The following is a 56200-nucleotide window of genomic DNA, read 5'->3' as shown; positions in this document are numbered from 1 at the left end:
GGATGTCCAGCGCCAGCTTCAGCGTGTTGCCGTTGACTGGCGGCGTGCGGCGCAGGCTGCGCACCGCGCGGCCGCCGGAGTCGGTTTCCATTTCCTCGAAGCCGACCTGGCCGTGCAGGTCTTCCTCGTACACCGCTTCCAGGCCGGTCTTGCCGATGTAGTTGCTGCCCTTGTAATTGGTGGTCTTGTCCTCGTCGGCGAGGCGTTCCTGGTCTTTCTGGTTGATGCGGCCGATGTAGCCCAGCACGTGGCTGGTCATTTCCTTGTACGGATAGTCGCGGAACAGCCTGGCCTTCACTTCGACGCCGGGAAACTGCCAGGCGTTGGCCGCCACCCGGGCGGCTTCCTCGTCGGTGAGCTTCACCTTCAGCGGAATGGCTTCGAAATTCTTGCTTTCGGCCAGCAGCTTCTTGAACAGCTTCTCGTCGCGCGGGCTGACGTCGGCCAGCTTCTTCAGCTTGTCTATGGTGGCGGCGAGGTCGGGAATCTTGCTCGGCGTCAGCTCCAGCGTGTAGGCGGAGTAGTTCTGCGCCAGCACGATGCCGTTGCGGTCGAGGATCAGGCCGCGGTTGGGCAGGATGGGCACCAGCGAAATGCGGTTGTTCTGCGCCAGCGTGGAGAAATGGTCGTGCTGCAGCACCTGCAGCCAGACGAAGCGGGCCAGAAGGAGCAGGAACATCAGGATGATCAGGCCGTAGGCGATGATCAGCCGCAGCTGAAACTCTTCTTCTTCAGTTTGCGGATTCTTGAAACGGGCGGGGCGGCGCATGGATCAGGCGGGTCTCATACCGAGTGGTGGCGATAGGGAATCAACATCAGCTTGGTCAACAGCGGCCACAGCAGCGCCCCTATCAGCGGCGGCAGGAAATAGCTCCAGCCGACGAAAGCGGAGCCGGTCAGCATCCGCACCACCACCATGATGATCTGGTTGGTCAGCATCAGGCCCAGCACCACCAGCGCCTGCTGCCCCAGGTTGAACATCACCAGCTGGCGCTGGCGGCTCAAGGCGAGAAAGGCGGTGACCGAATAGGCCAGCGCGTGCTGGCCGAACAGGCCGGCGGTGGACACGTCGGCGATGATGCCCATCATGAAGGCGATGCCGATGTTGACGCGGCGCGGCTGGTTGATCACCCAGTACAGGATCAAGAGGCCGATGAAATCGGGCAGCCAGCGGGTGCTGCCATGCGGCAGCGGCACCAGTTCGACCAGCACCGCGGCGACGAAGGTGAGCAGGATGAAGCGGCGCTTGACCGGCTTGAGCAATTCCTTGGGACGGTCCAACGACATCGGGGTCTACTCCTCGGCGGCGGCCTTTCTGCCGCCCCTGGTCTTTTTCTCTACAATCGCCGGCGCCTCGGCCGGGCGGGCGCGGGTTTCGCGGGCCTGCAGCACCAGCACGTAGCGGGTTTGCTGCACGCCGGCCAGCGGCACGGTGCTGACGCGGGTGAAGGCGGCGCCGGGATTGCGCTCCACCTTGCTCACCACCGCCACCGGAATGCCTTCCGGGAACAGCCCGTCCAGGCCGGAAGTCACCACCTGGTCGTTTTCCTTCACATCGGAGCTTTGCGGCAGATAGCGCAGCTCGACGCCGCCACCATAACCATAGAGGATGGCGCGCTCGCCGGTGCGGGCGATCATCACCGGCACCATCTGGTTCTTGTCGATGACCAGCGTCACCTCGGCGGTCAGCGGCTGCACCCGCGTCACCTGGCCCAAGAGGCCGCGCGGGTCAACCACCGGCTGGCCGGCCTGCAGCTTGGCGTCGTCGCCCTTGTCGATGATGATCTTGTACGAGAACGGGTCGCGGCCGGTGTACAGCGTCTCGGCGATCTGCGCCGAGTCGTCGCGCTGGGCGCGGATGGCGTTCAACGCGCGCAATTCGTTCAGCTCGCGCTCCAGCGTCTGCAGCCGCGACAGCTGCGCCGACATCTGCAGCTGGCGGGTGCGCAGCTCGGTGTTTTCCTGCTTCAGCTCGGTCTGGGAGGTCAGGTAGTCGCCGGCGTGGCGCACCGCCTGCGCCGGCAGGTTGACCGCGCGCTGCACCGGGTACAGCGCCAGCGACAGGGCTTCCCGCGCTTGTTCCATCAGGCCGTAGTGGCTGTCGCCTATCAATAGCGCGATCGAGGCCACTGCGCTCATCGCCAGGCGCGCAGCCGGAGGCGGCCCGGAGCGGAAAAAGCTGGGGGTGTTGGCGAAATCCATGGCCACAACCGCCGCGCCTTGACGGCGCGGCGTTCGCTCGGTTGGTTAAGGTCCGTTGCTGAAGTTTAAGGCACGTTGGTGAAAATGGTGCCGATCTTGTCCATTTTCTCCAGCGCCTTGCCGGAGCCGCGCACCACGCAGGTCAGCGGTTCTTCGGCGACGAACACCGGCAGGCCGGTTTCCTCGGCGAGCAGGCGGTCGATGTCCTTCAGCAGCGCGCCGCCGCCGGTCAGCACCATGCCCTTCTCGGCGATGTCGGCGCCCAGTTCCGGCGGGGTCTGCTCCAGCGCGATCTTCACCGCGGAGACGATCTGATTCAGGGGCTCGGTCAGCGCTTCCAGGATTTCATTGGAAGACACGGTGAAGGCGCGCGGAATGCCTTCGGCCAGGTTGCGGCCCTTGACTTCCATTTCGCGCACTTCGGCGCCGGGGAAGGCGGAGCCGATGGTTTTCTTGATTTCCTCGGCGGTGGTTTCGCCGATCAGCATGCCGTAGTTGCGGCGGATGTAGTTGATGATGGCTTCATCGAACTTGTCGCCGCCGACTCGCACGCTGTTGCTGTACACCACGCCGCCCAGCGAGATCACGCCCACCTCGGTGGTGCCGCCGCCGATATCCACCACCATCGAGCCGGTCGGCTCTTCCACCGGCAGGCCGGCGCCGATGGCGGCCGCCATCGGCTCTTCGATCAGCTCGACGCGGCGCGCGCCGGCGGCCAGGGCGGAGTCGCGGATCGCCTTGCGCTCCACCTGGGTGGAGCCGCAGGGCACGCAGATCACGATGCGCGGGCTGGCGGCGAAGAAGCGGTTCGGGTTCACCTTCTTGATGAACTGCTTCAGCATCTGCTCGGTGACGGTGAAGTCGGCGATCACGCCGTCTTTCATCGGACGGATCGCCTGGATGCTGCCCGGGGTGCGGCCCAGCATGCGCTTGGCTTCCAGGCCGACGGCCAGGATGGACTTCTTGTTGGTGGGCGCGTCGTTGTGGATGGCCACGACGGAGGGCTCGTCCAGCACGATGCCCTTGCTGCGCATGTAGATCAGGGTGTTGGCGGTGCCAAGGTCGATGGCGAGGTCGTTGGAGAAGTATCCGGTCAGCGAACGAAACATTGGGCGATCCTGGTCAGTTTTCGTCAGGGGCGGACGCCGGCGGCGCCCGTGAATTCCAGTTTATCTGTCATAGGCCCAAGCTCCACCCGCAGGCGGGCAAAAAGCGCTGCTGTCAGCGTCGCGTGAGGGCGGGATGTGCGCCCAATCGGCTGGCCTTGAGCAGTTCTTGCCCGGTGGTCCGGGGGGGTGGAAACTGGCCTGCGTTGCTTGGCCCCGGCGCGCATTGCCGAGGCGGCGGAAAATGCCGTCAGCGCGCGTCGTGGCGCAATCTCGATCTTGGGAGAATCAAACGGGGTATGATACCCTATAAAGCTTGAAATATTAAAGGTTTTAACGAGGACGCCATGTCGCTGACGCACCAGGATGTCGCACGGATTGCCAAGCTTGCCCGCATCGATGTGAACGAGGCGGAAATCGCCGCCACTGCGGACAAGCTCAACGATATTTTCAGCCTGATCGAGAAGATGCAGGCGGTGGACACCTCCGGCATCGAGCCGATGGCCCATCCGCAGGACGTGTCCTTGCGGCTGCGCGACGACGCCGTCACCGAAACCAACCGGCGCGAGGCCTTCCAGGCGGTGGCGCCGCAAGTGGAAAAGGGCCTGTTCCTGGTTCCCAAAGTGATCGAGTAAGCCCTCTGATCGGCCCCGGCGCGCTTGGTTCCCCATCGCGGCGCCGTCCGGGCCAGACTATCCGGATAGCAAGACCAAATCGAAATGACACAAGCCACCCTCAAGCAATTGTCGCAACAGCTGGCGGCCAAGGAAGTTTCCAGCGTGGAACTGGCCGGCCAGTATCTGGACCGCATCGAGGCGCTGAATCCGGCGCTCAACGCGGTGATCACGGTAGACCGGGACAAGACCCTGGCCGAAGCCCGCGCCGCCGACGCGCGCATCGCCGCCGGCGACGCCCACCCGCTGGCCGGCGTGCCGCTGCTGCACAAGGACCTGTTCTGCCAGCAAGGCTGGAAGACCAGCTGCGGCTCGAAGATGCTGGACAACTTCGTCTCGCCTTACAGCGCCCACGTGGTGGAGCAATGCGCCGCCGCCGGCATGGTGACGCTGGGGCGCGCCAATATGGACGAATTCGCGATGGGCTCGTCCAATGAGAATTCCTTCTACGGCGCGGTGAAGAACCCGTGGGACCTGAACGCCATTCCGGGCGGCAGCTCCGGCGGCTCCGCCGCGGCCGTCGCCGCGCGCCTGGCGCCGGTGGCCACCGCCACCGACACCGGCGGCTCCATCCGCCAGCCGGCCAGCCATTGCGGCGTCACCGGCATCAAGCCGACCTACGGCGTGGTGTCGCGCTACGGCATGGTGGCTTTCGCTTCCTCGCTGGACCAGGGCGGCCCGATCGCCCAGACCGCCGAAGACTGCGCGCTGATGCTGAACGTGATGGCTGGCTTCGATGCGCGCGACTCCACCAGCCTGGAGCGCGCCCGCGAAGACTACAGCCGCGATCTGAACCAATCCTTGGCCGGCCTGAAGGTGGGCCTGCCCAAGGAGTACTTCGCAGCCGGCCTGGATGGCGAGGTGGCGCGCGCGGTCGACAACGCGGTGGCCGAACTGAAGAAGCTGGGCGCCGAGGCGGTGGAAGTCAGTCTGCCCAACACCGAGCTGTCGATCCCGGCTTACTATGTGATCGCCCCGGCCGAGGCCTCCACCAACCTGTCCCGCTACGACGGCGTCCGCTACGGCCACCGCGCCAAGGACTACAAGGACCTGGTGGAAATGTATGAAAAGACCCGCGCCGAAGGTTTCGGCGACGAGGTCAAGCGCCGCATCCTGGTGGGCAGCTACGTGCTGAGCCACGGCTACTACGACGCCTACTATCTGCAGGCGCAGAAGATCCGCCGCCTGATCGCCAACGACTTCAAGGCCGCGTTCGACCAGTGCGACGTGATCCTGGGGCCGGTGGCGCCGACAGCCGCCTTCGATTTGGGCCAGATGTCTTCCGACCCGGTAGAGATGTATCTGTCCGACATTTATACCTTGTCGGTGAACCTGGCCGGTCTGCCTGGCATGAGCGTGCCGGCCGGCTTCGCCGCCAACGGCCGCCCGATCGGCCTGCAGATCATCGGCAACTACTTCGCTGAAGCCAAGATGCTGAACGTCGCGCACCAGTTCCAGCAGGCGACAGACTGGCACGCCAAGGCGCCCGCGCTGTAAGCCGGCGGCTGCGCGACGCGAATGCGGCGTTGGGCGCGCTTGCCGTACCAAACCCGTCTGCGCGTGCCCGCCTTGTCTTCGCGCCGCTTGCGAGCAGGCTAAGAGTTTACGTTTCCAAGAGCGCGGCTGAGCTTGCGTTCTGGCATGAATAAGGATTTTCCGACCATGAAATGGGAAGTCGTAATCGGTATCGAGGTGCACGTGCAGCTCAATACCGTCTCCAAGATTTTCTCCGGCGCCAGCACCGCCTTCGGCGCCGAACCGAACACCCAGGCTTCCGCGGTGGAGTTGGCGCTGCCCGGCGTGCTGCCGGTGCTGAACCGCGCGGTGGTGGACAAGGCGATTCGCCTGGGTTTGGCGCTGGACGCCAACATCAACCAGAAGAACGTGTTCGCCCGCAAGAACTACTTCTATCCGGACCTTCCCAAGGGTTATCAGATCAGCCAGATGGACCTGCCCATCGTCGAGGGCGGCAAGCTCAAGATTCTGGTCGGCGATCAGGAAAAGGTCATCGGCGTGACCCGCGCCCACATGGAAGAAGACGCCGGCAAGAGCCTGCACGAAGACTTCCAGGGCCTGTCCGGCATCGACCTGAACCGCGCCGGCACGCCGCTGCTGGAAGTGGTGTCCGAGCCCGACATGCGCTCGGTCGACGAGGCGCTGGCCTACGTCAAGGCCTTGTACACGCTGGTGACCTGGCTGGGCATCTGCGACGGCAATATGCAGGAAGGCAGCTTCCGCATGGACGTCAACGTATCGGTGCGCCCGGAGGGGCAGAAGGAATTCGGCACCCGCCGCGAGATCAAGAACCTCAACTCCTTCCGCTTCCTGGAGCAGGCCGCCAAGTACGAAATCCAGTGGCAGATCGACACCCTGGAAGACGGCGGCAAGGTGCAGCAGGCCACCGTGCTGTTCGACCCGGACAGCGGCGAGACCCGCATGATGCGCAGCAAGGAAGACGCGCACGACTACCGCTACTTCCCGGACCCTGACCTGCTGCCGGTGCGCATCTCCGACGAGCAGATCGCCCGCATCCGGGGCGAGATGCCGGAGTTGCCGGCCGCGATGCAGGCCCGCTTCGTGGAAAGCTACGGCGTGTCCGCCTACGACGCGGCGCTGCTGACTTCCAGCCTGGCTCAGGCCGAGTATTTCGAAGCCGTGGCCAAGGCTTCCGGCCAGGGCAAGCTGGCCGCCAACTGGATCAACGGCGAAATCGCCGCGCGGCTGAATCGCGACGGCAAGGACATCGCCGATTGCCCGATCTCGGTGGCGCGCTTGTCCGGCCTGATCGTCCGCATCGCCGACAACACCCTGTCCAGCAAGCTGGCCAAGCAGGTGTTCGAAGCGCTGTGGGACAGCGAACTGTCCGCCGATGACATCATCGAGCGCGACGGCCTGAAGCAGGTGTCCGACGTCGGCGCTATCGAGAAGATGGTGGAAGAGGCGATCGCCGCCAACCCCAAGGCGGTGGAGGAATTCCGCGCCGGCAAGGAAAAGGCGCTGAACGCGCTGGCCGGCCAGGTGATGAAGGCGTCCAAGGGCAAGGCCAACCCGGCCCAGGTCCAGGATATCCTGCGCCAGAAGCTGGGCTGAGCTGATTTACTCAAACAACATGCGGCTGGTTTAAGCCGCATGTTGTTTTTTAAATACAACCCTGAAACTGCTAGCGGGTAAAGTGTTTCTTTTATTGAAGATACTTGTGCGTCAGAGAGTTCCATCGGCAATTATTGCCGCCATGTTGCATCCCCTATGATCCGCAATGTTCACGTCCCACTTTTATTGGTGATTTTAAGTCACTGATTTATCACGGATTCCATTTTTACACCCGTCCGTAAGTCATTGTCGCAAAAGGCGAATTAGAGAATTCCTATGTTGACCGTGGGGCGGTTCTTTCTTATAGTGGCGAAAAGTGGGATAAAGTGGGTGAAAGTGGGGCAAATGCCCCCCGGGGCGACGGCTCCGTTTTCTCGGTCAGCGGGTTCAAATCATGATTGGTGGCGTCAGTATCCTGTCTCTCGATAGCAAGGGGCGTTTGGCTATTCCGGCCAAACACCGCGAGACACTGCTGTCCGCGTTTGGCCACAAGCTGATCGTCACCCTGGAATCCCAAGACCACCTGCTGCTGTATCCCGAACCCAACTGGCGCCCGGTCGAGGCCCGCCTGCTTGCCCTTCCCACCGGCAATCCCACTCTGAAACGCTATCAACGGCTGGTGCTTGGCCACGCCGAAACCCTGGAAATGGATTCCGCCGGCCGCGTGCTGCTGCCGGCCCGCCTGCGCGAACTGACCGCGCTGGACAAGGACGTCGCCCTGGTAGGCATGGGCAACCGCTTCGAATTGTGGAATGCCGAGGAATGGGACAGCCAGACCGCCGACGCGCTGGCCATCGACCAGGCCGACCTGGCCCAACACCTTGGAGACTTCACGCTGTGAGCACCCCCACCTTCGTGCATCGCACGGTATTGCTGACCGAAGCGGTCGACGCGCTGGCCATCCGGCCCGACGGCGTCTACGTCGACTGCACCTTCGGTCGCGGAGGCCACAGCCGTTTGATCCTGTCGAAGCTTGGCCCGAACGGCCGGCTGATCGCCTTCGACAAGGACCCGGAAGCCATCGCCGTCGCCGACCGGCTGGCGGCGGAGGATTCCCGCTTCAACATCGTTCACAACGGCTTCGAGACGCTGTCGTCGGAACTGGCGCGCCTGGGCGTGGCCGGCGTCGACGGCGTGCTGATGGATCTGGGCGTGTCCTCGCCGCAGATCGACGACGGCAGCCGAGGTTTCAGCTTCCGTTTCGACGCGCCGCTGGACATGCGCATGGATACCACTCGCGGCGTCACCGCCGCCGAATGGTTGGCAACGGCCGACGAGGCCGATATTTCTGAGGTGATCAAGACTTATGGTGAAGAGCGGTTTGCTCGCAAGATCGCAGCAGCCATTGTTGCGCAACGGGGGGAACACCCCATCACGACCACGCGCGAGCTCGCTTTGCTCGTTGGGCAAAACGTCCGTACTCGGGAACCGGGTCAAGACCCGGCTACGCGCACCTTCCAGGCGATCCGGATCTTTGTGAACCGCGAGCTGGACGAATTGAAGTCGGTGCTGCCGCAGGCGGCGCGCCTGCTGGGCGAGCGCGGCCGCCTGGCGGTGATCAGCTTCCATTCGCTGGAGGACCGCATCGTCAAGCAGTACCTGCGCGACGTCAGCAGCGAGGAAAAGCTGCCGGCCTGGGCGATGGTGCGCGCGGCCGACATGGCCAAGCCGCCTATCGCCCTGGTGGGCAAGGCGATACGCGCCGGCGACGAGGAAGTGCACGAGAATCCGCGCGCCCGCAGCGCCATCATGCGCGTGGCCGAGCGCACCGCCGCGCCGTGGCGGGAGGCGGACGCATGAACAAGCTCAACGCGATGCTGCTGGCGATGACCGTCTTCTCCGCCTGGTCGGTGGTGACGTCCACCCACGTGTCGCGCAAGCTTTACAGCGATCTGCAGAAGGAAACCAAGTCCGGGCAGCAGCTGGAGGTGGAATACGGCCAGCTGCAGCTGGAGCAAAGCACCTGGGGCGCGCACGCGGTGATCGAGAAGGCCGCGTCCACCCGTCTTGACATGCATACCCCGGATCCGCGCCAGATCCAGGTGATATCCCCCGGAGGGAAGATTTGATGCGAGCCGGCAGCAACTACAGCGTTCGTCAGCGGCCGATGTCGGCCAGTCCGTCCCTGCGCATGACCAGCACCCGCGTGCGCTGTGTGCTGTTGATGCTGGCGTTGCTGTTTTTCGCGCTGGTCTGCCGCGCGATGTATCTGCAGGTGGTGCAGCAGGACTTCCTGCAGAACCAGGGCGAGGCCCGTTTTCGCCGCGCGCTGACGCTGGAGGCCAACCGCGGCGTGATCACCGACCGCAACGGCGAGCCGTTGGCGATCAGCACCCCGGTGCAGACCATCTGGGCCAGCCCCGCCGACATGGAGCCGGTGCCGCCGGCCAAGCTGCGCGAACTGGCCGCCTTGCTGGATCTGTCGCCGGAAGAGCTGTCGGCCAAGCTGTCCGACCGCAAGAAGGAATTCGTCTACATCAAGCGCCAGATCAGCCCGGAGCAGGCTGACAAGGTGATGGCGCTGGGCATTCCCGGCATCGCCAAGCAGCAGGAGTTCCGCCGCTTCTACCCGGCCGGCGAAATCGTGTCGCACATCATCGGTTTCACCGGCGTGGACGGCAAGGGCCAGGAAGGCGTCGAGCTTGCCCGCGAAAAGATGCTGGCGGGCAAGGACGGCCGCCGCGTGGTGTTGAAGGACCGCCGCGGCCACATCATCGAAGACGTCGCCGCGATCGAGCCGCCGCGCGACGGCCAGAAGCTGGCGCTGGCGATAGACCACCGCATCCAGTACCTGGCCTACCGCGAGATCAAGGCCGCGGTGGAAACCAACAAGGCCAAGGCCGGCAGCGTGGTGGTGCTGGACGCCCATACCGGCGAACTGCTGGCCTTGGCCAACTACCCGTCGTTCAACCCCAACAACCGCGTCGGCGTGACGCCGGAAATGATGCGCAACCGCGGCGTGATCGATCTGTTCGAGCCCGGCTCCACCATGAAGCCGCTGTCGATCGCGCTGGCGCTGGAGCACGGCAAGGCCAATCTGAACACGGTGCTGGATACCCACAGCTACATGATAGGCCCGGCCACCATCCGCGACGTGTCGCCGCAGGCCAGCCTGGGCATTCTCGGCATCATCCAGAAGTCGTCCAACGTCGGCACCAGCAAGCTCGCGCTGATGAACAGCCCGGAAGAGTTCTGGAAGCACTACGACGCGCTGGGCTTCGGCCGCGCGCCCAACACCGGCTTCCCCGGCGAGGCCAGCGGCCGGCTGCGCGACTGGCACCACTGGCGGCCGATCGAGCAGGCGACGATGTCCTTCGGCTACGGCGTGTCGGTCAGCCTGATCCAGATGGCGCGCGCCTACACCATTTTCGCCAACGACGGCGTGATGCTGCCGATCGCGCTGTACAAGACCAGCAACCCGATGCCGGGCAAGCGGGTGATCGACGTCAAGACCGCGCACGAGATGCGCGATTTGTTGATCGCCAACAGCCAGCCGGGCGGCGGCGCCGTCGGCGGCCGCATCATCGGCTACAGCATCGGCGCCAAGAGCGGCACCGCGCGCAAGCTGGAAGGCCGCACCTATGTGGCCAACAAGCACCGCGCGCTGTTCATGGGCTTCGCGCCCGGCCATGCGCCCAAGGTGATCGTGGCGGTGATGATAGACGAGCCCTCCGCCGGCAAATATTACGGCGGCGCGGTGTCGGCCCCGGTGTTCTCGCAGGTCGCCGGCGGCGCGCTGCGAGTGCTCAATGTGCCGCCCGACGAGCCATCCAATAACACTTTATTGCCGGAATCGACCCCCGTTCCGGCGGATTTCTGAACCATGAAGAGTCGTCTGATCGCCTTGCCGGACTGGGATCCGGCCGCGTTGAACCAGCTGGGCCTGACCATCAAGCGAGTGGAGGCCGACAGCCGCCGCGTGCTGCCTGGCGACGTATTTCTCGCCTGCCGCGGCGAGTTCGCCGATGGCCGCGATTTCATCGCCGCCGCGCTGGAAAAAGGCGCGGCCGCGGTGCTGTGGGACGACGCCGACGGCTTCGCCTGGAATCCGGCCTGGCAAGTGCCCAACCTGGCGGTGCCCAATCTGCGCGAGCGCGCCGGCATCGTCGCCGCCCACGTGCTGGGCGAGCCGGCGCGCGACCTGACCGTGGTCGGCATCACCGGCACCAACGGCAAGACCTCCATTTCGCACTGGCTGGCGCAGGCCTTTTCGCTGCTGGGCCGCAAAGCGGCGTTGATCGGCACCGTCGGCAACGGTTTTTACGGCCAACTGACCGAAACCACCCACACCACGCCGGACCCGGTGACGGTGCAGCAGAAGCTGGCCGAATACCGCCGCCAGGGCGCGCACGTGGTGACGATGGAGGTGTCCAGCCACGGCCTGGACCAGTTCCGCGTCAACGGCGTGGCCTTCGCGACCGCGGTGTTCACCAACCTGACCCGCGACCATCTGGACTACCACGGTTCGATGCAGGCTTACGGCGAATCCAAGAAGAAGCTGTTCTTCTGGGAAGGCCTGAAGCAGGCGGTGATCAATGCCGACGACGCTTTCGGCCGCCAGCTGGCCGCCGAGATCGATCCCAAGATTACGCAAGTGGTGACCTACGGCCTGGAGCAGGGCGATGTCCGTCCGCTGGCGCTGGCCGCCACGCTGGAAGGCCTGCAAATGACCGTGACCACGCCGTGGGGCGTGACCGACGTGCGCACCGGCCTGGTCGGCCGCTTCAACGCCGCCAATCTGCTGGCCTGTCTGGCCACGCTGTGCGTCAACGGCGTCAGCCTGCAGGACGCCGCCGCGGTGATGGCGCGCATCCAGCCGGCGCGCGGCCGCATGCAGAGCATAGGCGGCACCCATGAGCCGCTGGTGGTGATCGACTACGCCCACACGCCCGACGCGTTGGAGAAGGCGCTGGCGACGCTGGGCGAAATCCGCCCGGCCGGCGGCCGGCTGTTCTGCGTATTCGGCTGCGGCGGCGACCGCGATCCGGGCAAGCGTCCGATGATGGGCGCCATCGCCGAGAAACACGCCGACGTGGCGGTGCTGACCAGCGACAACCCGCGCAGCGAGGACCCGCAGGCCATCATCCGCGACGTGTTGGCCGGCATGGACGCCGCCCGCGCGCACGTGGAGGCCGACCGCGAGGCCGCCATCCACTGGGCGGTGAGCCAGGCCAAGGTGGGCGACGTGGTGCTGATCGCCGGCAAGGGCCATGAGGAATACCAGGACGTCGCCGGCGCCAAGCGGCCGTTCTCCGACTTCCGCGTCGCGGAAGAGGCGCTCACCGCCTGGGGGCAGCAAGCATGATGACGCTGAGCCAAGCCGCCGACTTTGCCAAAGGCCGCCTGATCGGCGCCGACGGCGAAGTGCTGCGCGTGATCACCGACAGCCGGCTGGCGCAGCCGGGCGACCTGTTCGTCGCGCTGAAGGGCGAGCGTTTCGACGCCCATGACTTCGTCGCCGAAGTGACGGCCAAGGGCGCCGCCGCGCTGGTGCGCGACGGCTTCGAGCTGGCGGGCGCCAGCCTGATCCAGGCCGGCGACGACACCCGGCTGGCGTTGGGCCGCCTGGCCGCCGGCTGGCGCGCCAGCCAGCCCGCGGTTTGCGTCGGCGTCACCGGCTCCAACGGCAAGACCACGGTCAAGGAAATGCTGGCCGCCATTTTGCGCGCGCACGCCGGCGCGGACGCCGTGCTGGCCACCGCCGGCAATTTCAACAACGACATCGGCCTGCCGCTGACCTTGCTGCAGCTGAAGCCGCAGCATCGTTACGCGGTGATCGAGATGGGCATGAACCATCATGGCGAGCTGCGCTACCTGACCGGCCTGGCGCGGCCGCGGGTGGCGCTGGTCAACAACGCGATGCGCGCCCACTTCGGCCATTTCGGCTCCACCGCTGAAGTGGCCCGCGCCAAGGCGGAGATTTTCGAGGGGCTGGAAGACGGCGGCGTGGCGGTGGTCAACGCCGACGACGCCAATCTGCCCTTGTTCCGCGCCGCCGCCGGCCCGCATCGCCAATTGAGCTTCGGCTTGGGCGCGGACGCCCAGATCGGCGCGCGCGCGCTGCGGATGGATGCGCTGCAAAGCCGCTTCACGCTGGTTTCCCCGCTTGGGGAGATCGACATCGCGCTGCCGGCTCCGGGCGAGCACAACGTGCGCAACGCGCTGGCGGCGGCTGCCGTCGCGCTGGCGCTGGAGGTGCCGCTGGCGGCCATCGCCGCTGGCCTGGCGGCCTTCGGCGGCGCCAAGGGCCGCCTGCAGATCAAGCAAGGTCCGCGCGGCCTGACCGTGATCGACGACAGCTACAACGCCAACCCGGATTCGATGAAGGCCGGGCTGGACGTGCTGGCCAGCCAGCCGGGGCCGCGCTGTTTCGTGATGGGCGACATCGGCGAGCTGGGCGAGGCCGCGCCGGCCTTGCATGCCGAAGTCGGGGAACATGCGCGCCTGCGCGGCATCGAACAGCTCTTCGCGCTGGGCGAGCTGTCGCGCGGAGCCGTCGCCGCTTTCGGCGCCGGCGCGCAGCATTTTGATTCGATTGACGAGTTGTTGGAGTGCCTGGATAGCCGGCTGGCGTCGGGTACCGCCGTTCTGGTCAAGGGGTCGCGCTTCATGCGCATGGAACGGGTGGTGGAACACCTGATGCACGCAAACACAGAGGGAGTATAAGGTGCTGCTTTGGTTGGCTGATCTGTTGGGCTCGCACATCCGGGCCTTCAATGTTTTCAATTACATCACGCTGCGCGCGGTGATGGCGGCCCTGACTTCGCTGGCGATTTCGCTGCTGCTGGGGCCGTGGGTGATCCGCAAGCTGACCGAATTGAAGGTCGGCCAGGCGGTGCGCAACGATGGTCCGCAAACCCACCTGGTCAAGGCCGGCACGCCGACCATGGGCGGCTCGCTGATCCTGCTGGCCATCACCATCACCACGCTGCTGTGGGCCGATCTGTCCAATAAATACGTGTGGCTGCTGCTGGCGGTGATGCTGGGCACCGGCGCGCTGGGCTTTTACGACGATTGGCGCAAGGTGGTGTACAAGGACCCGAAAGGCGTGTCCGCCAAGTTCAAGATGGCGTGGCAATCGGCCATCGCCATCGGCGCCGGCGTGTTCCTGATCGCCACCGCCAAGCTGCCGGCGTCCACCGAATTCATCGTGCCCTTCTTCAAGACCGTCGCCTATCCGCTGGGCGCGGTGGGCTTCTGCGTGCTGACCTACCTGGTGATCGTCGGCACCTCCAATTCGGTCAACCTGACCGACGGCCTGGACGGCCTGGCCGCGCTGCCCACCGTGATGGTGTCGGCCGGCCTGTCGATCTTCGCCTACGCCGCCGGCCACGCGGTGTTCTCCAAGTATCTGGGCGTGCCCTTCATTCCCGGCGCGCACGAGGTGGTGGTGTTCTGCGCGGCGATGTGCGGCGCCTGCCTGGGCTTCCTGTGGTTCAACGCCTATCCGGCCCAGGTGTTCATGGGCGATGTCGGCGCGCTGGCGCTGGGCGCCGCGCTGGGCACCGTCGCGGTGATCGTGCGCCAGGAAGTGGTGCTGTTCATCATGGGCGGCCTGTTCGTGGTGGAAGCGCTGTCGGTGATGATACAGGTCGGCTCGTTCAAGCTCACCGGCAAGCGGGTGTTCCGCATGGCGCCGCTGCATCACCATTTTGAATTGAAAGGCTGGAAGGAGACGCAGGTAGTGGTGCGTTTCTGGATTATCACCATGATGCTGGTGCTGGCCGGCCTGTCCACGCTGAAGCTGCGCTGAGGATAGCGACGATGGATTACGCCAATCGACAAGTGATGGTGGTGGGGCTGGGAGGCTCGGGGCTGGCGGCCGCGCGCTACCTGGCCGCCCACGGCGCACGTGTCAGCGCGGTCGACGCCAATCCGTCCGCCGAGCGGCTGGCCGAGCTGGAGCGCTGGCTGCCGGGCACGCCAGTGTCGCGCGGCGAGTTCACCGCCGCCACCTTCGCCGGCATGGAGCTGCTGGTGGTCAGCCCCGGCGTGCCGCTGGTCAACCCGGCCATCGCCGCCTTCCGCCGCGCCGGCGGCGAGGTGGTGGGCGACATCGAACTGCTGGCGCGAGCGATCCAGGGCGACGGCAGCAAGGTGATCGCCATTTCCGGCTCCAACGGCAAGAGCACCGTCACCAGCCTGGTCGGCCATTTGTGCGAAGCCGCCGGCCTCGATACCGTGGTCGCCGGCAATATCGGCCTGGCGGTGCTGGAGGCTCAGCTGGCGCGCGAGCAAAGCGGCAAGCGGCCCGACGTCTGGGTGCTGGAGCTGTCCAGCTTCCAGCTGGAGTCCACCTTCAGCCTGCGCGCCGACGCCGCCACCGTGCTGAACATTTCCGAGGACCACCTCGACCGCTACGCCGACCTGTTGGACTACGCCCACGCCAAGACCGCGGTGTTCAACGGCGACGGCCTGCAGGTGCTGAACCGCGACGACCCGCTGGTACGCGCCATGGTCCGCCCCGGCCACGAGGTGAAGTGGTTCTCGTTGCAGGGCGAGGCCGACTACGCGCTCTCGCGCGGCGACGGCTACCGGCTGAGCGTGGCCGGCGAAGCGGTGTTCGACTGCGCCGACATGCAGCTGCAAGGCCTGCACAACGCCGCCAACGCGCTGGCCGCGCTGGCGCTGTGCCAGGGCATAGGCCTGCCGCTGAACACGCTGCTGGACGGGCTGAAGACTTTCCGCGGCCTCGCGCATCGCGTGGAGCTGGTAGACGAATTCGACGGTGTTGCGTTTATCGATGATTCCAAGGGCACCAATGTCGGCGCCACCGAAGCGGCGCTGGACGGCATGACCCGTCCGGTGGTGTTGATCGCCGGCGGCGACGGCAAGGGGCAGGATTTCGCGCCGCTGCAGGCGGCTTGCCGGCGCGCGGCGCGCGCGGCGTTGCTGATCGGCCGCGACGCCGGCCGCATCGAGGCCGCGCTGGAAGGCAGCGGCGTCGCGGTGGAACGCTTCGACACGCTGGAGGCGGCCACGCGCCGCGCGGCGGCTTTGGCCCGGCCGGGCGACGTGGTGCTGCTGTCGCCGGCCTGCGCCAGCCTGGACATGTTCCGCAACTACGCGCACCGCGCCCAGGTGTTCATCGACACCGTCGCGGCGCTGAAGGCGGAGCGGCGATGAACCGCAACCCGGCGCGCCATTACGTGGCGATCACCCCGTTGGACGAAGCGCTGGCCTGGGCGCTGGCGCTGTTGCTGTCGATCAGCCTGGTGATGGTGTATTCGGCGTCTATCGCCTACGCGGAAGCCGACGCGGCGACGCAGAACCGCTACTTCTACCTGATCCGCCACGTGGTATTCATGGTGATCGGCCTGGCGGCGGCGTACATGGCGTTCCAGATTCCCACCGGCTTCTGGCAGAAGTATTCGGGGAAGATCTTCCTGATCGGCTTGGTGATGCTGGTGCTGGTGCTGATTCCCGGCATCGGCAAGGTGGTGAACGGTTCGCGGCGCTGGATCAACCTGCTGGTGCTGAATCTGCAGCCGTCGGAGGTGATGAAGTTCGCGGTGGTGCTGTACGCGGCTGACTACACGGTGCGCAAGAGCCACCTGTTGCACAGCATCAAGGAAGGTTTTCTGCCGATGTTCATGGCGATGGTGGTGGTGGCTTTCCTGCTGCTGCGCGAGCCGGACTTCGGCGCGCTGATGGTGGTGATGAGCATCGCGATGGGCCTGCTGTTTCTCGGCGGCATCAATATGCGCATCTTCTCCGGGCTGGCGGTGATGGCGGTGGGCGCGATCGTGGTGTTGATCATTTCCTCGCCGTACCGGCTGAAGCGGGTGCTGGGCTTCATGGACCCGTGGGACGATCCCTACGGCAAGGGTTATCAGCTGAGTCACTCGCTGATCGCGATCGGACGTGGAGAATGGTTTGGCGTGGGCTTGGGCGGCAGCATCGAAAAGCTGTTCTACCTGCCGGAGGCGCACACCGACTTCATCATGGCGGTGATCGCCGAGGAGTTCGGTTTCGCCGGCATCTGCGTTGTGGTTGGCCTGTACGCCTGGATCGTGCGCCGCGCCTTCCATATCGGCGTGGAGTCGAAAAAGCTGGAGCGCTACTACCAGGCGCTGGTGGCGCAGGGCATAGGCATTTGGCTGGGCATCCAGGTGTTCTTCAACATCGGGGTGAACATGGGCCTGTTGCCGACCAAGGGTTTGACGCTGCCGCTGATGTCGTTCGGCGGTTCGGCGATGTTGATGAATTTGATCGCGGTGGCGGTGCTGCTGCGGGTGGACTACGAAAACCGAAGGATTATGCGGGGCTATAAGGTTTAGCCCCGCATAAAGAAAGGCTGCAAGCCTTTCCAGGCGCCTTGGCGCCGTGTCCTTTGGTTTCTGCGAGCCCGAAGGGCGAAGCAAGAACCGGCGCATGATGCGCGGCAACAAGATTTAACGGAACGGATAGAAATGGCGAATCGCACGGTCATGGTGATGGCGGCAGGCACGGGCGGACACATCGTCCCCGGCCTCGCCGTGGCCAAAGAGCTGCAACAGCGCGGCTGGAAAGTGGTGTGGCTGGGCACCAGCCGCGGAATGGAGAACAAGCTGGTGCCGCCGTCCGGTATCCCGTTGGAAAAGCTGAATTTCCATGGCGTGCGCGGCAAGGGCCTGCTGGGCTCGCTTACGGGCGCGGCGCAACTGGCGGCCGCGTTTGTCCGCAGCCTGGCGCTGATGCTGCGCCATCGGCCGGACGCGGTGCTGGGGATGGGCGGCTATGTCTGCCTGCCCGGCGGCGCGGCGGCGGCTCTGCTGTGGAAGCCGCTGGTGCTGGTCAACGCCGATGCCGGTCTGCTGCTCAGCAACAAGGCGCTGCTGCCGTTCGCCAGCAAGCTGGCCTGCGGTTTCGACGGCAGCGCCGCGCGGCAGGCCAAGGCGCTGGTCACCGGCAATCCGGTGCGCGGCGAGATCGAGAACATCGCGCCGCCGGCCGAGCGCTTCGCCGGCCGCAGCGGTCCGCTGAAAGTGCTGGTGGTGGGCGGGAGCCTGGGCGCGAAAATATTGAACGAAACGCTGCCGCAGGCGATGGCCAAGTTGCCGGCCGACAAGCGGCCGCAACTGACGCACCAGACCGGCGAGGCCAATTTCGCCGCGGTCGAGGCGGCTTATCAAGCAGCGGGCCTGCGCGAGCAAGTGGAGCTGCTGCCCTTCGTCGACGACATGCCGAAGCGCCTGGCCGAGTGCGATCTGGTGATTTGCCGCGCCGGTGCGATCACGGTCAGCGAATTGTGCGCGGCCGGCGTGCCTAGCGTGCTGGTGCCGCTGGTGGTGTCCACCACCGGCCATCAGCGCGACAACGCCGAGTGGATGGCCGAGGCCGGCGCGGCCTGGCATCTGCCGCAGAAGGAATTGAACGCCGACGGGCTCGCGGGCCTGCTGGCGAGTTTGGACAGAGACCAGTTGCTGGAAAAGGCCGGGCGCGCGCGCGCGCTGGCCCGCTCCGGCGCGGCCGGCCGGGTGGCCGACCTGTGCCAGCAGCTGGCCGGGGATAGACCGGACGCCGTAGAAGCGTCCCAGTAGAGACACAGACATGAAACACAGGGTCAAACACATACATTTCGTCGGCATAGGCGGCGTCGGCATGTGCGGCATCGCCGAGGTGCTGCACGGCCTGGGCTATACCGTGTCCGGCTCCGACATGGCCGACGGCGCCACCACCAAGCGGCTGGCGGCGGAAGGCGTGCGCGTGTTCTTCGGCCACGACGCCACTTATATCGAAGGCGCCGACGTGGTGGTGACGTCCACCGCGGTGAAGGCCGACAACCCGGAAGTGCTGGCGGCGCGCGACAAGCGCATCCCGGTGATCCCGCGCGCGATGATGCTGGCCGAGCTGATGCGCTTCAAGCAGGGCATCGCCATCGCCGGCACCCACGGCAAGACCACCACCACCAGCCTGACCGCGTCGGTGCTGGGCGCGGCCGGCCTGGACCCGACCTTCGTCATCGGCGGCAAGCTGACCGCCGCCGGCACCAACGCCAAGCTGGGCTTGGGCGAATTCCTGGTGGCCGAGGCCGACGAGTCGGACGCCTCCTTCCTGCACCTGTCCCCGGTGATGGCGGTGGTGACCAATATCGACGCCGACCACATGGACACCTACGACCACAGCTTCGACAAGCTGAAGCAGGCTTTCGTCGATTTCCTGCAGCGGATGCCGTTCTACGGCCGCGCGGTGCTGTGCGTGGACGACCCGAACGTGCGCGAGATCAAGGAGCGCATCACCAAGCCGGTGACCACCTACGGCCTCGACGATTCCGCCGACATCTACGCCGAAAACGTGCGCGCGGCGGCCGGCCAGATGCATTTCGACGTGGTGGTGAAGAACGGCACCATCACCCGCTTCCCGCTGGTGCTGAACCTGCCGGGCCGCCACAACGTGCTGAACGCCTTGTCGGCGATCGCCATCGGCTTGGAGTGCGGCGCCAGCATCGAAGCCATCCAGCAAGGCCTGGCGGAATTCGCCGGCGTCGGCCGCCGCTTCCAGCGCTACGGCGAGGTGAAGGCCAAGGACGGCGGCAGCTTCACGCTGGTGGACGATTACGGCCACCACCCGGTGGAAATGGCGGCCACGCTGGCCGCGGTGCGCGGCGCCTTCCCGGGCCGCCGCCTGTTGTTGGCTTTCCAGCCGCACCGCTACACCCGCACCCGCGATCTGTTCGAAGACTTCGTCAAAGTGCTGTCCGGAGTCGACGCGCTGCTGTTGGGTGAGGTGTACGCCGCCGGCGAAGCGCCCATCGTCGCCGCCGACGGCCGCGCGCTGGCGCGGGCGGTGCGGGTGGGCGGCAAGGTAGAGCCGCTGTTCGTCGAGAGCATCGCCGAGCTGCCGCAGGCCATCGTCGATGCCGCCCGCGACGGCGATGTTGTGGTGACCATGGGCGCGGGGTCGGTGGGCGCGGTGCCGGGCAAGGTGCTGGCGCTGGTTTGACCAGGGATTTTCCGCTCGCGCCGCGGGCGCGGGCCTGTTGAGGGTAGATAGATGAAGCAGTACGGCAAGGTGGCGGTGTTGATGGGCGGTCGCTCGTCCGAGCGCGAAGTGTCGCTGATGAGCGGCGCCGGCGTGCTCTCGGCATTGCTGGCCAAGGGCGTGGACGCCCACGGGTTCGATCCGGCGGAAAAGCCGCTGGCGGCCTTGAAGGAAGAAGGTTTCGCTTGCGTGTTCAACATCCTGCACGGCCCGTTCGGCGAGGATGGCACGCTGCAGGGCGCGCTGGAAGCGCTGGGCATGCCGTATACCGGCTGCGGCGTGATGGCCTCGGCCATCGCCATGGACAAGTGGCGCACCAAGCTGTTGTGGAAGGGCGCCGGCCTGCCGATTCCGGCTTTCGAGCTGCTGGATGAAGACAGCGATTTCGACGCCATCGAAAAGCGGCTGGGCCTGCCGATCTTCGTCAAGCCGTCCAGCGAGGGCTCGAGCATAGGCGTGACCAAGGTCAAGCAGCCGGGCGAGTTGCGCGCGGCGTTTGCGGAAGCGCGCAAGTACGACGCGGTGGTGATCGCCGAGCAGTTTATCGGCGGCGGCGAGTACACCTGCGCGGTAATCGGCGACGTGGCTTACCCGACCATCAAGATCGAACCGGCCACCGAGTACTACGACTACCAGGCCAAGTACTTCCGCGACGACACGGTCTACCGCTGCCCGTCCGGCCTCGCGCCGGAAGTGGAAGCGAAGGCGCGCGAATTGGCGCTGAAGGCGTTCAAGGTATTGGGTTGCCGCGGCTGGAGCCGGGTGGACTTCCTGATGGATGAAGCGGGCGAGATCTACCTGCTGGAAGCGAATACCAGCCCGGGCATGACCAGCCACAGCCTGGTGCCGATGGCGGCGCGGGCCGAGGGCATCGCTTACGAAGACTTGTGCCTGAAGGTATTGGATACGGTGCATGTGGGATAACCATCGGCTGCTCCGGAGCCTGGCCAATCTGATGCTGGGCGCTGCAGCGCTGATGTTGCTGTACGCGGGGGGATTCTGGCTGACGCACGCGCCGGTATTCCCGGTGAAGAAGATACGCATCCAGGGGGATATGAACCGGGTGACGGCCGAGCAGCTGAAGTTCATCGCGGAGCATGAACTGGCCGGTACCTTCTTCACGCTGGACATCGACAAGACGCGCGCGGCTTTCGGCAAATTGCCGTGGGTGCGCGACGCGCAGGTGAGGCGGCGCTGGCCGGACGCGCTGGACATCACCGTGGAGGAGCATGTGGCGCTGGCGCGCTGGGGAGAAAACGGCCTGGTCAACACCCGCGGCGAGCGCTTCGACGCCGCCAGCGACGCCAAGCTGCCGGTGTTTTACGGTCCGGCCGGCGCTGAGAAGGACATGACGGCGATGCTGACGCAGATGCGTCAGTCCTTGCAGCCGTCGGGCCTGGCGCCGCGCGAGCTGTGGCTGTCGTCGCGGCGGGCGTGGAAGGTGGTGTTGGACAACCAGCTGCAGCTGGAGCTGGGCAGAAATGACGTGGTGGCGAGGGCGGAACGTTTCGCCACCTACTGGAAGAGCGAATTGGCGCGGTTGCCGTATCACATCGAATACGTCGATCTGCGCTATCCAAACGGATTCGCCGTGCGGATGCCCGATTACAAGGCGCCGCCGGTAAAGGGAAACAAGTGATTAGGCGTTGGAGCGACAGGTGAGCAAACCAAAGGAAAGCAAGAACATGCTGGTCGGCCTGGACATCGGCACCTCTAAGATCGTGGCGATCGTCGCCGAGGTGCTGGAAGACGGCCAGCTTAACATCGTCGGCATGGGACACACGCCGTCGCGCGGCTTGAAGCGCGGCATGGTGGTGAACATCGAGTCCACCGTGCAGGCGATCCAGCGCGCGCTGGAAGAAGCCGAGCTGATGGCCGACTGCAAGATTCACGAGGTGTTCGTCGGCATCGCCGGCAGCCACATCAAGAGTGTGAACTCGCACGGCATGGTGGCGATCAAGGATCGCGAAGTCACCAAGATGGACATCGACCGCGTGATCGAAACCGCGCGCGCGGTGACCATTCCGCCCGACCACCAGGTGCTGCACATCCTGACCCAGGAATACAGCATCGACGGCCAGGAAGGCGTGCGCGAGCCCTTGGGCATGAGCGGCGTGCGGCTGGAAGCCAAGGTGCACATCGTCACCGGCGCGGTGTCGGCCGCGCAGAACGTGACCAAGTGCGTGCGCCGCTGCGGCCTGGAAGTGTCCGACCTGGTGCTGCAGCCGATGGCCTCGGCCATCGCCGTGCTGTCCGAGGACGAGAAAGACTTGGGCGTGTGCCTGATCGACATCGGCGGCGGCACCACCGACATCGCCGTGTACGTGGGCGGCGCGATCCGCCACACCGCGGTGATTCCGATCGCCGGCGACCAGATCACCAACGACATCGCGATGGCCTTGCGCACCCCGACCAAGGAAGCCGAGGACATCAAGATCCAGCACGGCGTGTCGCTGGTCGCGATGGCCGATCCGGCGCAGATGATAGAAGTGCCCGGCGTCGGCGAGCGCGGTCCGCGCCAGATGTCGCGCGCGACGCTGGCCGAAGTGATCGAGCCGCGGGTGGAAGAGCTGTTCCAACTGGTGCAGCAGGAGCTGCGCCGCAGCGGCTTCGAGGAGCTGCTGTCGTCCGGCATGGTGTTGACCGGCGGCGCCAGCCTGATGCCGGGCATGGTGGAGCTGGCCGAAGAGGTGTTCCACCTGCCGGTGCGCGTCGGCGTGCCCAAGTATGTAGGCGGCCTGGCGGAAGTGGTGAAGACGCCGCGCTTCTCCACCGGCGTCGGCCTGCTGTTGTACGGCAAGGACCAGATCCAGGGTTATGCCGGCCCGCACAGCAAGGCCGAGTCGGCCGGCGTGGGGCAATTGTTCGGCAAGATGAAGGCCTGGTTCGCCGGGAACTTCTAAATGGCGGGAAAGCGCCGGCCGCATGGGCGGCGGCGCGAGGATTCGGGCGTAGTAAACACGGTTAGTGGCTCATCTTATGTTGAGGAGAGGAAAATGAGCGGAATGGTATTCGAAGTGATGCAGGAAACGGCCACCACGGCCGTGATCAAGGTGATCGGCGTCGGCGGCGGCGGTTGCAACGCCATCGACAACATGATCACCGGCAATGTGCACGGCGTGGAGTTCATCTGCGCCAACACCGACGCGCAGTCGCTGCAGCGCAACCGCGCGCCGCAGAAGCTGCAGCTGGGCACCAACCTGACGCGCGGCCTGGGCGCCGGCGCCAATCCGGAAGTGGGCCGCAGCGCGGCGCTGGAAGACCGCGAACGCATCGCCGAGATGCTGCGCGGCTCCAATATGGTGTTCGTCACCGCCGGCATGGGCGGCGGCACCGGCACCGGCGCGGCGCCTGTTGTCGCCGAAGTGGCCAAGGAAATGGGCATCCTGACCGTAGGCGTGGTCACCCGTCCGTTCGAGCACGAAGGCAAGCGCATGAAAGTGGCGCAGAACGGCATCGAAGACCTGAAGAAACACGTCGATTCGCTGATCGTGATCCCCAACGAGAAGCTGATGGAAGTCCTGGGCGAGGACGTCACCATGCGCGAGGCGTTCCGCGCCGCCGATGACGTGCTCAAGGGCGCGGTGGCCGGCATCGCCGAAGTCATCACTTGCCCGGGCCTGATCAACGTCGACTTCGCCGACGTGCGCACCGTGATGTGCGAAATGGGCCTGGCGATGATGGGCTCCGCCTACGCCTCCGGCATCGACCGCGCCCGCGTGGCGGCCGAACAGGCGGTGGCCAGCCCGCTGCTCGACAACATCACGCTGGAAGGCGCGCGCGGCGTGCTGGTGAACATTTCCACCGCGCCGGGCTGCCTGAAGATGAGCGAGTACCGCGAGATCATGGGCATCGTCCGCCAGTACGCCGACGAAGAGGCGCAGATCAAGTTCGGCACCGCCGAAGTGGAGGACATGCCGGAAGACACCATCCGCGTGACGCTGATCGCCACCGGCCTCGGCCAGAAGAAGTCCGCCCGCAACGAAGAGCGTCCGGAGTACATCAAGATCGTCAAGACCGGCACCGACGACCGCGCGGTGGAAATGGTCAACTACGAAGACCTGGACGCGCCGGCCATCATGCGCACCGGCCGCCGCCGCTCGTCGCCGTCGCTGGACTTCTCCAATCCGGAAGTGAGCGAGAGCTACGACATCCCGGCCTTCCTGCGCAAGCAGGCCGACTAAGCGGAGAGACAGGATAGAGAAACGCTATTCTTGCAAGCGAATCAATCAATAAAGCATAGCTTGCCGCTATGCTAGAATCGGGTTTTCCCGTCTGGTTGAGTAGCCTGAAATGATACTGCAGCGCACGCTGAAGCAAGCGATCAGCGCCACGGGCGTCGGTCTGCATTCCGGCGAGCGGGTGAAGCTCACCCTGCTGCCGGCGCCGCCCGATACCGGCATCGTCTTCCGCCGCACCGACTTGCCCGAGCCGGTCGACGTGAAGGTGGATCCCTCGCTCGTCAACGACACGCGCCTCTCCTCCACGCTGGTGACGGACACCGGCGTGCGTGTCGGCACGATCGAGCATCTGATGTCGGCGTTTGCCGGCTTCGGCATCGACAACCTGGTCGTCGAGGTGACGGCGGCGGAAATGCCCATCATGGATGGTTCCGCCGCGCCTTTCCTCTATCTGCTGCAGACGGCCGGGGTGGTGGATCAGCCCAAGAAAAAGCGTTTCATCCGCGTCAAACAGAGCGTGATGGTGGAAGAAGGCGACGTGTGGGTCCGGCTGGACCCGCACGAAGGCTTCAAGGCCAAGCTCGCCATCGTGTTCAACCACCCGGCGTTCAATCGCGCGCCGCAGACGGTGGAGGTGGATTTCGCCCGCCATTCCTACCTAGACGAAATCAGCCGCGCCCGCACCTTCGGCTTCATGCACGAGCTGGAATACATGCGCAACCACGGCCTGGGCCGCGGCGGCAGCCTGGACAACGCCATCGTGATCGATGACGAGTACGTGCTCAATCCAGAGGGCCTGCGCTTCCCGGACGAGTTCGTCCGCCACAAGCTGCTGGACGCCATCGGCGACCTGTACATCGTCGGCCATCCGCTGATCGCCGCCTTCTCCGGCCACAAGTCCGGCCACGCGATGAACAACAAGCTGCTGCGCAAGCTGCTGGCGACGCCGGAGGCCTGGGAGTACGTCAGCTTCGACGACCCGCTGGACGCGCCGTCCAGCTTCCACTTGCTGCCGCCGCAGGAATAAGCATGTTCGGCTTCTGGCGGCTGTGGCTGCTGGCGACCATCCTGGCCATAGGCTGGGCGCTGTTGTGCTTCGCCCTCACCCACGACAGACGCCATCTGCGCCGGGTGCTGGCCATCGTCCGCTGGAGCGCCGGCCTGTTGATCATTGTGTCCTGTTTCTGGCTGATTTTCTGCCTGCTGCGTTGAGCGCCGCGGGCGTTTTCATTTGAAGGATTCGTTATGACCCGACTCACGCATTTCGATGACGGCGGCCAGGCCCACATGGTGGATGTCGGCGCCAAGGCGGCCACCGCCCGCCGCGCGGTGGCAGAGGGCGTCATCCGCATGCTGCCGGCCACCTTTGCGCTGGTGAAGGGCGGCGGCCACAAGAAGGGCGACGTGCTGGGCATCGCCCGCGTCGCCGCCATCATGGCGGCCAAGAAAACCTGGGACCTGATCCCGCTGTGCCATCCGATCGCGCTGACGCGGCTGGCGGTGGATTTCGCGCTGCTGGATGCCGAGTCCGCGGTGCGGATCGAGGTGACCGCCGAATGCAACGGCCAGACCGGGGTGGAGATGGAGGCGCTGACAGCGGTCAATGTCGGCCTGTTGACCATCTACGACATGTGCAAGGCGGTGGACCGCGGCATGGAGATCGGCGGCGTGCGGCTGCTGGAGAAAGACGGCGGCAAGAGCGGCAGCTGGCGGGCGCCGGACTGAGCGATTACTTGCCGGTCTGCGGATCCAGCTCCTGCGGGCCGGGCGCGCCGCCGGCATCGAACACCGGCGGATGGATTTCATGCCAGCGCTGGCGGCGGTTCCACTCGTAGAGGCCGCGGCCGGACTGCAGATGCAAATAGACGTGCTGGTAGCGCGAGCGCGCCAGCATGTCGTGGGTGAGCTGGTTCAGCTCCTGCACCGACACATACAGCAGCAGGGTGGCCGCCACGGCGCCGTGTTCGAAGGTGCTGGCGGCCAGCAGCAATTGCAGCTGGTGCCCGGGCGGCACATGGTAGTCCTTGCCCACCTTGGCCTCGATGCGGCAGGCGACGTCGCTGGCGTTTGCCGGCAGCGCGAACATCGAATAAATGCCCACCGCCGCCTGGCGGGCGAGATGGGCTTCCTTCTTTTTGGCGGTGCGCCGGACATGCTCGCCGGCCAGCACCTCGGTGACTTCTATCGCCAGCAGGCGGCCGTCTGGCAACCGCACGCCGACATCGGGAGCGGGGGTTTTCAGCGACTTCAGTTCGAGCGGATGCATGCCTTTTTGCTCGAGCAATCGCCTGACCCACTCCCTTTCGCGATTTTCCTGTTGGGTTTGCTGATCCATCGGCGCTTACGCAAATGCAAGGACAGATGATTCATTCTAGAACATCATCCATCCGCATTCGCGGCCGCCTCAGGAACCCTTGCGCAGCGACTTCAGCGCTTCGGCGGCGTCGCGCGGCGCGCTGTGCGACGGGCACAGCAGTTCGCGCAGTTCGCGCCTGAGCTTGTCGCCATAGACGATGTCCTGCCATATGGGCCGCATCGGCTCGATCCAGCGGTGGTTGACGCTGTCGCCGAAGCCGTAGGCGCGGTAGCGGGCGTCCTTGCACAGAATGCCTTCCACGCTGAGGTTTTCCACGCCGTTGGGGCTGAGCACCTTGCTGATGTAGCGCACCACGCCGTCCTGGCCCACGCTCAGCGTTTTGCCATCGACGAAGAAACGGTTGCTCTGCAGCCAGTCAGGCTTCACTTCCACCCAGTCGGCGGCTTGCGGGTAGTCGGGCAGCGCGTAGGCTTGCTCCTCCCAGGCTTTTTCGTCCTCGAAGGTGATGTTTTTCTTGATCCTGTCGTTGTCGGCCAGCGCCGGCAGGCTCAGGCACAAGGCCAGCGCGGCCGGCAGGGTGAGGAATGCTTTCAAGTTCGATGCTCCGGATCAGCGCGCCGTGCCGGCGCGCAGGTTGTAATGGCGGCGGCCGGTTTCGCGGCCGGCCAGGCCCCAGCTCAATTCGGAAAAGGCGATGTCGCCGCGGCTGGACACCGTCAGCAACATCGAGGCGCGGGTGCCGTAATCGCGGCCCTGGATGAAGATCGGCGACAAGGTTTTTTCCAGCGCCAGGCCGATACGGGTGTTGGGCAGCTGGCCGGGGCCGGCCGGGGTGGGGTCGGACAGCGCCGCGTAGGCCTGGTCTTCGTTGGGCACCCGCTGGAATTCGCGCAGGTATTCGGCCAGCCGCTGGCTCTTGAACCACGGCGTATCCAGCGTGGCGTTGGACAGCGTGTGGATGCCGGGCGTGACGCGGGCGATCTGCGCGGTGCGGCTGTGGAAGAAGAACAGGTCGGAGGTATGGCCGAACAGCAGATTGAACGGCGCGTAGCGGTGATGCTCGGCGCGCAGCCAGTCGGCAAAAGCGAAGGCGTCGTCGTCGCCGCTGACGAAGCGCTCCACCAGTTCGCCGCGCGAGCGCTCGGCCTTGGCCGGAAAACCGTCGCGGAAGTTGGTGATGGCGGCGAAGCGGTTGCGTCCGTCGACCATCATCCAGCTGCCGCCGGATTGCAGGTCGCGGCCGCCCAGCGTATGCGGGTACTCCGGCCACCAGTCCAGCGGCGCCGACGGGCGGGCGTAGTATTCGTCGCGGTTGGCCAAGAGGGCCAGCTGGCCCATGCCCGGCGTCTTGTAGGCAAAAGCGATGATGCACATAGTGAAGACCGATTTGGGGAAGGCTTGACGACTGGCGTAAACTATACGGCCAGAAGGCCCGCCGCAGCGCGCGGGCCCATACCCCATTCATTGTAACGCGATATGGCTCAGGACACCGGCCCATGACTCCCGACAAGCAGATTGATCTTTCCGGCCTCAATTGCCCGCTGCCCATCCTGCGCGCGAAGAAGGCGCTGGCCGATATGGCGAGCGGCGCCGTGCTGGAGGTGATCGCCACCGATCCCGGCGCGCCCAAGGACTTCGAGGCGTTTTGCCGCCAGACCGGCAACGGCCTGCTCGAATCGACCACCACCGGCGAGGGCAAGTTCCGGATGGTGCTCAAACGCAAATAAGCATGCCTGGCGACGGTGTTCCCGTCGCCATTCTTTTATCTCTAGCCACGCCAAGCCCCGACCATGCAGACACTCACCCTGATCCGCCCCGATGATTGGCACCTGCACCTGCGCGACGACGCCGCGCTGGCCGCGGTGCTGCCCGACACCTGTCGCCAGATGGGCCGCGCCATCGTGATGCCCAACCTGAAGCCGCCGGTCACCACGGTGGCCGCCGCCGCCGCCTACCGCGAGCGCATCCTGGCCGCGCGCCCGGCCGGCAGCGCCTTCGAACCGCTGATGACGCTGTATCTGACCGACAAGACCAGCGCCGATGAAATCCGCAAGGCCAAGGCCTGCGGCTTCGTCCATGGCGTCAAGCTGTATCCTGCCGGCGCCACCACCAATTCCGACCACGGCGTCACCGACATCGCCCAGGCGATGCCGGCGCTGCAGGCGATGGCCGAAGTCGGCATGCCGCTGTTGGTGCACGGCGAGGTGACCGACGCCGACATCGACGTGTTCGACCGCGAGGCGGTGTTCATCGAACGGGTGATGAAGCCGCTGCTGGCCAAACTGCCGAATTTGAAGGTGGTGTTCGAGCACATCACCACCCGCGAGGCGGCCGAATTCGTCGCCGCCGCGCCGGCCAATGTGGCCGCCACCATTACCGCCCATCACCTGCTGATGAACCGCAACGCGCTGTTCGTCGGCGGCATCCGGCCGCACCATTATTGCCTGCCGGTGCTCAAGCGCGAGCAACACCGCCAGGCGCTGGTGAAAGCGGCCACTTCCGGCTCGGCCAAGTTCTTCCTCGGCACCGACAGCGCGCCGCACGCCAAGGGCGCCAAGGAGGCGGCCTGCGGCTGCGCCGGCATGTACACCGCCAACGCGGCGATCGAACTTTACGCCGAAGCCTTCGAAGCCGCCGGCGCGCTGGACAAGCTGGAGGCTTTCGCCAGCCTGAACGGCCCGGCCTTCTACGGCTTGCCGGCCAACGGCGGGCGCATCACCCTGGCCAGGGAAAGCTGGACCGTGCCGGCCGAGCTGCCGTATCCGGGCGACGCGCTGGTGCCGCTGCGCGCCGGGGAACAGATAGGCTGGCGTTTGCTGGACTGACGGGAAAAAACGCTTGAAAAGCCGCCTGTGGGCGGCTTTTTTCATTTGGTGCGATTTTTTAATGTGAATGGAAATCCATCGCGCTTTCTGCAAATCAGGGGGCGATGATATGTAAGGCTGGCGCGGTGGCGGCGCGGGTTTTTGCCATGAAATTTGCTCGGATCAGCTAATAGCATTTCACATGTCGGCATGTCGAAAGTATAAAAAACAGCGTGTAATCAAGCCATTGATTTGCATGAGTAGTCTATTGTCTGACAAAGTTGCGATGTTGAGAAAAATGAATAGCATATTATGGGTCTTGGGGCTTGAAGTATTCAAAACCCTCTGCGCATAATCTGCGGACCCACTCTGGATACAATCGAGTGAAAAAAATCCGCCGTCTTGCGATAGACAGGACGGAGACAGAACAAGGAGAGTAGAAGATGACTGACAAGCAATCGCTGAAGGCGATCGCCGCCGCCGTCGCGCTGGCCATGGCTTCCGGTTCCGTGCTGGCCGCCAAGGTGCCCGCCGGCGTCAAGCTGGCTGCCAAGCAGGAGTTCACCCGCAATACCGGCGCCGAGCCGGAAACGCTGGATCCGGTAGTGGCGGAATCCGTGCCGGCCAACACCATCACCGCCGACCTGTTCGAGGGTCTGACCACGCTGGATGTCTACGGCAAGGTTCTCCCGGGTGTCGCCGAAAGCTGGAAGGAAGTCGAAGCCAATACTTGGGTGTTCCACCTGCGCAAGAACGCCAAGTGGTCTGATGGCACTCCGGTGACCGCCGGCGACTTCGTCTACGGCTGGCAGCGTTTCGTCGATCCGAAGACCGCCTCCCCGTACGCGTCGACCTACGGCATGTTCATCGTCAACGGCAAGGAAATCGCCGAGGGCAAGAAGCCGGCCTCCACGCTGGGCGTCAAGGCCGTCGACAAGTACACGCTGGAAGTGAAGACGCCTTATCCGGTGCTGTTCCTGCCGTCGCTGGTGGCCAACACCCAGCTGGCGCCGCTGCCGAAGGCCACCATCGACAAGTACGGCAAGGACTGGACCAAGCCGGGCAAGATGGTCAGCAATGGTCCGTTCCTGCTGAAGGACTGGCAAGTCAACAGCAAGATCGTCACCGCCAAGAACCCCAACTACTGGGACGCCAAGAACGTCCAGCTGACCAAGATCACCTATCTGCCGATCGAAGACAGCAACGCCGACGTCAAACTGTTTGAATCCGGCCAGAACGATTTCGTCTACCAGTTGCCGCCGGGCACCTTCGACAAGTACAAGGCGCAGTACCCGAAGGAAATCCGCAACACCGAATTCCTGGCCCTGCGCTACTACTCGTTCAACAACAAGGATCCGCTGCTGAAGGATGTGCGCGTGCGCAAGGCGCTGTCGATGGTGATCGACCGCGACATTCTGGCCAAGAAAATCACCGCCGACGGCCAGACGCCTGCTTATAGCGTGATGGTGCGCGGCATTTCCGGCGCCGACGCCTCCACCTACGACTGGGTGAAATGGCCGATGGCCAAGCGCGTCGACGAGGCCAAGAAGCTGCTGGCCGAAGCGGGCGTCAAGCCGGGCACCAAGGTGACCTTCACCTACAACACCAACGACTATCACAAGAAGATGGCGATCTTCGCCGCTTCGGAGTGGAAGTCGAAGCTGGGCCTGAACACCGAGTTGGAAAGCCTGGAGTTCAAGGTGCTGCTGAAGAAGCGCCATGACGGCGACTACCAGATCGCCCGCAACGGCTGGAACGCCGACTACAACGACGCCACCACCTTCTTGGCATTGGTGCAGTGCAATAACGATCAGAACGAAAACAAGAACTGCAATCCCAAGGCGGAAGAGCTGATCAAGCAGGGCAGCCAGTCGCTGGACCCGGCCAAGCGCAAGCAGTTGTTCACCCAGGCCACCAAGATGATCATGGACGACTACCCGATGCTGCCGCTGCTGCAATACACCGCGCCGCGTCTGGTGAAGTCCTATGTGGGCGGCTACGGCAAGAGCCCGCTGGATCGTTACCAGGGCAAGGACCTCTACATCATCGCCCACTGAGCGTGATGCAAGCGGCCAGCGTTCGCGCTGGATGAACAGAGGCCGGAGGCCCGCCTGGCGGACTCCGGCCTGAGATGTAGATTGGCGGCGGCACGGCCTCGCGCGTTGGCGGGCGGCCGCGCTGCGCCCGCCAAGCGGAGTTCGATATGTGGTCTTATACTTTCCGACGCATTCTGGCGACGATCCCCACCTTGCTGGCGGTCATCACGGTCTGCTATCTGTTGCTGCACTTGACGCCGGGCGGCCCGTTCGACGGCGAACGCAAGGTCTCCGCCGCGGTGCTGGCCAATCTGCAGGCCAAGTACCATCTTGACCTGCCTCCGTGGCAACAATACCTGTATTACCTCAACAGCCTGCTGCACGGCGATCTGGGGGCCTCCTTCCGCTATGCCGACTGGAGCGTCAACGATCTGGTGAGCAAGGCCTTGCCGGTGTCCGCCACCATAGGCGGCGGAGCCATCCTGATCTCGCTGGTGCTGGGCGTGCTGCTGGGCACCATCGCCGCGCTGCGCCAGAACAGCGTCGTCGATTATCTGGTTATGTTGTTCGGCAATATCGGCGGCGCCTTCCCGTCCTTCGTGCTGGGGCCGGTGCTGGTGATGATCTTCGCCATCTGGCTGCCGCTGCTGCCGGCCGGTGGCTGGGACAACTTCAAGCTGAAGTTCATGATCCTGCCGATTTCGCTGTTGGTGTTCATCAACGTCTCCACTATCGGCCGCGTGATGCGCGGCAGCCTGATCGAAGTGCTGAACAGCAACTTCATCCGCACCGCGCGCGCCAAGGGCCTGCCGCTGCGCGCCATCGTGCTGCGCCACGCGCTGAAGCCGGCGCTGATGCCGGTGGTGTCGGTGATCGGCCCGCTGGCCATCTCGTCCATCACCTCGGCGGTGGTGACCGAGACGGTGTTCGGCCTGCCGGGGCTCGGCAAACTGATCGTCAACGGCGCCTCCAACCGCGACTACACGCTGGTGCTGGGCCTGGTGGTGCTGGTGACGGTGATCACGGTGGTGTTCAACCTCCTCGTCGACCTGGCTTATGCCTTGCTCGACCCCAAGATCCGCTACTGAGGGGGCGAAGGAAATGATGAAGAGCAAACAAGCGGCTGCGGCCGTAGCGCTGGAAAACGGCCTGAGCGAGGCGGCGGTCGAAGGCCGCAGCCTGTGGCGCGACGCCCGCATCCGGTTTCTCCGCAACAAGGCGGCGGTGGTCAGCCTGGTGGTGCTCAGCCTGATCACGCTGGCCTGTATCTTCGGCCCCATGCTGCTGGCCAACGGCTATGCCGATACCGACTGGGACGCGATGAGCGAGGCGCCCACGCTGCATAATATGCACTGGTTCGGCACCGACGCGCTGGGGCGCGACCTGCTGGTGCGCTGCCTGGTCGGCGGCCGCATCTCGCTGATGGTGGGCCTGCTGGCCACCATCGCCTCGGTGATCCTGGGCATAGTCTGGGGCGCCACCGCCGGCTTCCTCGGCGGCAAGATCGACTCGCTGATGATGCGCATCGTCGACATGATGTACGCGGTGCCCTACCTGCTGATCGCCATTCTGATGGTGACGCTCTTGGGCCGCGAGTTCTACCTGGTGGTGCTGACCATCACCGTGTTCTCGTGGATGGACATGGCGCGGGTGGTGCGCGGCCAGGCGCTGGCGATCAAGTCCAAGGAATACGTCGAGGCGGCGCACGCGATCGGCGTGTCGACGCCTGTGATCATTTTCCGCCACATCGTGCCCAACCTGCTGGGCATCGTGGTGATCTACACCACGGTGACGGTGCCGGGCGTGATCCTGACCGAGTCGGTGCTGTCCTTCCTCGGCCTGGGGGTGCAGGAGCCGATGACCAGCTGGGGCGTGCTGATCCAGGACGGTGCCGGGGTGATGGATTCCACGCCGTGGATCCTGCTGTTCCCGGCCGGGATGTTGTCGCTGACGCTGTATTGCGCCAACTATATCGGCGACGGCCTGCGCGACGCGCTGGACCCGAAAGACCGCTGATCCCGCAGGATAGATGAGGCAAGCCATGAGCATTCTGAAAGTAACTAACCTCGGGGTTCAGTTCCAGACCAACGACGGCGTGGTCAACGCCGTCAACGGCGTGAATTTCGAGTTGAAAAAGGGCCAGACCCTGGGCATCGTCGGCGAATCCGGCTCCGGCAAGAGCCAGACCGTGCTGGCGATGATGGGGCTGCTGGCCAAGAACGGCAAAACCAGCGGCGAAGCGCTGTACCACGGCCAAAACCTGCTGGCGATGGGCGCGAAGGATCTGAACAAGATCCGCGGCGACCGCATCTCGATGATCTTCCAGGACCCGATGACCTCGCTGAACCCCTACCTGACGGTGGAGCGGCAGATGAGCGAGGTGCTGGAGCTGCACAAGGGCCTGAGCCGGCGCGACGCCAAAAAGCGCGCGATCGAGCTTTTGGACGCGGTGCGCATCCCGGAAGCGGCGCGGCGCATCAATATGTACCCGCACGAATTCTCCGGCGGCATGCGCCAGCGGGTGATGATCGCGATGGCGCTGCTGTGCGAGCCGGAAGTGCTGATCGCCGACGAGCCGACCACCGCGCTGGACGTGACGGTGCAGGCGCAGATCCTGACGCTGCTGAAGGACCTGCAGCGCGATTTCGGCACCTCGATCATCATGATCACCCACGACCTGGGCGTGGTGGCGGGCCTGTGCGAGAACGTGCTGGTGATGTACGGCGGCCGGGCGATGGAGTACGGCCGCGCCGACGACATCTTCTACCACCCGAGCCATCCCTACACCATCGGCCTGCTGGGCGCGCTGCCGCGGCTGGACCACGACGGCTCCGAGCTGGTCAGCATCCCCGGCAATCCGCCTAATATGGCCAATATGCCCAAGGGCTGTCCGTTCAGCGAGCGCTGCGTGCACAGCAGCGAGCGCTGCGTCGGCGAGCTGCCGCCGCTGGCCGCCAGCAGCCTGAATCCGCAGATTCTGCGCGCCTGTCACAAGCCGGCGGAAGAACTGGTCAAAGCCGCCGAGGAGGTGACGCATGTCTGAAACCGCCAAGCAGCCGATCCTGTCGGTACGCAACGTCAAGGTTCATTTCCAGGTCAAGGGCGGCGACGCCTGGCCGTGGAGCCCCAAGAAAACGCTGAAGGCGGTGGACGGGGTCAGCTTCGACCTCTTCGCCGGCGAAACTTTGGGCGTGGTCGGCGAGTCCGGCTGCGGCAAGTCCACCCTCAGCCGCGCCATCCTCAACCTGATCCCGGCGACGGAAGGCGAAATCGTCTGGATGGGCAAGGACCTGCGCCAAGGCAGCGCCAAAGACTGGCTCAGCGTCCGCAAGGACATCCAGATGATCTTCCAGGATCCGCTGGCGTCGCTGAATCCGCGCATGACCATCGCCCAGATCATCGGCGAGCCGCTGCGCGTGCACAAGCCCGAGCTGTCGGCCGACGAGGTGATGAAGCGCGTCAAGGCCATCATGAAGCGGGTGGGCCTGCGCGAGCAGATGATCAACCGCTACCCGCACGAGTTCTCCGGCGGCCAGTGCCAGCGTATCGGCATCGCCCGCGCGCTGATCCTGGAGCCCAAGCTGATCATCTGCGACGAGCCGGTGTCGGCGCTGGACGTGTCGATCCAGGCGCAGATCATCAACCTGCTGAAGGAACTGCAGCGCGAGATGGGCCTGGCGCTGATCTTCATCGCCCACGATCTGGCGGTGGTCAAGCACATCTCCGACCGCATCCTGGTGATGTACCTGGGGCGCGAAATGGAGCTGGCGCAAAAGCACGCGCTGTACGACGTGCCCTCGCACCCGTACACCCGCGCGCTGCTGTCCGCCATTCCGATTCCGGACCCGCGGCAGGAAAAGAACAAGGTGATCCAGATCCTGCAGGGCGATCTGCCCAGCCCGATCAACCCGCCGTCCGGCTGCGTGTTCCGCACCCGCTGCCCGCAGGCGGTGGAGCGTTGCGCGCAGGAGGTGCCGAAGCTGCGCAAGCTGTCGAGCGAAACGCAATCGTCCTGCCTGCTGGCCTGACGCGGACCCGTTCCGTCGCGCCGCCGCCACGCTTTGCGCTGGCGGCGGTTTTTGTTTGCGCGGCGCTGGCTGCGGCGCGCGTCAACGATTATGCTTGTAAGCCAATGGCCAAAGGAGCGGAGCGATGAGCCAACATCTCGCGGTTTCCCTGAGCTGCCGTTTCGACGTCGGCTCATGGAGCGAGCAATTGCTGCAGCAGACCGAAGGCGCCGGCGAGCTCAAGCGCGCCAGCATCGTCAACGCGCTGAGCGGCAGCCTGGAGGGACAAGGCTGGCTGGAGTACCAGCTGCTGTATCCGGCGGACGAGGGCGGCGAGGTGAGCTTCATCGGCTACGAGCGCGTGGTCGCGCGCTGGGGCGAGCGGCAGGGCAGCCTGGTGCTGCGGCATGACGGCGTGTATTCCGCCGCGGCCGGCGTCAGCGGTTCGCTGCGGGTGATGCCGGGCAGCGGCAGCGGCGATTTCGCCGGCTTGAGCGGCGACGGGCGCATCGTGGCCCGGGCGGGGGAGCATGGCGGAGAGTATCTGCTGACGCTGCAATACCGCGACTGAATCACAGGCATCACCGGCTTGTCATGCTGCCGTGGCAGTGTTTGCGGCGCAGTACTGGAAAACCATCAGTGACGCCGCCATCAGCCTTCAAGGGCTGGTGGCGGTTTTTTCGTACAGAGGGAATGATGTATCAAGGGCAGCAGGAATACGATATTGGGCTGGAATGGGGCCTGCCGGGCGTGCGTCGGCTGGATGGGCAGGCGGCGCTGTGCGTGATTGTCGACGTGCTGTCGTTCAGCACCTGCGTCGACATCGGCTGCGGCTGCGGCGCGGCGCTGCTGCCTTTTCGTCCCGACGACGAGGGCGCCGCAGCCTTCGCCGCCGAGCGCAAGGCCCAGCTGGCCGGCAAGCGCAGCCGCAACAAGCTGTCGTTGTCGCCGGTCTCGATGCGGGCGCTGAGCGCCGGCAGCCGGCTGGTGCTGCCCTCGCCGAACGGCGCCGCCTTGAGCCTGGAGTGCGCGGCGGGCGAGGTGGTGGCGGGCTGTCTGCGCAATGCCGCCGCGGTGGCGGCATACGCCGGCAGCCAGGGCGCGCCGGTGCGGCTGATCGCCGCGGGCGAACGCGCACCGGACGGCGAGCTGCGTTTCGCCTTCGAAGACTTCATCGGCGCCGGCGCCATCATTCACCGGCTGACTGGCAGCAAGTCGCCGGAGGCGCAGGCGGCCGAAGCGGCGTTCTTGCTGGCCAGGCATGATTTGCTCAGCCATCTGCGCCAGTGCACGTCCAGCCTGGAACTGATCGAGCGCGGCTTCGCCGACGATATCGAACTGGCGGCGCAGCTGGATGTCAGCACCTGCGTGCCGCGTCTGCAGGCAGGCGAGTATCGCGCGCTGTGAGGCGCGGCGGTTCCCGATTCGTTTCCGGCCCGCATCGGGCGGGCCGACTTGAGGAGAATGCGATGTTGCCGGCAAAAATGGTCAGCACGACTTTCGATCTGCCCGGCTACCGGGTGGTGGCCAATCTGGGCGTGGTGCGCGGAATTACGGTGCGCTCGCGCTCGGTGGTGGGTAATTTTCTCGGCGGCTTGCAGTCGCTGTTCGGCGGCAACATCACCATCTATACCAGCTTGTGCGAGCAGGCGCGCTCCGAAACCTACGCGCTGATGTGCGAGCACGCGGCGGCGCTGGGCGCCAACGCGGTGATCGGCATGCGCTACGACGCCACCGACGTGATGGCCGGCCTGACCGAGGTGCTGTGCTACGGCACCGCGGTGCGGGTGGAGCCGCTGGACGCGGCCCGTCCGTCTTAAGCCGCCGGCTGCAAATCCAGCCGGTATAGCTGTTCGGCGCCGGCGTCGCAGAAGCGGATGGCGTCGCCGCGCTGGCCGCGCAGAAACAACAGCAGCCAGCCGCCGCCGGCATCGGGCAGCAGGCCGCCGAAGCGGAAGCCCGCCTCTGCCAGCCGCGGACGCAGCGCCAGCGCGTCGGCGCTTGGCGCCAGCTTCAGGTAGATCAGCTGGCCGGCCGGCAGGGCGGCGATTTCCGCCAGCCGCGCCGCGCTGGGCTGCGGAACGACGACTTCCAGCCGCTGGCCGTGGCGCGCCAGGCTGAGGCCGGGCAAGCGCGTCGGCGCCGCCGCCGGCGCGCCGGGACCGAAGGCCTGGCGCAGCGGCCGCAGCCATTCCTCCCATTCCGCCGGCCAGGCCAGTTCGGGCAACGGCCGCGGCCGCAGCGGCAGGCAACCCAGCACGATGCTTTCCGGCTCGGGCTTGCCGAACGGCGAATCCACGTAGTCCAGCATCAGCGCGCTGGTGTGGAAGCCCAGCGTTTGCGCCAGGTATTGGCTTTGCGGGTGCGAGCAGACTTGCTTGATGGTGAGCAGGCCGCAGCCCAGGCTGCCGGCCGCGGCGCGCAGATGGCGTCCCAGCAGGCTGGCCACGCCGCGTCCGCGCGCGTCCGGATGCACCACGTTCAAGGCCAGCTCGGCCTGGCCGGGCCGCGCCGGGTCCAGCCACAGCGTGGCATGGCCGGCCAGACGGCCGTCCAGCAGCGCCACCGCCGAATGCCATTGCCCGCTGGCGTTGCGTTGCTCGATCTGGCTGGGCAGGTAGACGTCCGGATACACGTAGTGGTCGCCGTAGACCGCGCGGAACAGCGCGCTGACCGCGGCGGCGTCGCCGGCCTGGTAGTCGCGCGCCCAGGCGGCGGCGGGATGGCGGGCGCTCATGGCTGCGCCTCCTCGGCTTGGTAGTCGCGCAGATCCACCACCCGCATCAGCTTGCCGGAGCGCGGATGGGTGCGCATCCGCTCCGGGCTGGTCTGGACGATGTCCAGGCGCAGCTGGCCGGCCGCGCACAGCGCGGCGATGGCCGGTTGGGCGGCCAGCAAGTCCTGGCGCAGCGCCGCGCAATCCAGCTGGCGGCGGCTGGCCAGCAGCAGGCTGAGCGCGTCCCGGCCGTCCCGGCGTTCTATCGCCAGCTGCCAGGCCAACAGCTCGGCATGCCTTTCCAGCAGCGGCGCCAGTTGCGCCGGAAACAGCGACAGCGTGCCGACGCGGACGCGGTGGCCCTGGCCGGAGCGGCCCTGCAGCGCGAACTTGCGCGCCGGCCCCGGCGGCTCGCGCCAGCAGGCCAGGTCGCCGGTGGGATAGCGGATCACCGGCATCAGTCGGCGCTGCAGATTGGTCAGCGTCAGCACGCCGCAGCGGCCGGTTTCGCTGATCGGCTCGCCGCTGGCCTCGTCCAGTATCTCCACCAGGCTGTCGTCGTCGAACACCCGGTGCTCGCCGTGGCGGCAGCCGGGCTCGGCATAGCCTATCAGGCCGGCGTCGACGCTGGCGCAGCCCACCGAGGCGATGCGGGCCTGGGGAAAAGCCTGTTTCAGCAGCGCCAGTTGCTCGCCGAACAGGCTTTCGCCGCCATACAGCACGGTATCGACGCCGGCCAGCGTCTGGCCGGCATGCGCCAGGTGGTGGGCGAAGCGCAGCAGCTGCGCCGGCACTCCGGTCAGCGCGTTGATCTCATATCGGCGGATGGCGTCGGCCAGCACGGCGTCGTCGACATGGCAGGTGAACGGGAATTCCACCAGCGGCAGCGGCGCGCGCGACAGCGCGCCGTGGATGAACAGCAGGCTGGTGTAGAGGTCGCCGGCGAAAAACAGGTTGGCGACGCGGTCGCCGGCCCGCAGCTGGCGGGCGACGCCGCCGCCGAAGGCCTGGACGAAGGCTTGCCACTCGGCGCGGCTGAAGACCGACAGCTTGCCCTCGCTGGTGGAGCCGCCGGTCTTGAAGACATGGCCGTCGTCCAGCGGCGCGGTCAGCACCGGCCAGTCGCGCAGCGTTTGCGAGCCGCGCCAGTAGTGGTCGGGATCGGCCGGCGGCAGGTCGGACAGCCGCCAGCCCTCGGCGGGCAGCGCGCGGTACAGCTGGCGATAGAACGGCGAATGGCGCCGGGCGTGGTCGACGAGTGATTTCAGCTTTGGATTCATGATTGCGGCTTCGGCGCCGGCGTCCGCGGACGGCCGGCGCAAGGTTTAACGGCGCAGGTCCAGCACCAGCGGCGTCTTGCCGCTGTGCGGATGGCGGCGGAATTCGGCCGCCGGCGTCGGGGAGATTTCCAGTTTCAGCAGGCCGCCGCCGACGACTTCGCTCAGCATCGGGTCCTGCAGCAATTGGGCGCGGATGCGGTTGGGCTCGCCGTCGGCCAGCAGGCGGATGCGGTCGCAGCCGCTGTCCGCCTGGTCCACAAGCCATTGCAGCGGCAGGCCTATTTGCCGGCTCAGCTCGGCCGGATTGACGAAGATGGTGCCGACCCGCAGCAGCGCGCCGTGGCGGCCGGTGAGCTGGAAGCGGGGCGTTGCCAGGCCGCAGGCGCAGCGGCCGGGCAGCCAGCGGCCCAGGTCGCCCAGGTCGTAGCGCCGCACCCGCTGCGCTTCGCGCTCGCGCGAGGTGAACACCAGGCGGCCGATTTCGCCGGCGGCGGCGGGGCGGTCGCTGTCCTGCTCCAACACTTCCAGCCATTGGGTTTCGGCCAGCAGGTGGAATTCGCCGTCGGCGCTGCCGGGGCAGCCGTGGCCGAGCGGGCCGGCATCCACCGATCCATACAGGGCGGAGCGGATCAGCTCCACCCCGAAGCTGCCGATGTAGGCGCGCTGGCCGTCGCTGATGTGCTCGCCGCCGAAGAACACCTTGCGCACGCCGCCGTAGCCGCGCAGCAGCTTGTTCTCGCATTCGAACAGCCGGTGCAAGGTGCCGGGCATGCCGACCAAGGTGTTGATGTTCTGCTCGACGATGAAGCGCGCGATCTCGCTGAAATCGTCGTCGGACGGGCCGCCCATCGGGTATTGGGCGACGCCCATGTGGTCGAGGATAGTGAAGAAGCTGAGCATGCCGCCGTACAGTTTGCCGCCGTACAGCAGGTTCATCACCCGGTCGGCGGCTGGGTCGAGCCCGGCGGCGAACAGCCCGTCGGCGGCGGCGCGCATCTGGCGGTGGTAGTCGCGATAGCTGAAGCCGGCCAGCTTGGGCGCGCCGCTGCTGCCGCCGCTGCGGAAGAACAGCTGGGCCTTGGCGTTGGCGCCCTGGCGCTGGAAGTCGGCCTTGTCCATCACCGGCAGCGCGGCCAGGCCCTCGGGCTCGGCCGGCGGCGCGTCCAGGTGGGCGTGGCCGGGCAGCGCGGCGGCGTCCAGCGTGGCCGACACCCGGCGCGACAGCCGTTGCAGCGCGTAGACGCCGTCGTGTGGCTCGCCGTCGTAGCCGTCGTGCATGCGGCCGGCCGGCGCGACGCGGCTGACCCCGGCCGCCAGCAGCGCGCGGCTCAGTTCCGGTAGGCGCGCCGCCGGGGCGATCAGGCCGCAGCTTTGCAGGCGGGTGCGCCAGGGGCGCAGGATGGCGGAGAGTTCGGCGCGCGGCGCCGGCCGCAACTGCAGGGTGCGGAACAGCGGCGACGGCGCCAGTTCATGGCGGGCGTTCCAGGCCAGCCGCCAGCCTTCGCCGTCCAGCACTTCGCCGTCCAGGCCGGCGAAGGCCTGGTCCAGCCGTAGAAAGGCCATCTGGCTGCTGATCTCGGCGGCTTCCTGCAGGTCGGGCCGCAGCGCCGGCCACTGAGGCGCGCGGCGCGCCAGCGCGGCGGCCATCCGCGCGGCGACGCCGCGCAGCGTTTCCGCGTCGTCGCAGTCCACCAGCAGGCATTGCGGGCTGGAGCAGGCCTGCTGGTCGTGGCGGCAGACATCGTCGGCCAGCGCGTCCAGTTGTGCGTCGCCGGCGGCCGGGTCGAGATAGGCGAAGCTGACGCGGTGGCCCCAGTCTATCCAGCGGCAGCCGGGCGGCAATTGCGCGCGGATGGCGGCCAGCGCGGCGTCGCCGCCCCAGGCGGACACCGCGTCGGCCTCGGCCAGCAGCGGGGCGAGCCGGTCGCTGGCGATGGGCAGCACGGCGACGCGCCGGGCCAGCCGGCCGCTGTGGTCGTGGCGCAGGAATTCGGCCAGCAGCCGCGCGCTCAGGCCCTGGTCGCTGGCGCTGGGGCGCAGCCAGTTGACGTTGCCGGCCAAGAGGCCTTCCAGCGCCGCCATGAAGGGCAGCAGCGCCGCGTTGGACGGGGTGATGTGCAGCACCAGGCCCAGCGGGCGCCAGGCTTCGAAGCGCGCTTCGCGGTAGTCGTGACGGCGCAGCGAGAACGGCCGCTCGTCCAGTTCGCGCTCCAGCTTGGCTTGCAGCGCTTCGCGGCGGCAGAAGCGCGCCAGGGCGAGGCGGCCGGCCTCGTCCAGCAGCGGGTGGCCGCCGGCGCGCGCCAGCGCGTCGGCGAAACGCTCGGCGCAGGACAGTACGGCCTCGACATCCGGCTCCGCGGCCAGGGTGTCGGCCAGTCGGGCGCGCAGCGCGGCCAGCGCGTCGTCCGCCGTGAGCTGGGCGCGCAATTCTCCATCAATCAGATACATGTTCAGGACTCCTTGATCAGTTCGGACGCGGCCATCGCGCAGCTGCGGCTCTTGCTGGTGCCGGCGCGGCCCAATAGCTCGAACCAGTCGGTGGCCAGGCCGCAGCCGCAGCTGGCCGCCGGGTGCAGCGCCGCCAGGTCGCTCAACGCCAGGCTATGGGCCGGGCTTGAGGTGATGTAGGGCGAAACCAGGTGCAGGAAGCCGGGCTCGCCGTAGGGCAGCCGCGCTAGCGTCGCGGTGTCGCGCGCCCAGGCGCGGGCCCAACTGGGCACGTGGAAACGGTGGTTCGGGCATTCGACGTAGGGCACTGGATGCTCGACCGAGCCGTAGCCGTCGCGGCAACGTTCGTCCGGCAGACCCAGCTGTTCGCCCAGCCGGCGGTACAGCTCCAGTTTGGGAATCGCCTGGTCGGCATGGGTTTTCCAGCCGCCGCCGAGGAAGACCAGCGATTGCGGATGCAGGGCGAGCGGCGGCAGGCCCATGTCGCGCATCCGCTCCAGCGTGAACCACAGAAAGGCCGGGAAGCCTAAAATGCGCACCGGCAGGCCTTCCGCGGCGAATTCCTGCAGCGCGCGCATCGCGCCGAAGGGATCGAACTCGTTGCCCTTGCCGGTGTGGCGCAGCGCGTAGACGGCGCGGTTGACCGGCGCGTACTTGCACAGGAACTGGTCGGTGTAGGCGGTGCCCAGCGTGATGGCGCCCGCCGGCTCGTAGCTGAGCAGCAGGTAGTTGGCCGGTTGGTCCGGGGTATGCCAGCCGTAGTGGTCGAAGATGCGGTCCACCATGCGCTGGGCGGCGCCGATGCTGCGTTCGTCGTAGCGCATCCGGCTTTTCTGGCCGGTGGTGCCGGACGAAGTCAGCTCCAGCGCGTCTTCGCCGCTTGCGCTCAGCAGCAGCCGGCGCTTGAAATAGTTGGCGAAGATGGGCGGCAGCTGCGACCAGTCGGCCAGGCCGGCCAGGCGCGCCGGCGTGAAGCCGTTCTGCTCCAGCCATTGGCGGTAGCCGGGGCTGCGCTCGCAGTGGTAGTCCACCAGCTCGCGCATCGCGGCGTCGAACAGGCAGTCGCATTCGGCGTCGGCGCGGTAGGGATCGTCCAGATGGCACAGCGCTTCGACATGCTTGAGTGAGGTCATGGTGCTTTACGGTATCGATGGGGAAACGAGTGTCAGGCGGCGCTGGCCTGCGGCTGCGGCGCGCGCAGCAGCAGCCACAGCGGCGGCGCGGCCAGCAGCGCGGCGGCGGTGGCGCCGACGGCGAAGCTTTGCGGGCTGTCGCCGGCGTTCAGCCAGGCCAGCAAGGCCGCGCCGGCGCCCAGCGTGGCGGTGGACAGCATGCCCAGCACCGCGGCGACGCTGCCCTTGGCGCTGTCGCTGGCGTACAGGGTGAGCCGGTACAGCGTGGCGTTGCCCAGGCCCAGGCCGAAGGCGTAGATGGCGAGGCCGGCGGCCAGGGTCGGCAGCGTCGGATGCAGCGGGGTGAGGATGCCGGTCAGCAGCAGGCCGCAGGCCATCGGCGCCAGGGAGAGGCGCAGCAGCCGCGCCAGGCTCTGGCGGCCGGCCAGCCGGTTCAGCGCCAGGTTGCCGGCGATCACGCCGCCGAACACCGGCAGCTGCCACAGGCCGTATTCCAGGTTGCTGTAGCCCAGCTGGCGGATCAGTAGCAGCGGTGACAGGCCGATCCAGGCGATCAGAGGCAGCGTGATCAGGCCCAGCGCCAGGCTGCCGCACAGCACGGTGCGGTGGCGCAGCAGGCCGAGGTAGTTGGCCAGCGCGGCCTTCAGCCGCAATGGCGTCGGCGGCAGCGCGGGGCCGTCGCGGCGCGGCGCGCCCACCGTCTCCGGCATCAGCCGCCACAGGCCCAGCGCCACCAGCAAGGCGGCGGCGGCCAGCGCGGCGAACAGCTGGCGCCAGGACAGCAGCTTCAGCAGCAGGCCGCCCAACAGCGGTCCGGCCAGCGGCGACAGCAGCGCGATATTGGCCAATAGCGCCATCAACCGCACCGCGTCCTCCTCGGCGAAGGTTTCCTGCAGCGCCGGGTAGCTGACGACGATGACGAAGCCGAGCGCGGTGCCCTGGGCGAAGCGCAGCAGGTTGAAGCTTTCGATCTGCTGCGCCCCGGCGGCGGCGGCGCAGGCGGCGGCGAAGCCCAGGACGCCGGCCAGCAGCAGCGGCCGGCGGCCGAAGCGGTCGGACAGCGGGCCGATCAGCCATTGCAGGGCGATGCCGCCCAGCAGGAAGGCGTTGAGGGCGGTGGGCACGTGGCGGCTGTCGGCGTCCAGATCGCGGGTCACTTGCAGCATGGCCGGCATCACCATGTCGCTGGCGAGGTAGGTCAGCAGTTCGAAGGCGGTGAGCAGCAGGCAGAAGCACAGCGCCTGGCGGCGGGAAATGGCGAGCAGGGGGCGAAACTTTTCGGCGGGCATGGCGAACGGCTTTCTTGCTGCGGCGGCAAAAGGCGGTGGGCGGGCATGAGGGGAGCGGCGCTGCGGCCGGGGTTGTCATGCGATCGGCGCACAGGATAGGTCAATAATGCAGATGCAAACCCTGTACTTAAGTATGGTTTCATCATGTTTATTGCTTTGAATTTATTTTTATTGGAATTAAGCGTCGCTTATTTGTATTTTTTTGGAGGCAATGATTTTCCGTTGTCGCCTTGCTGATCAGGCGGAGCAGGCCGCGCGGCGGCGGTTCGGGCCGTGACGCGACGACAAGCTTGCTGCGACGCCGGCCGGGCTCATGCTATTTTGCGGAAGCCGCGCCAGCCTGGCCGGCGGGCTTAACCATGGAATGCGATCCGCGATGAAGAAAAGATTCATGTTGCGCGCCGCTTTGTGCGGCCTGTTGCTGGCCGGCGCGGCCTGTTACGCGATGGCCGACGGCGACGCTTTGTGGCGCATCGTCGGCGAGCAGTGCCTGCCCAATCAGCAAAGCCAAGGCAAACCCGACCCCTGCGTTGAAGTGGGGCAGGCGGTGGCGGTGCTGAAAGACCGCTACGGCGCGCTGCAATATCTGCTGATTCCCACCAGCCGGGTCAGCGGCATCGAAAGCCCGCAGCTGCTGCGGGACGGCGCGCCGGCCTACTGGCGCGAGGCGTGGCGCGCGCGGCGCTACATGGCGCTGAAGCGCGGCGGCCCGGTGCCGCGCCAGGCGGTGGCGCTGGCGATCAACTCGCAGTACGGCCGCAGCCAGAACCAGCTGCACATCCACATTTCCTGCATCGACCCCACCGTGCGCCAGCAGGTGGACGATCTGGACGACAGCCTGCCGCGGCGCTGGCGCCCGCTGCCGGTGGAGCTGAAAGGCCACGCCTACTGGGCGCGGCGCGTGGACGCCGACCGGGACGGCAATCCGCAAGGCGATCCGTTCCGCCTGCTGGCCGACGAGTTGCCCGGCGCAGCCGAGCAGATGGGGCGCTACGGTCTGGCGCTGCTGCCGGCCAGCTTCGCCGACGGCGACGGCTTCGTGCTGCTGGCAGGCCGCGCCGACCTGCTCAGCGCGAACCGCGGCTCGGCGGAGGAGTTGCAGGACCACGACTGCAAGGTGCTGGACCGCTAGGCGCGGTACGGTATCATCGCGCTGCGATCGCGCTGCGATCGCGCGCGGCCATGTCGGCGGCGCGGCCAAGCGGGGAGAAACGGAAATGCAGCAGAGCCTGGGGCTGGTGTCGCTGGTGGTGAGGGATTACGACGAGGCCATCGATTTTTACGTGAATACGCTGGGTTTCGAGCTGACCGAGGACAGCTACCAGCCGGAGCAGGACAAGCGCTGGGTGGTGGTGACGCCGCCGGGCTCGCAGGCCGGCCTGTTGCTGGCGCGGGCCAGCAACGAGGGGCAGGCCGCCTTCATTGGCAACCAGGCCGGCGGCCGGGTGTGGCTGTTCCTGAATACCGACGACTTCTGGCGCGACTATCGGCGCTACCAGGCGGCCGGGGTGGAGTTCGTCCGCCCGCCGCAGGAGCAGGATTATGGCACGGTGGCGGTGTTCCGCGATTTGTACGGCAATTTATGGGATCTGCTGCAGCGCAAGGGCTGAGGCAGGCCAAGCGCGCCTGGCTTATTCGGCGCAGGCGCTCCTTAGCGGCCGCCTAGGCATCGCTTATTTCTTGGCCTTGGCCAGATCGGTCAGCACCCGCGACGCGGCGAACAGGCCGAAGCTGGCCGTCACCACCATGCCGGCGCCGAAGCCGGCGCAGGACAGGCCCTGCGGACCGCGCGCGTCGTCGGCATCGCAGGCCTGGGCCTGCGGGTAGACCAGCTGCTCGGTGGAGTAGACGCAGGGCACGCACATCTTCTTGCCGTCGCGGGCGAAGCCGTGGTGGCGGCGCAGGTTGTAGCGCAGCTTGGACAAGAGCGGGTCCTGTGTCACTTCGGACAAGTCGGCCAGCTTGATCTTGCTAGGATCCATCTGGCCGCCGGCGCCGCCGGAGACGATGAAGCGCTGGCGGTGGCGCGCGCACCAGGCGGCCATCGCCGTCTTCACCTTCAGGCTGTCGATGCAGTCGACGAGGTAGTCGTAGCCCTGGCCCAGCATCGCGTCCATATTCTCTTCGGTGACGAAATCCTCGATTTCAATCACCTCGCAGGCCGGGTTGATGGCCCGCGCCCGTTCGGCCAGTGCCGTGACCTTGGCCATGCCGTACAAAGGATCCAGCGCCGGCAGCTGGCGGTTGGTGTTGGATTCGGCGACGTTGTCCAGGTCGATCAGCGTCAGTTTGCCGATCGCGCTGCGCGCCAGCGCCTCCACCGCCCAGGAGCCGACTCCGCCGACGCCCACCACGCAGACATGGGCGTTCTGGAAGCGCGCGAGCGCGTCGTCGCCGTACAGGCGGGCGATGCCGCCGAAGCGGCGGGCGAGGTCGGCTGAGTGGTCCATCGGGATAACCTGTTGCGCAAAAACGGCCAAGGATAACCAAGGCGGCGGCCGGGTGCCAGCCCCGCGGCCGGCCGCCGCGGCATCGCTTGCGGATTGGATGGTCCTAGTGTGGCGTTTTCGGCCGGCATGAAAATTTTTTTACAATCCAACTGCTTGATTGCGTGGAACCTTTTCGCTGTTGGCCGTATCTTGATCCATACGCGTCCGGTTGCCGGTGGGCGCGCGTCAGGGACCGGCAAGAAGCGCCGACGGCGCCTCCTCTGCCGGCCAACTCTCAGCATTGGGGAGATTCCGATGAAGCAGCAAAGATTCGATATCGATCTGGACAAACACTACAACGCCACCGTGGTGATCGCCTGCGAAGAATGCGGCCGCGAAACCCGCCAGCATCTGCGAACCATCGTCCCGGACCACCCGCTGCAGTGCAGCTGCGGCGCCGACATCTCCATGGCCGCGCCCGACATCCAGAAGGCCGAACGCCAGGCCGACGCCATCAGGCAATCGTATCGGATACATTGATCCCGGCTTCCTACAATTGATTCCGCAGCACCCGCCGGCCATGGCGCCGGCCATCTCGGGCCTGGGCCCGAATCCGTGAAGCACCGATAGACGCGGCGGCCATCTGGCCGCCGTTTCGCTTAGTTCGCCAGTTGGGCGTCGTATTCGCGGAAACCGTCCTCCACCGCCGGAATGATGTCGAGAAACTCGAAGTAGGGCTCGGTGGCGATCTTGCTGTCGCGCAGCGCGTCGATCAGGTAGTAGAACTCGCGGATCGACTCGGTTTCGAACAGCGCGATGTCGCTGCAGCGGCCGGTGAAGGCTTCGGCGTCGAACCAGCGCATGCGCACCGCCGGGTAGCGCTCGTAGATCGGCCGCAGCGTTTCGGCCTCGAAGCGGCGGCGCTCCGGGCGGCTCAGCCGCAGCCAGTTGGGGTGGACGCGCAGCAGCGCGAAGAAGGCGTAGGTTTGTTGCATGGCCAGAACTCCTGTGGTGTTTGGATAGCCGCTCCACTTTAAGCCGGTTTGCATGGGGCAAAAACTCGTGTTTCACTAGGCCTATGCCCGCCATTCCCCAAGCCCGAAAACAGCCGCGCCAGGCGCGTTCGCGCCATGCCGTCGCCGCCATTCTTGAGGCGGCGGCTCGCATTCTGGCGCGCGACGGCTACGCTGGCCTGACCACCAACAAGACGGCCGAGCTGGCCGGCGTCGGCATCGGCTCGCTGTACCAATACTTCCCCAATAAAGACGCGCTGGTGGCCGCGCTGCACCGCCGCCACGGCGAGGAAACGCTGGCCGCGGTGCAGGATGCGCTGCGGCGCGGCGCGGGCTGGCCGCCCCGGCGGCAGTTGGCGGAGTTGGTGGCGGCGGTGCTGGCGCTGCATCTGCGCGAACTGGGCCTGCACCGGGTGCTGGAGCGCGAATGGCCGGCCTTCGACGAGCCGCCGGCCGTCAACCCGCAGGACGCCGCGCTGCGCGACTGCGTGGCCGCCTGGCTGGCCGGCATCGGCGCCGACGCCGGCCGGGCGGAGGTGCTGCTGAGGATGGCCGACGGCCTGATCCACGGCCTGCTGCTGGACGCCGAGCCGCCGCCGGACGCGGCGCGACTGATTACCGACGCGCTGGCGGCCTGTCTGGGCCTGCCGGCGGAAACTTGATACCACCTGGGAGTGCGAATGATGAAGTGGATAGACCTGCGCAGCGATACCGTCACCCAGCCGACGCCGGCGATGCGCCAGGCGATGCTGGACGCCGAACTGGGCGACGACGTCTACGGCGACGATCCCACCGTGATCCGGCTGGAAGCGCTGGCGGCGGACAAGCTGGGCAAGGAAGCGGCCCTGCTGGTGCCTAGCGGCACCTTCGGCAACCAGCTGGCGCTGTTCACCCACTGCCGGCGCGGCGAGGAGGTGATCGTCGAGGACAACAGCCACATCGTCTGGCACGAAGCCGGCGGCGCGGCGGTGATCGCCGGCGCGCAGCTGCGCACCATCGAGGGCCGCGACGGCGTGATGGCGACGGCGGACATCGAGCGTCGCATCCGCGTCGGCGATGACATCCACGAGCCGCGCACCGGCCTGATCTGTCTGGAAAACGCCCACGGCAACGGCAAGGTGCTGCCTTTGGCGGCGATGGCCGACACCGCGGCGCTGGCGCGCGCGCACGGCGTGCCCATCCACCTGGACGGCGCGCGGGTGTTCAACGCCGCCGCCTACCTGGGTTGCGACGTGCGCGAGATCACCCGTCATGTCGACAGCGTGATGGCCTGCCTGTCCAAGGGCCTGGCCGCGCCGATCGGCTCCGTCCTGGCCGGCAGCGCCGACTTCATCGCCGCGGCGCGGCGCAAGCGCAAGCTGTTGGGCGGCGGCATGCGCCAGGCCGGCGTGATCGCCGCGCCGGGCATCCTGGCGCTGACCGAGATGGCGGCGCGGCTGCCGGAAGACCACGCCAACGCCCGCTACCTGGCCGAGCGTCTGGCCGGCCTGCCGTGCATCGACATCCGCCCCGACGACATCCACATCAACCTGGTGTGGTTCCGCTTCAACGCCGACATCGACAGCGCCGAGCTGATGGCGGCGCTGGAGGAGGCCGGTTTCCTGGCCAATCCGCCGCACCAGGGCATGATGCGCCTGGTCACCCACTGGCAGGTGGGGCGCGACGATCTCGACCGCCTGGTGGAAGCGATGCGGCGGGTGCTTTGCGACTGAGCCGCCAGAGGCGGCTATAAACAAAGCATGATCCGACGGGAGCTGGCCGCATGTGGCGACGCCTGTTGTCCGGCGCGCTGCTGGCGGCCGGTTTGTGCAATGCCTGGTCCCAGCCCGCGCGCGCTGCCGGGCTGGACGCGGTGAGAATCTACACCGACGACGATCCGCCCTACGTGATGGTGGGGGCGGACGGCAAGGTGGCCGGCGGCACCACGGTGGAAAAGGTGACGCGGGTGATGCGCAAGCTGGGCCTGCCGTTCAGCGCGCTGGAGGCGGTGCCGTGGGCGCGCGCCTACCAGGAGGCGAAGACCCGGCCGTACGCGATGGTGTTTCCCATCGCCAAAACCCGCGAACGGCTGAAGTACCTGGATTTCACCTTCAAGATCATCGACGCAGAAGTCTATTTCTACTGGCTGAAAACCCGTTCCGACATCCAGCTGGCCTCTCTGGAAGACGCCAAGAAGCATTCGGTGTGCGTGGTGCGCAACGACTACCGGCAGGAATACCTGGAAAGCGAAGGCTTTCTGCGGCTGGACGTCGCCGGCGACACCACCGACAACGTCAAGAAGCTGCTCAGCGGGCGCTGCGACCTGATCGTCTCCACCGAAACCGGCATGGTGAGCAAATTGAAGGCGCTGAACGCCGACCGGGCGCTGCTGACGCGCGGCATGCGGCTGGACAAGCTGGACAGCGCGCTGTACGCGGCGTTCAACAAGGGCACGCCGCCCGACGTCATCGCCCGTTTCCGCGCCGCCGCCGCCGAAGTGGAGTAAGCGGCCGCGCCTGGCCATTCACCTGAGGAGGAGGGCAGCCATGATCCGACGTCTGCTGTGCCTGGCCTGCATGTGCCTGGCAGCCTGGAGCGCGCGCGCCGAGCAACTGGCCAGCGTGCAGAGCCGCCCCGGCGTCATCGTGCGCTTCCTGCTGCTGGAGCCGGCCGGACCGGCGCGCGCCAACCTGATCCTGTTCAGCGGCGGCGAAGGCCTGCTCAAGCTGTCGGATGCCGGCGAACTGGGCGCCGGCAAAGGCAATTTTCTGGTGCGCACCCGCCAGGGGTGGGCCGACATGGGTTTTCGGGTGGCGGTGGTGGATGCGCCGTCCGACATGCCGCGCGGCCTGCTGGGCGACTTTCGCGCCAGCGCCGAGCATGCCCGCGATGTCGCCGCCGTCGCCGATTACCTGCGGCGCGGCGCGGCGCTGCCGCTGTGGCTGGTGGGCACCAGCCGCGGCACCACCTCGGCGGTCGCGCTGGGCTTGCAGTTGCCGGAGCGGGTCCACGGCCTGGTGCTGACTTCCAGCCTGGACAGCGGCCGCGGCAGCCTGGCGGACTTCGAACTGGAGCGGCTGCGGATGCCGGTGCTGATGATCCAGCACCGCCGCGACGACTGCCGCGCCAGCCGCGCCTACAACCTGGGGACCATCATAGACCGGCTGCGTTCCGAGCAGCCGCGCCAGCTGATGCTGATGGACGGCGGCAAGAACGAGGGCGACCCGTGCCAGCCCTGGGCCTGGCATGGCTACAACGGCATCGAGGGCCGGGTGCTGAAGCTGGCCGGCGCCTGGATGCTGTCGCATGGCGGCGCGCCCTAGCCCACCGATTTGGCAGCCGCCGCCGCCGGTGCTACCCTCGCCGCCATCCTTCATTCCGGTATCGCCATGAATCCGTCCCACGACCCCCATCTCTGGCTGGAAAGCCTGGACTCCAAAGCCGCCGCCGACTGGGTGGCCGCGCAGAACGCCCGCACCGAGGCCGCGCTGGACGCCGATCCGCGCTTCGCCGGCTTGCGCGCCGACATCCTCGGCCATCTGCGCGACACCCGGCAGATCCCGTACTTCGCCGAGCACGCCGGCTGGCTGTACAACTTCCACCAGGACGAGGCCCATCCGCGCGGCATTTACCGCCGCACCACCCTGGACGCCTACCGCGCCGGCAGCCAGGACTGGCAGACGGTGCTGGACATCGACGCGCTGGCCGACGCCGACGAGCGCGACTGGTATCTGGACGGCGTGTCGCACTGCACGGTCAAGCCGGAGCGGGCGCTGGTGCACCTGACCGACGGCGGCGGCGACGCCAGCGTGGCGCGCGAATACGATATCGAGGCGCGGCGCTGGGTGGAGCATGGCTTCAGCTTTCCGGAAGGCAAGAACCACATCGCCTGGCGCGACCCGGACAGCGCCTTCGCCTGCCCGGGCTGGAAGGGCGCGCCGCTGACCCGCGCCGGCTACCCGCGCGAGGTGTGGCTGGTGACGCGCGGCGAAGACGGCCAGCATGGCTGGACTCAGCTGTTCGCCGCGCCGGAAGACGCGATGATGGTGGCGGCCTGGCGCTTTCTCGACAGCGACGGCAGCGCGCTCGACCTGATCGAAGCCTCCGACGGCTTCTACCGCAAGACCTACCATCTGCTGGACGGCGCGCTGGAGACCCACGCGCTGCCGTTGCCGGCCAAGGCGGAGATCGAGGCCTACATAGCCGGCGATTTCATCGTCAAGCTGGCGGAAGACTGGGACTGGCGCGGCCAACGCTATCTCAACGGCAGCCTGCTGGCGGTCAGTCTGGCCGGTCTGCTGGGCGAGGGGGCGGCGCCGCAGTTGCTGCAGGCTCCCGAGCCGCGGCTGGCGGTGGCGGCGGTGGAAACCACCCGCAGCCGGCTGCTGGTCAATCTGCTGGACAATGTGAAGAGCCGCATGCTGTGCTTCGCCAAGCAAGACGGCGCGTGGACGCCGCAGCCGCTGGCGCTGCCGGAAGACGGCGTGATCGAGATCGCCGACCAGCCGTGGCAGAGCGACATCCTCTACTACACCTACAGCGACTTCCTGACGCCTAGCGGCCTGTACCGGCTGGACGCGGCCAGCGGCGAGGGCGAATGCCTGCGCCGCCAGCCGGAGGCCTTCGATCCGGCGCCTTATGTCGCCGAGCAGTGGCAGGCCACCGCGCCGGACGGCGAACAGATTCCGTATTTCGTGGTGCGCCGCCGCGACGCGCCGTTCGATGGCACGACACCGACGCTGCTGTACGGCTACGGCGGTTTCGAGGTGCCGATGCTGCCGTACTACATCGAAAACTTCGGCCCGCACTGGCTGGCCAAGGGCGGCGCCTTCGTGCTGGCCTGCATCCGCGGCGGCGGCGAGTTCGGCCCGCACTGGCACCAGGCGGCGCAGGGGGCCAGGCGCCAGGTCAGCTTCGACGATTTCCTGGCGGTGGCGGAAGACCTGATCGCCCGCAAGCTGACCGCGCCGGCCCGGCTGGGGATAGAGGGCGGCAGCAACGGCGGCCTGTTGGTGGGCGCGGCGCTGGCGCAGCGGCCGGAGTTGTTCGGCGCGGTGGTGTGCGAAGTGCCGCTGCTGGACATGCTGCGCTATACCGAGCTGTTGGCCGGCGCCAGCTGGATAGACGAATACGGCGACCCCGACGACGCGGCCGAGCGCGCGGCGCTGGCCGCCTACTCGCCGTACCACCATCTGCGCGCCGACGCCCGCTACCCGCTGGCCTTGTTCACCACCAGCGGCAGCGACGACCGCGTCCACCCCGGCCACGCCCGCAAGATGGCGGCGCGGCTGCTGGAGCTGGGCCACGACGCGCTGTTCTATGAAACCGACGGCGGCGGCCATGCCGGCAACGCCGGCCAGGAGGAAACCGCCAGCGAATTGGCGCGGGTGCTGGTGTATCTGTACCAGCGGCTGATGTGAAAACGGCCCGCCCATTTCTGGGTGGGCCGTTTTTCGTCGAGCCGCTGACTCGGCGCTTAAGCCGGAGACAGTTCTTTTAAAAGATTCTGGGCATGGTAAGCCTTGTCCAGCAGATGTAGGATGGCGCGGCTGTCCACGGCGATGGCGCGGGCCTTGGCGTCGCTGTAGATATGGCCGCCGGCCAGGCCTTCCAGATTGCTGTCGAAGATCAGGCCGACCAGCTCGCCCTTGGCGTTCACCACCGGCGAGCCGCTGTTGCCGCCGATGATGTCGGCGGTGTTGACGAAGTTGAACGGCAGGTCGGGGTTGATGGCGCGGCGTTGTTTCGCCAAAGCGTCGGCCAGTTGGAAGGGCGGGCGCTGGTCGAAGGCGCTGGCGCGGGCGTAGACGCCGCCTATCACCGTTTTCCACGGCGTGGCGACGCCGTCGGCGTCATAGCCGGCGACTTTGCCGTAGCTCAGCCGCAGCGTGCCGGTGGCGTCCGGCGGCAGGCTGTCGCCGTATAGCTTGAAGCGGGCCTGGCCCAACTGGGCGGCGGCTTGGCGCAGCGGCGTGTGGACATGGGCCTCGTCGCCGCGTTCCAGTTGACGGCGCAACGGGTAGAGCTGGCGCGCCGCAGCGATGAGCGGGTCGGCGCTGGCGGCGATGGCGGCCGCGCCGCCGTCCAGCAGCTTTTGCCTTTCGCCCGCCAGATTGAGCTTGCTGCCGCCGATCAGGCGGCGCGCCGCCGCCGCCGGCTCCTCCTGGCCCAGCAGAATGCGCACGGCGGGGTGCGCAGCGCCCAGCTTGGCGCGCATCTGCTCCAGCTGGCCGGTCAGCCGAGCGACTTCCAGCTCGGGATAGATGGGCGTATCGGCGCGGATCCAGCGCTCCTGATCCGGCAGGTCGCTGTCGCTATAGCCGTTCAGCCGTTCGCCTTCGGGCAGCTGCCGCTCGGCCGCCAGCTCCACCAGCGCGCCGGCGCGGGACAGCAGCGTGCGGTGGCCATAGCCGACGAAATAGCTTTCCAGGAAATGGCCGCGCTGGTAGTCGACGGCTTGCTCGACCGATTGCCAAGGATCGCCCGCCAGACCCGCCTGGCGATAGGCGGCTTGCAGCTCGGTTTCTTCCTGGCGCTTGGCGGCTTCCAGCTCGGGCTGGCGCAGCGCTTTATATTCGCCGCTCATCGACTTGAGCCAGTTCTCGGCGCCGAACAGGGCGTCATTGGCCTGGCGCGCCGCTTCGGGCGAGCGTGCCGCATAGCGATGCAACAGCGCCTGCTGCATTCGGGCATCCGCCAACTGCAGCGGCAAGGTCACGTCGCGGCGCAATTGCAGCTGGGCCAGCGTTTCCAGCCGGCTGGTGCGGCCGGGATGGCCGGCGACGAACACCGCCTCGCCCTCTGCCACGCCCTGGCGGGATAGCTTGAGGTAATGCGGCGGCCGATAGGGTTTGCCGTTTTGGTAAACGCGCAGCAGCGCCATGTCCAGCGCGTGGCGCGGATAGACGAAATTGTCGGCGTCGCCGCCGAAGAAGGCGGCCTGGTATTCGGGCGCGAAGGCCAGCCGCACGTCCTTCCATTCGCGATAGCGGTACAGCTGGTAAACCGCGCCGTTATACAGGCTGACGACCTCGCATTTGAGCCCGCTGGCCTTGTCGCAGGCCTGTTCGGCTGCGGCGATGGCGGTTTTGCGGCGGCTGGCCTGTTGCTCCGGCGGCAGGCTGGCGGGAGAGGCGGCCTGGATGCCGGCGGTGACGTCCTGCCACGACTCCAGCACGCGGGCGGTGCCGTTGGGGCATTTCAGCTCCTGCCGCCGCTCGCGCGCCAGATATCCCTTGGCCACCAGATCGCGCTGGGCGCTGGAGAGCTGGTTCAGGCAGCCGAGCGCGACATGGTGGTTGGTCAGCAGCAAGCCGTCCGGGGAGACAAAAGAAGCGGACGCGCCGAAATCGACTGCCGCCTGGCGCAGATTGTCCAGCCAGGCCGGCGTCAGCTCGACGCCGTAGCGCTGCTTGACCTGCGCGATGGGAGGATGGTCGAAAGTCCACATGCCTTCGTCCGCGCGGGCATGGCCGGCGGCGGCCAGAAGCAGGGGCAAGAGGATTGCTGTTCGCATGATTTCGCAATGAATGATGGGCTGATTGTCATCATATCTGAATTAAATGCTAATTGAATATGGCGGGATTGTCGCGTCCCCAGGGGGCGGGTACTATCGCTTCACCGCATTGTCATGTCCGGCGCCCCGGGGCGGGGTGCCGGCATGGCCAGAAGAAATAGAGGAAACCCATGCAAATGAAGCGACTGTTGCCGTTGAGCCTGCTGGTGTGCCTGCAGGCCGCCTGGGCGGGCCCCGCCGAAGAACTGAATTACGGCGCGTATGGCATAGATCTGAAGGGCATCGATCATTCGGTGCGCATCCAGGACAATATTTCGCTGTACGCCAACGGCGCCTGGATGCGGCGGGCGCAGATCCCGGCCGAACGCTCGTCCACCGGCATCGCGGAATATCTGTATGACTTGAACCAGCAGCGCGTGCGCGAAATCATCGAGCATGCCGCCGGCGACGCCTCTTCCCCGGAAGCGGGCAAGATCGCCGCCTTGTACCAGAGCTTCATGGATGAAGCCGCCATCGCCAAGCTGGGCCTGGCGCCGCTGCGCGCGCAGCTGGATGAGATCGCCGGCCTGTCCTCCGCCGGCCAGGCGGTCGCCTATATGGCCAAGCTGCAAGGACAGCCGGTGGATACGCCGTTCCGTTTCTATGTGCAGCAGGACCCCAAGAACTCCTCTGCCTACCTGGCGGGCATCAGCCAGTCGGGCCTGGGCATGGACCGCGATTACTATCTGGGCAAATCGGCGGATTTCGCCGCCGCGCGCAAGGCGTATCAGCGCTATCTGGCCAAGCTGCTGACGCTGGCCGGCGAAAAGCGGGCCGATAGCCGCGCCAAGGCGGTATTCGCGCTGGAAGACAAGCTGGCGCGGATGCAATGGAGCAATGTCGAAAACCGCGACATCCAGAAGACCTACAACAAGGTGGCCGTCGCCGATCTGGGCAAGCGCCTGCCCGGCTATGACTGGCCGGGGATTTTCGCCGCCGCCCAATTGTCCGCCGCCAAGGATGTCAATCTGGATCAGC

55 protein-coding genes (2 of these 55 only partly in view) are annotated in these 56200 nt (G+C 66.6%); 40 read left to right on the top strand and 15 right to left on the bottom strand.

Going from position 1 to position 56200, the window contains the following annotated elements; translation table 11 throughout:
• From mrdA to MY55_RS03030, 4 genes are all read right to left on the bottom strand, one after another.
• Positions 1-769, bottom strand: partial view of a penicillin-binding protein 2 gene (gene mrdA / locus MY55_RS03045; protein ID WP_047236405.1) — the 5' end (the start) only. The gene continues 1172 nt to the left of window position 1, outside the view; only the first 769 of its 1941 coding nucleotides appear in the window; its start codon is at positions 767-769; the stop codon falls past the left edge of the window.
• Between the two features lie 14 nt (positions 770-783).
• Complete coding sequence (mreD, locus tag MY55_RS03040; protein ID WP_043571742.1) at positions 784-1287, bottom strand: rod shape-determining protein MreD; 504 nt, start codon at positions 1285-1287, stop codon at positions 784-786.
• 6 nt (positions 1288-1293) lie between these two features.
• Entirely contained in the window at positions 1294-2202 is a 909-nt protein-coding gene (gene mreC, locus MY55_RS03035; RefSeq protein ID WP_043571745.1) for a rod shape-determining protein MreC, read from the bottom strand.
• Positions 2203-2267: 65 nt separating this feature from the next.
• Positions 2268-3311 (bottom strand): rod shape-determining protein, encoded by a 1044-nt coding sequence (locus MY55_RS03030; RefSeq protein WP_011137903.1) that lies wholly within the window; start codon positions 3309-3311, stop codon positions 2268-2270.
• 344 nt (positions 3312-3655) lie between these two features.
• Between MY55_RS03030 and gatC the strand changes: the two genes are divergently transcribed.
• The 21 genes from gatC to moaC all read left to right on the top strand — a co-directional run bounded on the left by gatC (position 3656) and on the right by moaC (position 25941).
• A complete protein-coding gene (gene gatC / locus MY55_RS03025; RefSeq protein WP_043571747.1) occupies positions 3656-3943 on the top strand; it encodes an Asp-tRNA(Asn)/Glu-tRNA(Gln) amidotransferase subunit GatC in 288 nt (95 codons plus the stop codon).
• Positions 3944-4027: 84 nt separating this feature from the next.
• Entirely contained in the window at positions 4028-5479 is a 1452-nt protein-coding gene (gatA, locus tag MY55_RS03020; protein WP_043571749.1) for an Asp-tRNA(Asn)/Glu-tRNA(Gln) amidotransferase subunit GatA, read from the top strand.
• A 165-nt stretch (positions 5480-5644) separates the two neighbouring features.
• Positions 5645-7072, top strand: a complete 1428-nt coding sequence (gene gatB, locus MY55_RS03015; RefSeq protein ID WP_047243131.1) for an Asp-tRNA(Asn)/Glu-tRNA(Gln) amidotransferase subunit GatB — start codon at positions 5645-5647, stop codon at positions 7070-7072.
• Positions 7073-7466: 394 nt separating this feature from the next.
• On the top strand, positions 7467-7913 hold the full coding sequence (mraZ, locus tag MY55_RS03010; protein WP_043571751.1) for a division/cell wall cluster transcriptional repressor MraZ: 447 nt from the start codon (positions 7467-7469) through the stop codon (positions 7911-7913).
• Positions 7910-8872 carry a 16S rRNA (cytosine(1402)-N(4))-methyltransferase RsmH gene (gene rsmH, locus MY55_RS03005; protein WP_065201949.1) on the top strand — a complete coding sequence of 321 codons (963 nt, stop codon included), beginning with the start codon at positions 7910-7912 and terminating at the stop codon, positions 8870-8872. Before mraZ ends, rsmH begins: the two co-directional genes overlap by 4 nt.
• Positions 8869-9141 (top strand): cell division protein FtsL, encoded by a 273-nt coding sequence (gene ftsL / locus MY55_RS03000; RefSeq protein ID WP_043571755.1) that lies wholly within the window; start codon positions 8869-8871, stop codon positions 9139-9141. The genes rsmH and ftsL overlap by 4 nt, the downstream gene beginning before the upstream one ends.
• Entirely contained in the window at positions 9141-10892 is a 1752-nt protein-coding gene (locus MY55_RS02995) for a peptidoglycan D,D-transpeptidase FtsI family protein (RefSeq protein WP_043571757.1), read from the top strand. The genes ftsL and MY55_RS02995 overlap by 1 nt, the downstream gene beginning before the upstream one ends.
• Before the next feature lie 3 nt (positions 10893-10895).
• Positions 10896-12377 carry a UDP-N-acetylmuramoyl-L-alanyl-D-glutamate--2,6-diaminopimelate ligase gene (locus tag MY55_RS02990; RefSeq protein ID WP_065201948.1) on the top strand — a complete coding sequence of 494 codons (1482 nt, stop codon included), beginning with the start codon at positions 10896-10898 and terminating at the stop codon, positions 12375-12377.
• Positions 12374-13738: a UDP-N-acetylmuramoyl-tripeptide--D-alanyl-D-alanine ligase gene (locus tag MY55_RS02985; RefSeq protein ID WP_065201947.1), complete on the top strand. Its 1365-nt coding sequence runs from the start codon at positions 12374-12376 to the stop codon at positions 13736-13738. The genes MY55_RS02990 and MY55_RS02985 overlap by 4 nt, the downstream gene beginning before the upstream one ends.
• A 1-nt stretch (position 13739) precedes the next feature.
• Positions 13740-14825, top strand: a complete 1086-nt coding sequence (gene mraY / locus MY55_RS02980; protein ID WP_043571763.1) for a phospho-N-acetylmuramoyl-pentapeptide-transferase — start codon at positions 13740-13742, stop codon at positions 14823-14825.
• An 11-nt stretch (positions 14826-14836) separates the two neighbouring features.
• Complete coding sequence (gene murD, locus MY55_RS02975) at positions 14837-16198, top strand: UDP-N-acetylmuramoyl-L-alanine--D-glutamate ligase (protein WP_065201946.1); 1362 nt, start codon at positions 14837-14839, stop codon at positions 16196-16198.
• Positions 16195-17352: a putative lipid II flippase FtsW gene (gene ftsW, locus MY55_RS02970; protein ID WP_047236411.1), complete on the top strand. Its 1158-nt coding sequence runs from the start codon at positions 16195-16197 to the stop codon at positions 17350-17352. The genes murD and ftsW overlap by 4 nt, the downstream gene beginning before the upstream one ends.
• Positions 17353-17484: 132 nt before the next feature.
• On the top strand, positions 17485-18594 hold the full coding sequence (gene murG, locus MY55_RS02965) for an undecaprenyldiphospho-muramoylpentapeptide beta-N-acetylglucosaminyltransferase (RefSeq protein ID WP_047236412.1): 1110 nt from the start codon (positions 17485-17487) through the stop codon (positions 18592-18594).
• A 10-nt stretch (positions 18595-18604) separates the two neighbouring features.
• Positions 18605-19996: a UDP-N-acetylmuramate--L-alanine ligase gene (murC, locus tag MY55_RS02960; RefSeq protein ID WP_065201945.1), complete on the top strand. Its 1392-nt coding sequence runs from the start codon at positions 18605-18607 to the stop codon at positions 19994-19996.
• A gap of 51 nt (positions 19997-20047) precedes the next feature.
• The gene (locus MY55_RS02955; RefSeq protein ID WP_043571771.1) at positions 20048-20959 is read left to right on the top strand and encodes a D-alanine--D-alanine ligase; all 912 of its coding nucleotides are present in this window, start codon (positions 20048-20050) and stop codon (positions 20957-20959) included.
• A complete protein-coding gene (locus tag MY55_RS02950; RefSeq protein ID WP_043571774.1) occupies positions 20949-21674 on the top strand; it encodes a cell division protein FtsQ/DivIB in 726 nt (241 codons plus the stop codon). Before MY55_RS02955 ends, MY55_RS02950 begins: the two co-directional genes overlap by 11 nt.
• Positions 21675-21693: 19 nt before the next feature.
• Positions 21694-22938 (top strand): cell division protein FtsA, encoded by a 1245-nt coding sequence (gene ftsA / locus MY55_RS02945; RefSeq protein ID WP_043571776.1) that lies wholly within the window; start codon positions 21694-21696, stop codon positions 22936-22938.
• Between the two features lie 93 nt (positions 22939-23031).
• A complete protein-coding gene (gene ftsZ / locus MY55_RS02940) occupies positions 23032-24219 on the top strand; it encodes a cell division protein FtsZ (RefSeq protein WP_043571778.1) in 1188 nt (395 codons plus the stop codon).
• A gap of 112 nt (positions 24220-24331) precedes the next feature.
• On the top strand, positions 24332-25243 hold the full coding sequence (lpxC, locus tag MY55_RS02935) for a UDP-3-O-acyl-N-acetylglucosamine deacetylase (protein WP_043571973.1): 912 nt from the start codon (positions 24332-24334) through the stop codon (positions 25241-25243).
• Between the two features lie 2 nt (positions 25244-25245).
• Positions 25246-25428, top strand: a complete 183-nt coding sequence (locus MY55_RS02930) for a hypothetical protein (protein WP_043571780.1) — start codon at positions 25246-25248, stop codon at positions 25426-25428.
• Between the two features lie 33 nt (positions 25429-25461).
• A complete protein-coding gene (gene moaC, locus MY55_RS02925) occupies positions 25462-25941 on the top strand; it encodes a cyclic pyranopterin monophosphate synthase MoaC (RefSeq protein WP_043571782.1) in 480 nt (159 codons plus the stop codon).
• A 4-nt stretch (positions 25942-25945) separates the two neighbouring features.
• On the opposite strand, the gene MY55_RS02920 is transcribed toward moaC, so the two are convergent.
• The 3 genes from MY55_RS02920 to MY55_RS02910 form a co-directional block, all read right to left on the bottom strand.
• Complete coding sequence (locus MY55_RS02920; RefSeq protein ID WP_043571784.1) at positions 25946-26482, bottom strand: hypothetical protein; 537 nt, start codon at positions 26480-26482, stop codon at positions 25946-25948.
• A gap of 138 nt (positions 26483-26620) precedes the next feature.
• A complete protein-coding gene (locus tag MY55_RS02915) occupies positions 26621-27127 on the bottom strand; it encodes a CNP1-like family protein (RefSeq protein WP_043571786.1) in 507 nt (168 codons plus the stop codon).
• Positions 27128-27142: 15 nt separating this feature from the next.
• Complete coding sequence (locus MY55_RS02910; RefSeq protein WP_043571789.1) at positions 27143-27907, bottom strand: NRDE family protein; 765 nt, start codon at positions 27905-27907, stop codon at positions 27143-27145.
• Positions 27908-28029: 122 nt separating this feature from the next.
• Here MY55_RS02910 and MY55_RS02905 point away from each other — a divergent pair, with 122 nt between their 5' ends.
• The 10 genes from MY55_RS02905 to MY55_RS02860 all read left to right on the top strand — a co-directional run bounded on the left by MY55_RS02905 (position 28030) and on the right by MY55_RS02860 (position 37200).
• The gene (locus tag MY55_RS02905) at positions 28030-28260 is read left to right on the top strand and encodes a sulfurtransferase TusA family protein (protein WP_043571791.1); all 231 of its coding nucleotides are present in this window, start codon (positions 28030-28032) and stop codon (positions 28258-28260) included.
• 63 nt (positions 28261-28323) lie between these two features.
• A complete protein-coding gene (gene pyrC / locus MY55_RS02900; RefSeq protein WP_043571793.1) occupies positions 28324-29358 on the top strand; it encodes a dihydroorotase in 1035 nt (344 codons plus the stop codon).
• 422 nt (positions 29359-29780) lie between these two features.
• Positions 29781-31394, top strand: a complete 1614-nt coding sequence (locus MY55_RS02895; protein WP_043571795.1) for a peptide ABC transporter substrate-binding protein — start codon at positions 29781-29783, stop codon at positions 31392-31394.
• A 146-nt stretch (positions 31395-31540) separates the two neighbouring features.
• A complete protein-coding gene (gene oppB / locus MY55_RS02890; RefSeq protein ID WP_043571798.1) occupies positions 31541-32461 on the top strand; it encodes an oligopeptide ABC transporter permease OppB in 921 nt (306 codons plus the stop codon).
• A gap of 13 nt (positions 32462-32474) precedes the next feature.
• Positions 32475-33389: an ABC transporter permease subunit gene (locus MY55_RS02885; RefSeq protein WP_076098098.1), complete on the top strand. Its 915-nt coding sequence runs from the start codon at positions 32475-32477 to the stop codon at positions 33387-33389.
• A 25-nt stretch (positions 33390-33414) separates the two neighbouring features.
• Positions 33415-34416, top strand: coding sequence for an oligopeptide/dipeptide ABC transporter ATP-binding protein (locus MY55_RS02880; protein WP_043571802.1), 1002 nt, complete (start codon positions 33415-33417; stop codon positions 34414-34416).
• Positions 34409-35401 (top strand): murein tripeptide/oligopeptide ABC transporter ATP binding protein OppF, encoded by a 993-nt coding sequence (gene oppF, locus MY55_RS02875; protein WP_043571804.1) that lies wholly within the window; start codon positions 34409-34411, stop codon positions 35399-35401. The genes MY55_RS02880 and oppF overlap by 8 nt, the downstream gene beginning before the upstream one ends.
• Positions 35402-35525: 124 nt before the next feature.
• Positions 35526-35951, top strand: coding sequence for a DUF3224 domain-containing protein (locus MY55_RS02870; RefSeq protein ID WP_052257885.1), 426 nt, complete (start codon positions 35526-35528; stop codon positions 35949-35951).
• 122 nt (positions 35952-36073) lie between these two features.
• Positions 36074-36787, top strand: a complete 714-nt coding sequence (locus tag MY55_RS02865; RefSeq protein ID WP_197465967.1) for a 2-phosphosulfolactate phosphatase — start codon at positions 36074-36076, stop codon at positions 36785-36787.
• Between the two features lie 62 nt (positions 36788-36849).
• Positions 36850-37200 carry a YbjQ family protein gene (locus tag MY55_RS02860; RefSeq protein ID WP_047236415.1) on the top strand — a complete coding sequence of 117 codons (351 nt, stop codon included), beginning with the start codon at positions 36850-36852 and terminating at the stop codon, positions 37198-37200.
• On the opposite strand, the gene MY55_RS02855 is transcribed toward MY55_RS02860, so the two are convergent.
• From MY55_RS02855 to MY55_RS02835, 5 genes are read right to left on the bottom strand one after another with little or no spacing between them, the layout of a single operon-like run.
• Entirely contained in the window at positions 37197-38117 is a 921-nt protein-coding gene (locus MY55_RS02855; RefSeq protein WP_043571808.1) for a GNAT family N-acetyltransferase, read from the bottom strand. The genes MY55_RS02860 and MY55_RS02855 overlap by 4 nt on opposite strands.
• On the bottom strand, positions 38114-39376 hold the full coding sequence (locus MY55_RS02850; protein ID WP_065201999.1) for a phenylacetate--CoA ligase family protein: 1263 nt from the start codon (positions 39374-39376) through the stop codon (positions 38114-38116). Before MY55_RS02850 ends, MY55_RS02855 begins: the two co-directional genes overlap by 4 nt.
• 45 nt (positions 39377-39421) lie before the next feature.
• Positions 39422-41824: an acyl-CoA reductase gene (locus MY55_RS02845; RefSeq protein ID WP_065201944.1), complete on the bottom strand. Its 2403-nt coding sequence runs from the start codon at positions 41822-41824 to the stop codon at positions 39422-39424.
• Positions 41825-41826: 2 nt separating this feature from the next.
• A complete protein-coding gene (locus MY55_RS02840) occupies positions 41827-42957 on the bottom strand; it encodes a LuxE/PaaK family acyltransferase (RefSeq protein ID WP_065201943.1) in 1131 nt (376 codons plus the stop codon).
• Between the two features lie 32 nt (positions 42958-42989).
• Positions 42990-44246, bottom strand: coding sequence for an MdfA family multidrug efflux MFS transporter (locus MY55_RS02835; protein ID WP_047236418.1), 1257 nt, complete (start codon positions 44244-44246; stop codon positions 42990-42992).
• A 391-nt stretch (positions 44247-44637) separates the two neighbouring features.
• On the opposite strand from MY55_RS02835, the gene MY55_RS02830 reads away from it, so the two are divergent.
• Together MY55_RS02830 and MY55_RS02825 are read left to right on the top strand one after the other, a co-directional pair.
• Positions 44638-45378 (top strand): CDP-diacylglycerol diphosphatase, encoded by a 741-nt coding sequence (locus MY55_RS02830; RefSeq protein ID WP_244270646.1) that lies wholly within the window; start codon positions 44638-44640, stop codon positions 45376-45378.
• An 85-nt stretch (positions 45379-45463) separates the two neighbouring features.
• Complete coding sequence (locus MY55_RS02825; RefSeq protein WP_047239005.1) at positions 45464-45856, top strand: VOC family protein; 393 nt, start codon at positions 45464-45466, stop codon at positions 45854-45856.
• A 63-nt stretch (positions 45857-45919) separates the two neighbouring features.
• Here the strand turns inward: MY55_RS02825 and MY55_RS02820 are convergent, their stop codons facing one another.
• The gene (locus MY55_RS02820) at positions 45920-46696 is read right to left on the bottom strand and encodes a tRNA threonylcarbamoyladenosine dehydratase (RefSeq protein WP_065201941.1); all 777 of its coding nucleotides are present in this window, start codon (positions 46694-46696) and stop codon (positions 45920-45922) included.
• Positions 46697-46990: 294 nt separating this feature from the next.
• Between MY55_RS02820 and MY55_RS02815 the strand changes: the two genes are divergently transcribed.
• A complete protein-coding gene (locus tag MY55_RS02815) occupies positions 46991-47215 on the top strand; it encodes a hypothetical protein (RefSeq protein ID WP_043571822.1) in 225 nt (74 codons plus the stop codon).
• Positions 47216-47334: 119 nt separating this feature from the next.
• Here the strand turns inward: MY55_RS02815 and MY55_RS02810 are convergent, their stop codons facing one another.
• Positions 47335-47670, bottom strand: coding sequence for a darcynin family protein (locus MY55_RS02810; protein WP_043571824.1), 336 nt, complete (start codon positions 47668-47670; stop codon positions 47335-47337).
• Positions 47671-47753: 83 nt separating this feature from the next.
• Here MY55_RS02810 and MY55_RS02805 point away from each other — a divergent pair, with 83 nt between their 5' ends.
• The 5 genes from MY55_RS02805 (at position 47754) to MY55_RS02785 (ending at position 53087) form a co-directional block, all read left to right on the top strand.
• Complete coding sequence (locus MY55_RS02805; protein WP_047243090.1) at positions 47754-48350, top strand: TetR/AcrR family transcriptional regulator; 597 nt, start codon at positions 47754-47756, stop codon at positions 48348-48350.
• A gap of 18 nt (positions 48351-48368) precedes the next feature.
• Positions 48369-49400, top strand: a complete 1032-nt coding sequence (ltaE, locus tag MY55_RS02800) for a low-specificity L-threonine aldolase (RefSeq protein ID WP_230623318.1) — start codon at positions 48369-48371, stop codon at positions 49398-49400.
• A gap of 50 nt (positions 49401-49450) precedes the next feature.
• Positions 49451-50173: a substrate-binding periplasmic protein gene (locus tag MY55_RS02795; RefSeq protein ID WP_080770133.1), complete on the top strand. Its 723-nt coding sequence runs from the start codon at positions 49451-49453 to the stop codon at positions 50171-50173.
• Between the two features lie 40 nt (positions 50174-50213).
• On the top strand, positions 50214-50990 hold the full coding sequence (locus MY55_RS02790; RefSeq protein WP_052877899.1) for an alpha/beta hydrolase: 777 nt from the start codon (positions 50214-50216) through the stop codon (positions 50988-50990).
• A 66-nt stretch (positions 50991-51056) separates the two neighbouring features.
• Entirely contained in the window at positions 51057-53087 is a 2031-nt protein-coding gene (locus MY55_RS02785) for a prolyl oligopeptidase family serine peptidase (RefSeq protein ID WP_065201940.1), read from the top strand.
• A 56-nt stretch (positions 53088-53143) separates the two neighbouring features.
• On the opposite strand, the gene MY55_RS02780 is transcribed toward MY55_RS02785, so the two are convergent.
• Positions 53144-55165 (bottom strand): S46 family peptidase, encoded by a 2022-nt coding sequence (locus MY55_RS02780; protein ID WP_157889252.1) that lies wholly within the window; start codon positions 55163-55165, stop codon positions 53144-53146.
• A gap of 194 nt (positions 55166-55359) precedes the next feature.
• Between MY55_RS02780 and MY55_RS02775 the strand changes: the two genes are divergently transcribed.
• A protein-coding gene (locus MY55_RS02775; protein WP_065201998.1) for a M13 family metallopeptidase crosses the window boundary here: on the top strand, positions 55360-56200 show its 5' portion. The gene runs 1181 nt beyond the window's last position; the window shows 841 of its 2022 coding nt (coding positions 1-841); the start codon lies at positions 55360-55362; its stop codon lies off the right edge, out of view.

Origin of the sequence: Chromobacterium subtsugae (assembly GCF_001676875.1) — a bacterium.
Classification (GTDB): domain Bacteria; phylum Pseudomonadota; class Gammaproteobacteria; order Burkholderiales; family Chromobacteriaceae; genus Chromobacterium; species Chromobacterium subtsugae.
This window is presented reverse-complemented; position numbering and strand designations above follow the sequence as displayed.

Coding starts and splice junctions, on each gene's coding strand:
- mreD (WP_043571742.1), bottom strand. CDS start 1,287: ATGTCGTTGGACCGTCCCAAGGAATTGCTCAAGCCGGTCAAGCGCCGC.
- mreC (WP_043571745.1), bottom strand. CDS start 2,202: ATGGATTTCGCCAACACCCCCAGCTTTTTCCGCTCCGGGCCGCCTCCG.
- MY55_RS03030 (WP_011137903.1), bottom strand. CDS start 3,311: ATGTTTCGTTCGCTGACCGGATACTTCTCCAACGACCTCGCCATCGAC.
- gatC (WP_043571747.1), top strand. CDS start 3,656: ATGTCGCTGACGCACCAGGATGTCGCACGGATTGCCAAGCTTGCCCGC.
- gatA (WP_043571749.1), top strand. CDS start 4,028: ATGACACAAGCCACCCTCAAGCAATTGTCGCAACAGCTGGCGGCCAAG.
- gatB (WP_047243131.1), top strand. CDS start 5,645: ATGAAATGGGAAGTCGTAATCGGTATCGAGGTGCACGTGCAGCTCAAT.
- mraZ (WP_043571751.1), top strand. CDS start 7,467: ATGATTGGTGGCGTCAGTATCCTGTCTCTCGATAGCAAGGGGCGTTTG.
- ftsL (WP_043571755.1), top strand. CDS start 8,869: ATGAACAAGCTCAACGCGATGCTGCTGGCGATGACCGTCTTCTCCGCC.
- MY55_RS02995 (WP_043571757.1), top strand. CDS start 9,141: ATGCGAGCCGGCAGCAACTACAGCGTTCGTCAGCGGCCGATGTCGGCC.
- MY55_RS02990 (WP_065201948.1), top strand. CDS start 10,896: ATGAAGAGTCGTCTGATCGCCTTGCCGGACTGGGATCCGGCCGCGTTG.
- MY55_RS02985 (WP_065201947.1), top strand. CDS start 12,374: ATGATGACGCTGAGCCAAGCCGCCGACTTTGCCAAAGGCCGCCTGATC.
- murD (WP_065201946.1), top strand. CDS start 14,837: ATGGATTACGCCAATCGACAAGTGATGGTGGTGGGGCTGGGAGGCTCG.
- ftsW (WP_047236411.1), top strand. CDS start 16,195: ATGAACCGCAACCCGGCGCGCCATTACGTGGCGATCACCCCGTTGGAC.
- murG (WP_047236412.1), top strand. CDS start 17,485: ATGGCGAATCGCACGGTCATGGTGATGGCGGCAGGCACGGGCGGACAC.
- murC (WP_065201945.1), top strand. CDS start 18,605: ATGAAACACAGGGTCAAACACATACATTTCGTCGGCATAGGCGGCGTC.
- MY55_RS02955 (WP_043571771.1), top strand. CDS start 20,048: ATGAAGCAGTACGGCAAGGTGGCGGTGTTGATGGGCGGTCGCTCGTCC.
- MY55_RS02950 (WP_043571774.1), top strand. CDS start 20,949: ATGTGGGATAACCATCGGCTGCTCCGGAGCCTGGCCAATCTGATGCTG.
- ftsZ (WP_043571778.1), top strand. CDS start 23,032: ATGAGCGGAATGGTATTCGAAGTGATGCAGGAAACGGCCACCACGGCC.
- MY55_RS02930 (WP_043571780.1), top strand. CDS start 25,246: ATGTTCGGCTTCTGGCGGCTGTGGCTGCTGGCGACCATCCTGGCCATA.
- moaC (WP_043571782.1), top strand. CDS start 25,462: ATGACCCGACTCACGCATTTCGATGACGGCGGCCAGGCCCACATGGTG.
- MY55_RS02920 (WP_043571784.1), bottom strand. CDS start 26,482: ATGCATCCGCTCGAACTGAAGTCGCTGAAAACCCCCGCTCCCGATGTC.
- MY55_RS02910 (WP_043571789.1), bottom strand. CDS start 27,907: ATGTGCATCATCGCTTTTGCCTACAAGACGCCGGGCATGGGCCAGCTG.
- MY55_RS02905 (WP_043571791.1), top strand. CDS start 28,030: ATGACTCCCGACAAGCAGATTGATCTTTCCGGCCTCAATTGCCCGCTG.
- pyrC (WP_043571793.1), top strand. CDS start 28,324: ATGCAGACACTCACCCTGATCCGCCCCGATGATTGGCACCTGCACCTG.
- MY55_RS02895 (WP_043571795.1), top strand. CDS start 29,781: ATGACTGACAAGCAATCGCTGAAGGCGATCGCCGCCGCCGTCGCGCTG.
- oppB (WP_043571798.1), top strand. CDS start 31,541: ATGTGGTCTTATACTTTCCGACGCATTCTGGCGACGATCCCCACCTTG.
- MY55_RS02885 (WP_076098098.1), top strand. CDS start 32,475: ATGATGAAGAGCAAACAAGCGGCTGCGGCCGTAGCGCTGGAAAACGGC.
- MY55_RS02880 (WP_043571802.1), top strand. CDS start 33,415: ATGAGCATTCTGAAAGTAACTAACCTCGGGGTTCAGTTCCAGACCAAC.
- oppF (WP_043571804.1), top strand. CDS start 34,409: ATGTCTGAAACCGCCAAGCAGCCGATCCTGTCGGTACGCAACGTCAAG.
- MY55_RS02870 (WP_052257885.1), top strand. CDS start 35,526: ATGAGCCAACATCTCGCGGTTTCCCTGAGCTGCCGTTTCGACGTCGGC.
- MY55_RS02865 (WP_197465967.1), top strand. CDS start 36,074: ATGATGTATCAAGGGCAGCAGGAATACGATATTGGGCTGGAATGGGGC.
- MY55_RS02860 (WP_047236415.1), top strand. CDS start 36,850: ATGTTGCCGGCAAAAATGGTCAGCACGACTTTCGATCTGCCCGGCTAC.
- MY55_RS02855 (WP_043571808.1), bottom strand. CDS start 38,117: ATGAGCGCCCGCCATCCCGCCGCCGCCTGGGCGCGCGACTACCAGGCC.
- MY55_RS02850 (WP_065201999.1), bottom strand. CDS start 39,376: ATGAATCCAAAGCTGAAATCACTCGTCGACCACGCCCGGCGCCATTCG.
- MY55_RS02845 (WP_065201944.1), bottom strand. CDS start 41,824: ATGTATCTGATTGATGGAGAATTGCGCGCCCAGCTCACGGCGGACGAC.
- MY55_RS02840 (WP_065201943.1), bottom strand. CDS start 42,957: ATGACCTCACTCAAGCATGTCGAAGCGCTGTGCCATCTGGACGATCCC.
- MY55_RS02835 (WP_047236418.1), bottom strand. CDS start 44,246: ATGCCCGCCGAAAAGTTTCGCCCCCTGCTCGCCATTTCCCGCCGCCAG.
- MY55_RS02830 (WP_244270646.1), top strand. CDS start 44,638: ATGTTGCGCGCCGCTTTGTGCGGCCTGTTGCTGGCCGGCGCGGCCTGT.
- MY55_RS02825 (WP_047239005.1), top strand. CDS start 45,464: ATGCAGCAGAGCCTGGGGCTGGTGTCGCTGGTGGTGAGGGATTACGAC.
- MY55_RS02820 (WP_065201941.1), bottom strand. CDS start 46,696: ATGGACCACTCAGCCGACCTCGCCCGCCGCTTCGGCGGCATCGCCCGC.
- MY55_RS02815 (WP_043571822.1), top strand. CDS start 46,991: ATGAAGCAGCAAAGATTCGATATCGATCTGGACAAACACTACAACGCC.
- MY55_RS02810 (WP_043571824.1), bottom strand. CDS start 47,670: ATGCAACAAACCTACGCCTTCTTCGCGCTGCTGCGCGTCCACCCCAAC.
- MY55_RS02805 (WP_047243090.1), top strand. CDS start 47,754: ATGCCCGCCATTCCCCAAGCCCGAAAACAGCCGCGCCAGGCGCGTTCG.
- ltaE (WP_230623318.1), top strand. CDS start 48,369: ATGATGAAGTGGATAGACCTGCGCAGCGATACCGTCACCCAGCCGACG.
- MY55_RS02795 (WP_080770133.1), top strand. CDS start 49,451: ATGTGGCGACGCCTGTTGTCCGGCGCGCTGCTGGCGGCCGGTTTGTGC.
- MY55_RS02790 (WP_052877899.1), top strand. CDS start 50,214: ATGATCCGACGTCTGCTGTGCCTGGCCTGCATGTGCCTGGCAGCCTGG.
- MY55_RS02785 (WP_065201940.1), top strand. CDS start 51,057: ATGAATCCGTCCCACGACCCCCATCTCTGGCTGGAAAGCCTGGACTCC.